The following is a 57,671-nucleotide window of genomic DNA, read 5'->3' on the forward strand; positions in this document are numbered from 1 at the left end:
AACGGTGTAAATATTTTGTCGGGTGTGACGTATGAACTCCCGCGCATTCTGGCAACAAAAGAAGATATTGCGGCGTATATCGAAAAAATGAGTACTCGTTTCGGTACCCCTTACGGAGTTATGCCGGAACGGATTGATCCAGAAAAAGAATGGAAAGTTTTATGGGCATTACCGGATTCCGATGTGACCTTGGAATACACACCGGAAAAAGGCATGCAGCTTGTGATGGTTCCGGTAAGCTGATTACACTATGACTGATGCAGTACAGTGCTCAGTTGCTTTTGCGGCTGGGCACTTTTTTGTTTTTGTGTGAACAAGACAGAACCGATGCATGCCGTAAAAGGAGCTACCAGAACTAATCCGAAGCTGCCTATGAGAGTTTTGACCACTTCAGCTGCAACGTAAATCATATTGAAAATATTGATGACAGGAATGCCCTGTGCCATGAACGCCATGAGGAGTGTCACATATCCACCGGAGTACGCAAGCAACAGGGTCGTTGTCATTGTTCCCACAACAGCGCGGCCAACCCTGAGGCCGGAAAGCAGGGCTTCTTTTCTGCTTATTTCAGGGTGGGTATCCACCACTTCCTGTAAGCTGGCTGCTACGTCCATAGCTAAATCCATGACAGCACCGGAAGCGGCTACAAAGATTGCAGCTACGTAGATTTCAGTAATATTCAGATGAGCATAGCCTGCATAGAGTAAGGTTTCAGCAAAAGGCATTACCGCGCCATGCAGTTTGAAGGCGGATGTCGCCCATACAGCCAGAATGCAGCTGCTGGTAACGCCGAGCATGGCACCTAGAAAGGCTACTGTCCCCATACGGGTGAGTCCCGCCACAAGAAAAATGATTGTTCCGGTGAGAATAGCGACAACCGCCAGTGCGAGCCAGATAGGGGCAATGCCGAGCAACAGCGAAGGGACGAATATCTTCCAGAGTACCAGACCGGTGAAAATAAAACTGAGCAGAGCCTTGGCACCTGTTCTTCCGCCGAAAAGCAAAAGGAGCAGGGCGAAAAGACAGAGCAACGTAACTTCCAGACCAATACGGTAATGGTCTTGAGGAACAACGGAGTCAATACTGCCGTCCGGTTTATGGGTCATAACAAGTAACGCAGTATCGCCTGCTGTGAACGCCTTATCAATATCCAGACGTCCCATCAGCTGGTTGCTGACCGTGAAGGTTTCTCCCTTATGCTTCCCTTCAAGAATTTCCACATCAAGAACCTGTACACCGACAGTGACAAGCGAGTGGTGCTGAAGTTGGCTGTTGTCAACGGACAGAATGCGCCCTTTGGATTGCGTTGCATTCTCATCAATTCTGTCATCAAACGGTGTTGGAATATTCCAGAGCACAACAGAAAGGATGATAAAGAATGCGATAAGGATAGTATCTCGTTTTGCGCTTTGTGTCCGCACAGCATTGCACCTTGTTACCTGTATGAAGAAAAGATGGAATGGCGGCACTGGGAGCTGCCGCCATTCCTGAGGCCATAGACTAATGTTACTTAGAGGCTACGCTTACGGCTGGGGTAATTCCCATGACAGCCATAATTTTTTTGGCAATTTCGGACTGGTGGTAATGGTTTTTGAAGCTTTCTGCTCCAACACCCATAGCGCTGGTCACAACAGGAGTGCCTGTGTGTTTGAATGAGGTCCATGCAAGACCGGCTTTGTTATTGATAATGTGAGTTACAGCTACAACAAGCGGGTCATAGCTTCCGTACAGGATGGCTGCCTGTGGAGAAGTGTTTTTGATGAGATGGCCTGCCATAGATTGCATAAATGCTTCTTTAAGCTTTGCCACTTCAAATGGTTTGAGCACAAGAAGGTTCTGTTTCGGGTCGCCTTCAAATTTAAGGCCGAAGTATTTTGTGATTTCAGGCTTCAGATCTTCAAAGGTGTTTTTGCCGCTTGCGCTTTTTTTGAACGGCTCCATCACTTCCTGAGTGAATTTTTTAAATGAAGCATTCTGTGCAGCAAGAATATCGAAGTGGGTTTCGTACTTGGTGCCTGCAAATCCTAATGTCATACCACCGGTTTCGTGGTCACCGGTAACAACAATCAAGGTGTCATTCGGGTGTTTCTTGTAGAAGGCAACTGCTTCTTTAACAGCGTTGTTGAATGCAATTGTGTCCATCACTGCTGCTTTGGCGTCGTTGGCATGGCATGCCCAGTCAATTTTACCGCCTTCAACCATCATGAAAAAGCCTTCCGGGTTATCCAAAAGGGCAATGCCTTTTGCGGTGAATTCAGCAAGGGAAATATCCTGAGCGCGACGGTCGATTTCGTACGGAGTTGCACCGGAATCCTGCAACCATTCGTTGTAGGTAAGAACTTTACCGCTTTTTTTAGAAAGCTTTTCAAAGTCCTTGCGGTTTGATGCTATTTTGTAGCCTGCTTTTTTGATGGATTTAAAAGCATTGCCGCGAGATTCAATCCCCTTACGGGTGCCTTTAGGATCTTTAAGGCCGCCACCGGCAAAGTAGTCGAACTTGGAAGCTGCAAGCGCGTGGTCAATGTAGTGGTACTGGGAGCGCTTAGGTACATGAGCGTAAAAAGCAGCAGGTGTTGCGTGGTCAATGGATACGCTGGAAACAATACCTACTTTGTGGCCCTTGTCGCGTGCCATTTCAGCAATGGTTTTTACATGTTTTCCATCAGGGGCCATGCCGATCATGCCGATGTTGGTAATCTGACCGGAGCTCATGGCTGTTGCGGCGGCAGCAGAACCTACAATAAAGCGGTTGTTAGCCTGCGTGGTGGTGATGCCCTGTACCGGAAATTCTTCAAAGACAAGTTTTTTACCGGTGATAGCTTCAGTAGACATTTTCTGCGCAATGCCCATACCGTCACCAATGAAGAGAAATACATATTTAGCCGGCTTACCGGAGTAATATTCTCCAGCGTGGGATAGACAGACGGAACCGGCAAGTAACATTACCATACACACAAATACAGAAACTGAACGTAGTCCTGAGAAACGCATCACGTACTCCTTGAGCTTGGTGATCGATAACAGTGCAACAAAGCATGTTATCAGTGGATGCTATGAACGCATGCATCGGGGCATGCTACAGCGCGTGTTAAGCGCAACCTCTTAAAAGTATGGGGATCTTTTTGCAGTGCAGCTGTTACCCCATGATGACGTGGTAAGATCGTTTTTGTGAATAATGTTAAGATACTGTGACGGAAAAGGTAGTAGAAATATAATAAACAGCACGCTGGGTTGCTAACCAAGTTAGATTGGGTTTGCATTGCGCCGTGTTGGAAGGAATAAAAAAGCCAAACTCACGTACAGATGTATCGTTGAGTTTGGCTTTTGCTTTTGGTGTGCTGCGCAGAGTTGATATAATCCGGCAGTAGGGCGAAGTGGGAATTAATGATTAAGAATTTGCTCAAGGAATGCTTTGCAGCGTTCTTCCCGCGGGTTTGTGAAGAATTCTTTTGCCGGTGCATATTCAACAATCTGCCCCTGATCCATAAAGACCATGGTGTCGGCAACTTCACGGGCAAAGCCCATCTCGTGCGTTACACAGATCATGGTCATGCCCTGATCTGCAAGTTCGCGCATTACGTCGAGAACTTCTTTGATCATTTCAGGGTCAAGTGCAGATGTCGGCTCGTCAAAAAGCATAATTTTCGGCTGCATGGCAAGGGCACGGGCAATTGCAACGCGCTGTTGCTGTCCGCCGGAAAGTTGTCCGGGGAATTTGTGTGCCTGCTCGCCAATTCCTACTCGTTCGAGGAATGAATACGCAATTTCTTCTGCCTGCTTGCGCGGCATTTTGCGAACCCAGACTGGCCCGATGGTAACGTTGTCCAAAATAGACAGGTGCGGGAACAGGTTGAATTGCTGGAACACCATGCCTACTTCACGTCGGATGACTTCAATGTTTTTTGTATCGTTTGTAAGGGTGGTGCCATCAACAATAATATTGCCTTCCTGATGCTCCTCAAGCCGGTTCAGGGTTCGGATGAGGGTAGATTTACCTGATCCTGAAGGACCACAGATTACAACCTTTTCCTGCTGGCGAACCTGCAGGTTAATATCTTTTAATACATGGAACTGGTCGTACCATTTGTTTACGCCGTCCATTTCAATGATGACCGGATTATCTGCAAGATGTGTTGCAGTGTGTATTTGACTCATAATTATATCCTCAGCTGTCTACTTGGACGCGTATTTCTTTTCCAGATGCTGGCTGTAACGGGACAGAGAGTAGCATAAAATCCAGTACCAGAGTGCTACAAAAACGTATGCCTCTTCCAGTTTACCGAACCACTTGGGGTTGGATGTCGTTGCAAAAGCAATTTGCAACAGATCAACCAGACCGACAATACCAACAAGTGAGGTATCTTTCAAAATACCGATAAAGTTGTTTACCATAGGTGGAATGACAATCCGCAGAGCCTGCGGCAGAACAATCAATACTGTTTTTTGCCAGTAGCTCATACCTATGGCATCAGCCGCTTCGTATTGTCCTTTGCCAAGTCCTTGCAAGCCCCCACGGATGTTTTCTGCAAGGTATGCGGAGAAGAACATGGTAATCCCAACCATGGCTCGCAGCACTTTATCCAGCTCCATGTCTGTAGGCAGGAAGAGTGGCAGAACAACGGAGGCCATAAATAAAATGGTAATTAACGGCACGCCTCGAACCAGTTCAATGTACGCCACGCAGAAGGATTTTATTATCGGCATGTCAGATGTGCGTCCAAGTGCGAGCAGTACACTGATAGGAAATGCAAAAAGCATAGCTACCGAGGCAAGAATAAGCGTGAGCATCAGTCCACCCCAATAATGGGTGTCCACAACTTCTAATCCGGTAAAGAATCCGCCATGAATAATGAGGAAGACTGCAACAGGAGAGCATCCCCATAAAGCGTAAAGCCATTTCGTGCCACGGAATCTTTCCACCAGCGTCAGCATGACAAGGGCGAGAATAATCAGAAGTGCGACTGCAGGACGCCATCGATATTCTTCAGGATAAATACCGACCATAAATACCGGCCACATGTCACGGACAAATCCCCATGCAGCACCGGAATATTCTTTGGCTACAGCGGGGTCGAGGGTAATGCTAGCATTAATGATTGCCCACTGGATAAACGGCTTTACAGCGGAATAGATAGCCCAGCCTGCAATTACTGTAAGGAGAGCATTGTACCACGGGTACAGCAGATTGGCTCGAACCCAGCCTACAGTTCCGGTTGATGTGACTGGCGGGCGGCGATCTTCAATTTTTTCTGCCATATTACCGCTCCACAAGTTTAATTTTAGCGTTGTACCAGTTCATGCCTAGAGAAATGACAAGGGAAATGGACAGGTACACGCCCATCCAAATACCTACAATTTCAACGGCCTGACCGGACTGGTTGAGGATAGTCCCCCCGACGCTGACAAAATCAGGATACCCGATGGCAACAGCGAGTGAGCTGTTTTTGGCGATGGCAAGGTATTCACTGGTCATTGGCGGAACAATGATGCGCATGGCCTGTGGCAAAATGACAAGACGCATTACGTGGCGTTCTTTAAGAGCAAGCGCACGTGCAGCTTCGCGCTGGCCATTGGAAACAGCCTGAATACCGGAGCGGATGATTTCAGCATTGAATGCGGAAACATACACAGTAAGACCAACCAGTAAGGCAGTAAACTCTGGTGTGAGGTCAATGCCGCCCCGATAGTTGAATCCTTTGAGCACAGGATAGTCCAGTGTGAATGGCGCTCCGGCAACAAGCCATACCAGAGCAGGAAGTCCGATAAGCAGAGCCAGTGATGGAAGCAGGATTTTACCCGGTGTGCCGCATTCATTTAATAAACGGACGGAGCGGCGGAAAATAAAATAAATTCCGATAAATGCTGCTCCGATTGCAAGGCAAAAAGGCCATGCACCGGACTGGGCAACCGGAGCGGGTAAGTATAATCCGCGGTTGTTAAGTATAAACCAGCCACCAATGTCTATAGACTGCCGTACGGAAGGTAACTGCTGCAGTACAATAAAGTACCAGAAGAATAATTGTAGAAGTACCGGAAGGTTGCGGTTGAGTTCTACATACCAGCTGCACAGTTTGCTTATAAGCCAGTTAGGTGAAAGTCGGCCAAGGGCGATAATCAGGCCGAGGATGGTTGAAAAAATACAACCAAGAATCGTCACCTTGATGGTGTTGGCAAAGCCGGTCATCAAGGCAGTTATATAGCTTGATGCTTCTGTGTAGCGTGTAAAGGAAATAGAATCACTGCCAATGTACAGCACAAGCACTGGGATAATACCGACAAGTGCAATAACTGCAAAAACAGTTTTGTCATTTGAAGTGATGGTCTTGTCTTGTTTTTTTAGCCAGACCGCGATTGCACGGGAGGCAAACAGACCGAAAATAAGTGCAACCAGAAACCACAGGAATCCGCCTTGAAGGACAGGAATCGGAGCGGTCTCACCAATATTGAATCCAGCTTCATTCTGCAAAAAGCCAAAGCCGGAACCAATTCCACGTTTTTCCAGATTCGCCAATGTGTTTTGGTACATGGTGAACGCAACCCACAATAAGCCCCCAAGCATGATACATTGATATATCCATGCGCGGATTTGCGGATTTCTCCAGAAAGGAACGCGTGCGTGTTCGTGTGCGTGTTGTGACATAATATTACGTAGATTGTGTGTCGTTAAAAAACTGTATGAGCGAAACAGTTTTTGGGAATCAGGTCAGGTTCGTGAGCCCCTGTGCCGACTCCGCCGTCAAAAGAAAACTGCCGGAGCAGATGCTGGCAACATCTGTCCGGCAGTAACATGCAACTGGTCTAGCGGAAAGGAGGTGCGTAGATCAGACCGCCGTTGTTCCACTGGTTGTTGTAACCACGGTCGAGACGAAGCGGAGTTTTAGGGCCGAGGTTACGGTCGAAAATGTCGCCGTAGTTGCCCACAAGCTTGATGATGCGAACTGGCGCATCTTTATCAAGGCCAAGATCCTGCCAGAGAGTGCCGGTAGCACCAAGCATACGCTGTACCTCAGGGTCTTTGGACTCTTTCGCCATTTTTTCTACGTTTTCTGAAGTAATACCTTTTTCTTCAGCAGCCATGGTAAGCCAGATTGTCCAGCGAACAATGTCGCCCCACTGGTTGTCGCCATGACGCACTACAGGAGCAAGTGGCTCTTTAGAAATAAGTTCTGGAAGAATGATGTGCTCTTCAGGGTTCTTCATAAGAGAGCGCTGTGCAGCAAGGCCGGATACATCTGTGGTGTGCACGTCACAACGGCCGGTATCATATGCTTTACGTACGTCTGGCTGTTTGTCGAAAACAACCGGTTTGAACTTCATGTTGTGCTTACGGAAGTAGTCAGCAACGTTGAGTTCGGTGGTGGAACCGGTCTGAAGGCAGATTGTTGCACCGTCGAGATCGCTTGCTTTAGTAATGCCAAGCTCTTTACGGATCATGAGTCCCTGACCATCGTACAGAGTGACAACTGTGAAATCGAGACCGAGGTTAGTGTCGCGGCTCATTGTCTGTGTTGTTGTACGGGAGAGAAGATCAATTTCACCGGACTGGAGAGCTGGAAGACGCTCTTTGGAGGTAAGCGGGGTGTATTTGACATCAACGTCTGTAGCAGCACCGACAGCACGGCAGAAGTCAACATCAAAACCGATTCGGTTACCGGAGCTGTCCAGAGCAGAGAAACCCGGGTTTTCAATGTGTGTACCGCATTTAAGGTAGCCGCGTTTTGTGACGTCTTCCAAGGTGGAAGCGAACGCGCTTGAAGCCATAAGGGCAAAGGCGATAACGAGAGCAAGAGTGCGCGTGATACGCATGGTAGGAACCTCCCTAAAAATAGAAACAGAGTAGGCCGCAACGAGTGAACAGTGTTTATCTGTGCGGCGTAACCTATACCGTATGTGAACGTCGCAATACAGCGAAGTAGATAGCGACGTTAGCATTATGGGTAATACTTGATGTGGCCGTTATGTAGTACTACCGCCAGTTCCCTGCACAAACGTAAGGAACTGTGGTTTTGTGGCGTGACAGTTCTATACAGCAGTAAAGCAAGCAATTGCTATATTTCCACTGTACTGTATGGCACTCTTTACCTGTATGCGGGAAAGGGTGAAGCAACTAGTGCGGACTGAGACAGTAGGACGGTACAAGAGAACAGCGTGGTATGCAATAACCATTATCGCTGTAACTAGTTACAGTGTTACATAAAAAGAAGCACTATTCCCATTCAGGTTCCGGGTCTTTGAGCGGCGGTTGGCTGTCTGCACCTTCTGAGGTGCTGGTATGTACTTTGTCCAGAACAGGGCCTGTTTGCAGTTCCTGTGTTTTGTCGTCCTTGAGTGCTTGAAGCATTTGCTCCATTCTGTGCAATCTAGCTTCAAGGTTTTCTGTCTGATCTGAAACCAGTTGATCGACGAACACCGCGTTAAGCATAGAGAGTCCCAGAATTCCACCAATGACTACCGTGAAGATAAAGAAGCCGCGAACCAGAAGTATCCAGCCGTATCCATCTGTTTTTTTGATGAGCATATCCGGCACGGCAGGCCAGCCGTCCATGGTGAACACCTGAAAGATAGTATATGCGCTTGTTATGGGGTCGCCGAAATATTCTGGAGAAGCTTCCCCGAACAGGTACGTGGCACCCACTGAGATGATGGCAAGAATGAACATGAGTCCAAGAAATACACCGATTGATGCATTAAGTGCACGGCCGATACCTGTAATCAGCCGTTCCCTGTGAGGGATAAAATAGAGCAGCTTGAATATCCGGATGAGTCTTGCCAGCCGGAGCATGAGAATGACATTGAACCGCCCCATGGGATAGAACGGGGTGAGGAGTACCGGCGTAGAAACAAGCACGATGATGAAGTCGAACTTATTCCAGTTGTTTTCGAAAAACGCTTTCCATGTGAACTTTTTAATCCGTGCGATGATTTCAACAATGAAGAATACCTCGCATGCGATATCAATCCACGTAAGCCATTTGCTGGCAAACATTTCTACACTACTGAACGCACCAAGCGTGATAACAATAGCATTTATTATGATAACTATTGCAACTGGTTTGGATATTTCATGCGCTTCGTCAGCAACAACCGGATTGAGTGAATCTGTATAAAGAGTCACGGTAACCTGCCTCATTGTCAGTGGCTGTTTGTTGAGTCTACCGTCGGTGGCAGAAACAGCTGCGTATCATTTTGAAGTAAGGTGTATTGTATATTCAAGGATTAAGTCTTTTGTTTCTCAAACAGTGTTATTGAATGCACACTGGCATCGGCAAATAATGTTATAGAGCCGGAAGTTGCGTATTGTGAAAGAGAGATATGGAGGCACTCATGATACGTGATATAATGTGGGCACTGGCAACCATCTGTTTTCTTGTAGTAACGTTTTTTGCAGGTTTGGTGGCCTTATGGCTGTTACCGTTTGTACTTATTTTTATGTTGCTGACCCGTCGATATTAAGACGGGTATACAGGCGTTCGAATCGCCCGATGAACGTATTTACCTGATAGTTCAATAAAAAGTCAGATGCAGTGCATCTGACTTTTTGTGTGCTTTATCCGCAAGGTTCGTGCGGCAGGTGATGATACTTTGCTAGGAACAAGGCAGATTATTATTTGGCATTACAACTCGTAATCACTTTGTTGAAGGTAAATTTTGTCTTCTGGGTGTAGGCATGCTCCGGTAGCAAGACGGTGGTCGGGAAATCCGGCCTGTTCGGGGAGTCAGGAAAATGCTGTGCTTCAAACGCAATGGCACCGTGTCTGGGGACAATTATGTCGTCTCGATACGTTGTGACTCCATCGAGACTGTTGCCCGTGTAAATCTGAATACCCGGTTCTGATGTGGCAACAGTAAGGCTACGGCCAGATATCGGATGTGTAAGCATAGCTGCCAGCCGGACGATGTTGTCGTGGTCTTTGGAAAGTACATAGGTGTGGTCAATGCCACCTGCATTCATAATTTGCGGATCGGTTTTAAAGATCTTTTCCCCGATGGCAGTAGGGTAGGTTAAATCCATGATGCTTCCCTGCACCGGTTGCGGGGCATCTTGAGCTGGAATGGCTTCCTCTGTGATTGGCAGATAGTCGTCTGCATGCACAGTGAGTACATGATCGGTAATCTCTGTACCGATTTTTCCTGACAGATTGAAATACGTATGGTTTGTCAGGTTCAGAACAGTTGGCGCATCTGTAAAAGCAGAGTAATCAATAGTGAGCGTATCCATCGTATCCAGTGTGTACGCTACCTGCACAGAAAGTGTGCCGGGAAAGCCCATGTCACCGTCAGGTGATATGTGCTGCATGATGACGGATGCGCTTTCTTCTGACTCTACAACGTGCGCGCTCCATACGTATTTATCGAATCCGCGGGAGCCGCCATGAATATGATTCTCACCATTATTCTTGTCTAAATGGTATGTAATTCCGTTAAGTCTGAATGAAGCATCCTTGATACGGTTAGCGTATCTACCGACAATGGAACCGAAATGATGATTTTTGTGCAGATATCCATCTAACGAATCAAATCCTATGGTTATGTCACCAATGTTACCACCGCAGTCGGGAGTAGCAATTTTTAGTATTGTTGCGCCATAGGTGATAAGATCAACAGTTATTCCGCGTCCATTATCCAGCGTATAACGTTCGACAATCTCTCCTGAAGGGGTAGTTCCAAAAGAGTCGATTGTTACCTTCATACTTCCTCCATAAAAATGATGTCAAAGTATGACTAAGAGCCTAAACAAGGTTTGGTTTCAGCGTAAGGATTTTTCTGACTGAGGTGTGGGTATTACTCTTGAAAGATGCATAAGTACCCTTGTGATATATGGAACTAAGTCTGCAAGTACTTGCTGTGTCAGCGTAATTTTGGAACTAATTTGGTATACAATACGACATGTATAGTTGTGAATAAAAGCACATAGTTAGCGCTTTTTTTGAGGGCTAGGTGATGTGTCGTGTTTCGTATTGTGAGTAAATAAATTTTATTTGTGAGCGACTGCTGCTGTGTGTATTCCTAGCACACTGGCACTAGTTATCTACGAGCGCATCAGGCGATTGTAGTAACTCTTTTTCATACACTGATACTTACTACGGAGATCTTACAATGGCTGTACGTGAAGAAGTGAATGGATTCTATATTCCAAGTGTTACTCTGTTAGGAATTGGAGCTCACAAAGAGATTCCGGCTAAAATTCGTGCTTTAGGCGGCCAAAAGCCTCTCTTGGTTACAGATAAAGGGATTACTGCAATCGGTATGACCAAGCAGATTGTAGACCTGCTTGCTTCTGAAGATATGCAATGTGTTGTGTATGACGAAACTATTCCGAACCCTACTGACATCAACGTGCATGACGGTGTTGATGTTTACCGTAAAGAAGGTTGCGACTCTCTGATTACCCTCGGTGGCGGCAGTGCCCATGATTGTGGCAAAGGTATCGGCCTTGTTATCGCCAACGGCGGCAAAATTCATGACTATGAAGGTGTAGACAAGTCTACCAACCCAATGCCTCCGTACGTAGCTGTTAACACCACTGCCGGTACCGCTTCTGAAATGACTCGCTTCTGTATTATCACAGACACTTCCCGCAAAGTTAAAATGGCTATCGTTGACTGGCGTGTGACCCCGACAATCGCTCTCGATGACCCTATGCTTATGCTGGGAATGCCTCCTTCTCTGACTGCTGCAACTGGTATGGATGCTCTTACTCATGCTGTTGAAGCGTATGTTTCTACTGCCGCCACACCTCTTACTGATGCATGTGCAGAAAAAGCTATCAAGCTTATCGCACAACATCTGCGTGCAGCCGTGGCAAATGGTCAGGACATCGAAGCCCGAGACGGCATGTGTTACGCTCAGTACCTTGCTGGTATGGCATTCAACAACGCAAGTCTCGGCCATGTTCACGCTATGGCTCACCAGCTCGGTGGTTTCTATGATCTGCCGCATGGCGAGTGTAACGCTATTCTCCTGCCGCATGTTGAGAAGTTCAACATGATCGCTAAGATGGATCGTTTTGCAGAAATGGCAGTGTGGATGGGTGAAGACATCAGCGGTTGTAGTAAGCGTGAAGCAGCAGAAAAATGCCTCAAAGCTATCCGCGAACTCTCCAAAGATGTAGGTATCCCTGAAGGCTTGAAGGCTCTTGGCGAACGTTACGGTAAGAAAGTAAGCACTTCCGACATTCCTACCATGACAGCGAATGCACAGAAAGATGCTTGCGGATTCACCAACCCTCGTCGTCCTAGCGATCAGGACGTAATGGAAATTTACGAAGCTGCAATGTAAGCATTTTTAAAATACCATACAAAAGCGGGGGCATAGCCTCCGCTTTTTTTTGTCCAGTACGTTGATTGCCATTGCAAATAATGCGTGGCGGGTGCTTGTGTGTGGTACACTTACATTATATAGTCAACACAACCCTGAAGATATGCATGCTCGTAAGGGAAAGGTTCGCGAGCAGGTCGGAATAAACTAATCCGGAGGCACTATGAAATTAGTAGCTGGAGACGTTATTCAATTGAAATCCGGCGGGCCGGAAATGACAGTTATCGAATTTGATGCTGTAGCCGGACTGGTTAGCTGCAACTGGTTTGTAGGCAGAGAATTAAAAACAGCAACATTTCCTGTCGAAGCCGTCGGTGAATGTAAACTGTTCGTAGAAGGTGCATATTAAAGGAAAAAGCCTTGTCAGACGACAAGGCTTTTCTTGTTACAGATAGATCAATATGCTGACAATAATCGAAAAAATCAGGACGGCAAGCATGATGTAACGTTCCATTGGCTTTTGCTCCTTGTTGAATCGATGTTGTATCTTCTTTGTATCATTTGCTTGTAACAAGGGTATTACTTTTTTGTTGCGAGCTGTTGTGAGGCAAAGGTTCGCAGGCTACTTTAGCGCTGCCAGTTCGAGTCATAAAGAAGTGGCTGCAAGACTTTCGCCTTACAGCCACTTCAACCAGCTTGTGCTTATTAGATAGTATGACCAGTATGGATGGTGCCTGTATTACTCGCCGTAGCTGCTGACGAAAGCCGCAACGCGCTCACGGGATGCGGCAATGCGTTCACGTAGGGAGTTTCGGTAGGCGTCCATGTCAGCTATAGGAGTAGTGGCAACTCCTGTATCCATAGCAGCCTGGGCAACCGCTGGAACCTCCCATTCGAGGATGCGCGGATCAAGCGGTTTCGGGATGACATAGTCAAGCCCGTATTCAAGGCTGTCGACACCGTACATTTCGCAGACTTCTGCAGGAACAGGTTCTTTAGCCAGTGCTGCAAGTGCCTTAGCAGCGGCAATTTTCATGGCTTCGTTAATTTCAGTTGCTCCTACATCAAGGGCACCCCGGAAGATGTACGGAAATCCTGATACGTTGTTAACCTGATTCGGAAAGTCGGAGCGTCCTGTGCCCATGATACAGGTGGGTACAGCTTCTTTGGCATCATCATACGGGATCTCAGGATCGGGATTGGCCATGGCAAAGATGATCGGGTTGGGTGCCATGGAGGCAACCATTTCTTTGCTGAGGAGATTTTTCACAGAAAGACCAAGGAAGCAGTCTGCACCGTCAAGGCACTCTGCAAGGTTTCCATGATCTTTGGCCTGTGCAAATTCCGCTTTGTATTTATTAAGCCCTTCCCGTCCTTGGTGGATGAGACCCCGGGAGTCAAACATAAAGATGTTTTCCCGTTGTACGCCAAGCTCTACGTAGAATTTAGAACAAGCAATGCCCGCTGCTCCAGCTCCCACTACGACAACTTTCAGATCAGCAATGTTGCGTCCTGTAATTTCACAGGCGTTGATAATTCCTGCGCCTGAGATGACAGCTGTGCCGTGCTGGTCATCGTGGAATACAGGGATATCCATTTCTCTTTTCAAAGTTTCTTCAATCATGAAACATTCAGGCGCCTTGATGTCTTCAAGATTGATCCCCCCGAATGTTGGCTCCATGGTTTTGGTCACTTCAATAAGCTGTTCTGCGCTGCTGACAGAAAGGTTGATGTCGAACACGTCAATGTCAGCAAAAGTTTTAAAGAGCACTCCCTTTCCTTCCATGACCGGCTTACCCGCCAGTGGGCCGATATTTCCCAGACCAAGGACTGCTGAGCCGTCAGATATTACGGCCACAAGGTTACTTTTACCTGTGTAGAGGGCGGCTGCGTCGGGATTATCTTTAATTTCGAGACACGCTTCCGCTACGCCGGGCGAGTACGCCATAGAGAGGTCTTTTTGGGAATTACATGGCTTGGTCGGAATAACCTCGGTTTTCCCTCTGCGAGGTCTTTCGTGGTATGCAAGTGCCTCTTCTTTAGTGAATAATGCCATCAATGTTCTCCTTGCAAATTATGGCGTAAGATTCCGGTTTCCGGTAGGGACGGAAACCGGAGTGGAATTGTTACATAAACATCTTCAGCAGTGCAGTTGCGAGAATGAGCATGAATGCACCACCGATTCGGGATGAGATTTGGGCAAATGGCATAAGCTGCATGCGCTTACTTGCAGACAGTACGGCTACGTCACCTGTTCCGCCCATGTTTGCCATACACAAACCACCTGTAATAGCGGCTTCAACAGGGTAGAATCCAAGAATCAAACCCATGAAACCGGAGCCGATGATGGAGCCGATAACGGTCATGGCAACGAGGATGATGTATTGGATGGTCAATGCATCAATAACCTGTTGAAGGTTGGTGTAGGCTACGCCGATACCCATGAGCAGGGCAGGTGTGAGGCTGATCATGACAAAGCGAAACCATTGAAAAGCGCAAAGCTCGTACTTACGTGGAAGAAGGCCAAAGGCTTTCACCGCACCTACGGAAAGGATCATCAGTGCGTAAGAGTGGATAGGGATGTATTTGCCAAGAATTTTGCCCCATACAAAGAAGGTGGTAGCCAGCAGAAGGCCGATACCCATAGCCATGTAGTCGATGGAACCAGCAGTGTCAGCGGTGTCCTCAGCTTCAGCTTCCTGATTTTTTAAGAGCTTACCGTTACCGGAAAGTCCCGGGACAACAGAACCCAAACGATGGAGCAAACCGCCACAGACAATGGCCAGAGCGTTACCGAGTGCGAGGGCTGGAACCATTTTGGAAAGCATGGAGCCTACATCCATATTCAGTGTGGAGCCGAAAATTTGTGATAATGGCACTGCTCCGGCTCCCATGCCACCGCCCATGATTGGAAGCGCGATGTAGAGTACAGCTTCCTCAAAACCGAATCCCATAAGCATACCTGCAACGCCGCAGAGCAGAAGCGCAGTACAGACACCGCCAAGGATAACCGGAAGATAACGAACCGCTGCTTTAATGAGCAGTTTTCTGTCCATGCCAAGGATAGAGCCGCATATAAGCGCCGCAATATAGAAGCTGAGGAAGCCTTCTTTTTTCATGAAGCTGGTAATAATCGCCGCAGATTTTTCGGGAAGGATGCCGTACCCTACGAGGGCTGCGGAGCCGAAAATAATCAGAATAGGGCCGCCGCCGAGGTAATCCTTGAGAATTGGCGTATGATCGCCGATCTCATTCAGGATTGCACCAATAATCATCATAATCGGAAATGCCCCGACCATGCCCCCCGGCAGTGCTCCTAAATATGTTGCACTCATGATAATGACAGTTAAAACAGTAAATAGACCTACAGGAATCCCCATAATTTTATAGTCTAAAAAAGAAGGGGAAGCGGTTTCTTGCAGAGTGGTGGCAGTACTCATTATTCTCTCCTTGAAATAGTGTTGCAGAAAAAAGGGCAGAATGAACAAGCAAGTACGCTGCAGTTGCTATTCTGCCCCTTTTTACTCTTGCTGCACTGTTACATGAGCAGAATACGTGCCACCGTTGTCTTTAGGAGATATTGATTGTAAATCAATAGGTTATGTGATTGTTTGCTCCGTCGTAACTGGAATGGGGTAGGGATGTGTCCTATCGTGCAGGAGGCTGGGGGGAGAAAATGGATGATGAGTGGTTGACCAATCTATTGATATGCATGGCAAAAGGGGGAATACTTCCCTGTTTTTTATGGTCAAAGTGTACATAAGAAAAAAGTGTCCTGAAAAACAGGACACTTTTTTATCTTATAAAATAGATTGTTATGTGTATTGTCTTATTGATCTGGAGGTGTTGTCTTGTTCTGCTGGACACCATGCTCTTTTAAGAGGGCATACAGACGTGAACGGGAAAGGCCGGAGATTGCACAGGCTTCTTTTATGGAGCGGTCCGTAAGAAGCAGCAAGTCACTCAGATATTGTTTTTCCAGTTTGCGGTAGGCTTCGGCACGAAAATCATGCAGTGTTGGCAAATCTTCTTTGCGTTCGGGAAGCGGTGCGATTCGTTCCGGTGATTGGTCAATACGCTGCTTGGCCACAGAAATTCTGATGACCTGCGGAATATGTTGTGAAAAAAGTAGCGGCTCGTGTCGGGCTGCGGACACAGCATGATCAACTGCATGGCGTAGTTCACGTACGTTTCCAGGCCAGTCATATGCTTCCAGAACCTCCAGTAATTCAGGATCAACCTTTTTGGGCGGAATGCTGTATTGGTTGGAGAAGTCGGTAATAAATTTGTCCACAAGCAGTCGAATGTCTTCTTTTCTTTCTGTAAGGGACGGAAGCGAAAGGTGCAGCGCCTTGATGCGGAACAGCAAGTCGCTTCTGAATGTTCCGTTATCTACCATTGCTTCAAGGTTGCAGTTGGTTGCGGCGAGCAGACGAAAGTCACTGTGCTGCTCCTGTGCGCTGCCGATGGGGCGGACTGTATGCTCTTGAAGAATACGTAGAAACTTTTTTTGTACATCCAGCGACAGCTCGCCAATTTCATCCAGAAAAAGTGTGCCCCCGTCCGCCTGCATGATGAGGCCGGTGCTTTCTCGTGAGGCACCAGTGTATGCGCCTTTGGTATAGCCGTATAAAATCCCCTCTGCCAACGAGTCCGGCAGGGCGGCACAGTCCACCACCACAAACGGTTTATCCGAACGTTTGCTGTTTTCATGTATAGCTCGGGCAAACATTTCTTTTCCGACACCTGTTTCACCCGTGATGAGCACATTCACATCGCTTGCAGCATACTGTTCGACCGTGCTGAGCACTTTGCGGATGGCAGGGCTTTCCCCCACAATATTTTCACGCTGCAGCGGCAGTGAGGATGGCTGCGAAGTTGTAAGGCGTTTTTCCCTGTAGCGAATAGCGCGTTCCAGCGTTACCGCGATCTGGTGAATGGAATCACTTTTCTGGATATATTCCCATGCACCGTCAGCAATAGCCTGTGCTGCACCTTCGGGCTCACCGGCACCGGTAATAATGATGACCTCCGGTGAAGGCTCCTGCGCTTTCAGCTGCGGCAGCAGTGTCAGGCCGTCGCCGTCCGGCAGGCAGACATCAAGGAACACTGCCGCGAAGTCTTCTTCAGTTGCGCGCTGTGCGCCTTCTTGAAGAGTTCGGGCAAACGTCACTGTGTGTCCTTGACGCTGTGACGCTCTGGAAAGTGTATAGCTGATTGAAGGATCATCATCGATTATGAGAACTAAAGCCATGCTACGCTATCCTCTTTGCAATCTAATACATTACGGACAATGGTGCCGAGTTCTGCGTTTCTGAACGGCTTTGCAAGAAATGCTGCAATACCGAGTTCCGCAGACTGGCGCATAAATAACTCTGCGTCGCTGCCTTCAAATCCGCTGTAGATGATGACTGGCAGCGCAGGTGCAATGCCGGAAATTGCGTTGGCAAGTTCCAGTCCGGTCAACTCTGGCATGATTTGATCTGCCACGAGCAAGTCGAAAATTTCGGGATTGTCCTGAACATGTTTGAGGGCATCTGCACTGCTTTCCAGAGCGGTGACAGTATACCCTTGCCGCATAAGAAATTTATGCACGGAGTACAGGATTTCTTTGTCATCATCCACAACCAGAATGTGTTCCGTACCCTGAGTGGAGGGGAGTTCAGGCTCTGGATTCCATGCGCAGGAGTTTGTCACGGCTTCTGGCAGATATACGGTAAACGTGGTTCCTTTATTAACCTCACTGTCAACAGTAACTGTGCCGCCGTGTTTTTTACTGATGCTGTGCACAGTGGAAAGTCCAAGGCCGGAGCCGCCCCGCTCTTTTTTTGTGGTGAAAAAAGGATCAAAGATACGAGGAAGCAGGTCAGGAGCGATGCCTGTACCTGTATCGGAAACAGAAAGGCTAAGATACTGCCCGTATGGAAGCTCGTGCGGCAGGTCAAAGGTATCCTGCGTAATTTCTACTTCACTGATGGTAATGGACAGCGTGCCCTGCATGCCGAACATGGCGTGATCTGCGTTGAGGCCTAGGTTCATAATTATCTGATGAAGTTCTCCAGAGTCGCCCATCAGCATGCCGCCGTGTGTCGTCTGTGAGGAAAATTGAATGTCGAGTGTGGTCGGCAACAGTGTTTTAAGAAGTTGCACGCACTCATCTGCAAGGGCGGGCAGGGAAATAAGCTCGGTACCCATTTCTGTACGGTTACTGAACTCTCTAATCTGCCCGATAATTTGTTTGCCGCGGTACGCCGCCTTCAATGCCTGTTTTAAGTCTTCGTGCGCCGGATTAGCCTGTGGAACATCATCCAGTGCCAGTTCGCAGCATGAACTGATGGCACCGAGTATATTGTTAAAGTCGTGGGCAATGCCTCCGGCCACTGTGCCGAGCGATTCCATTTTTTGGGAATGCCGCAACTCTGCGGCAAGCTGGACTGCCCGTTGATGCGCCCGTTGCTTTTGTACGAGGTTGGCAACACCCTGCATCATTAATGTCAGCTGGCGTTCATCTGAATTCGTAAAGCTGACGTCATTATCCCCAAGTACGATTAAGGCTCGTAAACTATCCTGTTCCCATATGGGCAGGGAAATACAGTTTGTAAACGTGTTCATTCCCAGCGGCCATACAATAGGTCGCTTGATGTTGTCTGCCTTTAAGCGTGCGGCCTTTCTTTGCTGGATAAGTTGTTCCCACGGTGACACAAGTTCCCGAATATGTCGGGGCTCCGGCAAGCTGCACCACGAGGTGCTTTGTTCATTACTTATGCAGTAGCGGGTAACTGTCTTGTTGGATGTAATGGGCAGATACACAGCACTGTCGGCGTTCAGCAGGTTGCGGACTTTCTGCACACAGAACTGGATAAGTTCATCTGATGAGCCCTTCTCTTTGTCGTTGAGTTCCAGAAGCGATTCCAGACGTTCTTCTTCACGCTTCAGCTGGCTTGTCGTCTTGTTCTTTTCACGGAGCATATGCAGGAGAACAATAATGGTGATTGCTAGCCAGAAAAAGCAGACAATGGCAAAGAGGATGATGCTTTTATATTTGTAGAAAATGGTCTGTGGTTCAAAGAGCACCAGCGCCTGTGGCGGCAGTGATGAATGGGCAATGGTAAATTTCTTCAGCTGTCTGTAGTCGAAAATGAATTCGTTTTGCGGTGCTGTGATAACTGGAAGTTTTGCAACGGGAACTCCGTTGAGAAGTTGTAAAGCCAGATTTGCAGCATCTTCCCCCTGTTGGACTCCGCTAAGCATTTTACCGCCCAAAACGCCATTTCCTATTGTGTAGCGCCACGGTGAAAATACAGGGAGCCTGCTGGATTCTGCCACTAATGCAGTACTTTCTGAAACGCTGAGAAGGGTGCCGTCGGGTGTTCGATAGTATGAAAGATACAGAATGATGGTGTGCTTCGGAAGAGCTGCCAGCCGTTGCTGAAGCTCCTGCGTAGGGAGTTTGGTCAGCTCGATGAACGAAACCCTGTCAGCAAACAATGATGTAAGTTCTCTGGCCTGTGCAAGGTTGTTTTTGCTTGATGTCGTAACGCCATCGCTTAACAGCACAATGTTTTTTGTACGGGGGAACAGGGTAAGGGCAAGGTCGATTGTTTCTTTGATATCGACTTCCTCCGCAATGCCTGTGAACCCTTTTTTTCCTTGGAGCAGGCTTGGAGAAAAACGGGTAACACCACAAAAGGTTACGGGTGTTCCCGGAAATAAAAGGTCGCGGTAGCGGAGTAAAAATTCAAGCGCGTTGTTGTCCGACGCAATGATGGTATCGAACGATGTATCTGCATATTTGGTGGAATACAGCTTGAAGAGAATAGGAAAAATTGCTTCAGGACTATGTCGCTTGGTATCCATGAATTCATAATGAATTTTTAAGGGCAGGCCGCTTTTTTCAAGCGTGCTGCGGATACCAGTAAGCACAGATTCGCCCCACAGATACCCCATGTGATACGAGTTAAGTACCAGAATATTTGAGGCAGGCTGTTTAACAGCAGCATGAGAAGGTGCAGAAGAGAAGGCTGCAACTATGCAAAGCATTGTCAGCAAAACAACAATTCTCCTCAGTAACATCCCTATCTCTCCTTGGTGTGAAAGCCAGCAGTAATGGCGCTGTCTGAAATGTCCGTTCGTTATTTCGAAACGGTCTTCTTTGTATTTCTAACAGCCGTAGCGCTATTCAAGGGATTATGCAACGGAGGAGAATTTGTGTGGAAAGTTGATGGCTTTGGGAAACGTCATTGTGAGTATGCCCATGAACACAAGAGTGTATACGCTAATTATTGATAGCAGCGGCAGAGTGGATGAGGTTACGCGCTGCTTGCGAGGATCTTCGTGAGCAAAGCGTTGGCGAACGCATTGCTGTTGTTGAGTCGGGAATTTTTTTATGGGCTACAGGCAAAAAAACGAAAATAATTTTGTCTTCTGAGTATCCATTAGTGGTGCAGAGCAAAAATGCTTTCAAGAAATATACTGAGAGCCAACATTTTTTAACTATTAGCAGTTCAGTAACTGAGGGATGATGAAGTGATTGCTGTACGGTGTTCACGGGGCGTAAAGAGTCATGAATAACTCCTGCTCGGTCTCAATAAAAATGATGGTGTCCACTCACAATGAGTGGTGTACCACTGCGACCCGACAATGTGCTCCATAACGAGCATATGTAATACCCCGATTGAGAATGTGTATGAGAAAATTACTAGTTTTTGTTTTGTTGCTTGGCCTTGTGACCGGTTGTGCTGCCCGAAAACCATCCGGTTTTTTAGGAGATAACAGCCAGTACGAGCAGCTTCAGGAAGACCCAGAAGTGAGCAACGCTAAGCTGTGGCGTAAGCCGGGCATGGGTGCCTTGGCAGACAACTATACCGCAGTAATGATTGCGCCGGTGAAACTTTTGATTTCCAAGGAAGTTCAGGAGGATAACGATCTTACTCCTGAAGAGTTGGAAATGCTCAAAACCTTTTTCCACGATGCCTTGGTGAGAGAGTTAGGCAAAGTGGTTACTGTGGTAGATAACGCAGGGCCAGAGGTGCTCACTCTGGAGCTTGCGATTACCAATGTTAAGGAAACACCAAAAGTGATGAACGCCGTAAGCTCTGTCCTGCCTGTGGGTGTAGCAATTACGTTTGTGTCCAAAGCAGTAACAGGTGAACACAGAAATGTGGGCGAAACTGTCATCGAGGCAAAAGCTCGGGATTCAGTAAGCGGGGAAGTGGTTGCCACATTCTCCGAAGTGAACACCGGAAATAAATATTCGCTGTACAACTACGAACGCCTTGGACAAGTAAAAAATGCCATTGATGAATGGGCAGAAAACATGCGTGACAGGCTGGAAAGTAAGCGAAACATTGCAGCAGCAGAATAGATACGCACTATAGCGAGCAATACAACTAAGCTTATGCGTTGCAACCTTATTCGAGAAGCACAAAGCTCTGGTATCGAATGGGGTGGGTAACGTGAAATTTGTTTGTTGGATTATGAACGAAAAAGCCCTCCATTTTGGGAGGGCTTTTTTAGCATGATGTCTGTTTATCAATTTTATCTGCAACCCAAACTTTGATCACCGCCTGACGGGTAACACCAAGCCGAGTCGCTTCTTGGGCGAGCGCATCAACCATCCAGCTTGGGAAATCAACGTTTACGCGCTTTGTCTTTTTGTTGGGACGGCGAGCATTTTTGATATCCAGATGTTTTGTAAGGTCTTTGCCTTTTTCAAATGCTTTATCAAACTCAGAGGCTTTCATAGTAACCTACCTCCTATTCTCTGCTGGTAGATGTTATGATCATTTTCTTTTCAAAATATTTCTAAGCTCTTCGACCGTGTACCCGCTTTTGTGAATGACTCTATGGCAGTTTGCGCAGACAGGAATTAAATCCTTTTTGGGGTTAACTGGCTGTGGGATTCGAGACTCATGGAGCGGCGTTACGTGATGTACTTCAATAAAGCCTTTGCCTGCTTCGCCGTAAACATTTTCAAAGTTAAATCCACAAACCTTACAAGTAAGTCCGTGGTGTTTGATTGCGGCTTTTCTGTTAGCCTGACTACGCTTGCTTGCAGTGGAAAGGTGGATGAAAGTTTCGCCTTCAAATCGAATGATTGATTCTTCTGGGAAGTCGTCTTGAATACTTTCAGTCGCGTTGGCAACAGGTTCGGATGAAGAGAAAGCAACAGTGTATACATCAAGCTCTTCGGTTTGAGTGAAGTGTAGCAACGGCTTGTGTTCAGGTGCCCGACCGGTTTCATAAAGTTCAGCAATGAGAGGAAACGTATTGCTTATAAGTTGTGAGAAGTCGGCAAACCACAGTAAGCGTACACGATCTTCTCTGACGTCTGGCTGGAGAACTGCTTTATATACATCATCGTTGTGTCGTAGGGTTATTTCACGTTTCGGTGTGGTAGCATTTGTTCCAAAGAAAAAAGTTAGTTGCTTAGGAATTCCTGTTCCATTGTGAACAAAGCTTGATTTGTCCATCTGTTTGAAACAGGTTTGATGCGAAGATATTTTCCAAGAGTCTTGGCTAAATGGAAAGCCATTTGTGAGTTTGGGTAAGTTGTGTTTGTGAGCTTTAGTTACCACAATTTCTCGAAGTAATTTTTGGTAATTAAATAGGGGCTTGTATCCCGCAATATGTGGATAGTCATGACTGGTAAGTATGGCGCTAATGTTTTGATGTTTAAACTCAATTGAGCCTTTATTTCGGTTGTTGAGTTTTGGAGAAAGTGCTGTGCGAAATTCAGTTTTATTGTAGGTGACGCCATTAAGCTCATTTCGCAGCATAGCTATGTAGGATTCTACAGCTTCTTCAATTTCTAATTTGTCCCAATCTCTTGCCATAACTTGCTATCCTCCTGAAACTGCAAGGAAGATAGATTTCTACGTTGAATTGTTTTTCATTGCAATGTTGCTCAGTTTACCAATCTTGACCCAACTCCCAAAAAAGACTAATTTTTCCTTAGGTGCTCACAACACCTTTAGTACTCAGCGGCCATTCCGCTCCCGTAAGAAGTGGGTTTTTTGCGTCCTATGACCAAGATGCACTGTCCTTAGGATTAGTGCATCTTGCGACAGGAAGTTACTTGACTTACATATGCCAATCTTTTGGTCGGGAGTACGGAGGCGATACAATACCCGCAAGGGGAAAACCTTCTGCCGTTCTGAGTACGGTTGTGAGCTCCCGACCTTTTTATTTAGAAAAAAGGTCAACTTCACAAAATAACTCAGGAGTTGCCTCATGGCACAATCAATTCACATTCCTACCGGAATCTCTCCAAGTATGGACGAGCTACACGGCGTAGCTGTATCGCTCTATCAAATCCGTAAAGGTATTTCACTACTTCAAGACAGTATTGCTCTGGATGACATTGCAAGCCAACCCATTCTGCCCACTACTTACGTAGATAGCAGGGACAGCAGAAGGGGCGCAGCATGAACCAGCCAGTAGAGCAGATTGAACCAACAGATTACGTAATGAATCTGTACGAGATCGCACGATCTCTCAGGTACTTGCACGAAGATTGTAGCGAAAGATACCCAGAACTTATTTTCATTTTAAAAAGTATGGAAAAGTTCGTAGGTGCTGCCGCCGCACACTTTGATGGAATGGAAGAACGGATGAAGGAATAGCATTCAATTAAATGGAAAGATGAAGCCCCCTACGTTGGTAGGGGGCTTTTTGAATAATCAAGCGTGCTCTGCTTTGTATTGATCCCAAGCAGTTGAGAGTGCATTCAGGGCACCGTTACAAGCATTACATCTGGTTAAATGCTTATATAAACGGGGATAGCCGGAATTTTTGTTTGGTAGATTAGTGTCTTTGGCCATATCTCGTGCAAGATCGCCGACAGCTGAGTTTTCATTTGTTCTGGTTAAGAGCCAGTCTATAAAGTTTGGTTTCATTCCGTACAACTCCTTAATTGCTTTGTTTCTTTTAACATACTACAATGTTATGTTTTTCCAAGATTTTTTTTAGAATTAAGGAGTAAAAAAATATAACTAGTTATAAGAAGTTTCGATAGTCAGTGTTAAGCGCTTCAGCTAGACGATGCGCCATATTTTTTCCAATAGAGCGTTTGTTGTTCTCCATTTCAGAAATATGGTGCTTTTTGCAACCCACAGCGTTCGCAAGCTGTTCTTGTGTCATTCCTTCCCGAGTTCGTGCGCCACGTAATAAACGTGCAGGAGTGGGTGCTCCTAGTACTTCTTCAGCAGAGTACGTTGGCTCTTCCCGTGTCGTAACGTCGTAGCCTTCAGTCTGTAGCGAAGTCAGAATCTTTTGTATGATGGCATCAGAATTGTCCTCAGATACTCGGATGCAGATTTCTGTCATGCCGCTAGTATGGGGCTTTTTCGTGAGTTCCAACATATCGTACCTCTATTAATTGTATTGTCCCTTTAATTTCTTTCCAGACAGCAACATAGCGGGGCTTGCCCTTGTTCAAATGGCAATGATGTTCCCCAGCACGTCCTTTAAGTTTCCCATAATGTGGCCAACTATGGCAGGCCGCACCGTCACGCCGGATGTCGTTTACTAACAGGAGTAGAGCGTCTTGCATGTCAGGTGGTAACTTTGTGGCTTGCTTTCGTGCTTTCGATGTAAATTCTACTGTCCAGCTCATGAGATGAGGTTACCATTTTTAGGTATCTAGTCAAGTGAGCAGCAGGCTGGGGAAGAGCTTTTTGTAGTTGTAATGCCTTATTTCGTATCCCCCGTATTCGACAGGATAAAATAATTCCACACCTACTACTTGTTGTTCTGCTGTACCATACGTGCTAGGTGGTTCAGCGGTATGACAAAGCAGATTTAAAACGAATTTTAAAGGATGAAATAATGTACGATTATGCTCCTGCGTATGGGGTGTGGGTCGAAAGAATAGATGGTTTTATGCAGGCTGGAAAAGCATTTGAAGGAACAGTTGAGGAGCATCAGCTTTCTATTGTTCCAGATACGAATGCAGCCGTATATAACGTGAAAGTAGACGGATGGCTTGTTGGCACCAGCAGTGAGCCGGAGGCTATTTTATCTTGTATAATCCAAGCATATGAAGAAACGATTATTGAAGAAGAAGTAGAAGTAGAAAAAGAAGACGCAGTAGAAATCGCCAAAGCTGTTGCAAAAGAAAAGGCTGTTGACGCTGGCAAAGACCCGAAGAAGGTTGGCGAAGCCATTTTAAAAGCAGCTATGGAAGCAGAAAGTGCAGACTACGAAGTCGATCCGGATGATATTGCTGCCGTAGTTGCAGAGCGTATAGAAGAATTTCTTTCTGCCTGCGAAGCTGTCTAGTTACGAACTGTCTTCTCATATTTTAGGCTGAGCAAAAGCCGCTATGCATAGCAATGCATGGCGGCTTTTTCTTTGTGATGAATATGAAGCGTGCGGGGGCTGTGCTGATAACTAACTCTTCACTCGCAGGAAGGGACGAGGTGCCAGCTCGATTGTGTGATTCGAACCATGTTTGAACTGTCGCAAAACAGACTACAAAAAGTCATGCTAAAAAAAACGCCCTGACTCTTCGAAAGAATCAGGGCGTGAAATGCATGGTGAAGGCTTAACGCCTTCCATTCTTATTGCAGCTTGGAGCACGGAATCCATGAGAAACCGGCATTGGATACGAGGTCGTCCAATGTGGGCAGAGCTTTTTGTGCTTTGGGGTGGATGTCATGAAAAAGGATAATGCCTTTGCGCCACAGCAGCATGAGTGTTGTCACTCTATCTGTTACTTCTTGAGCGCTGAGCTTTCTGTTCCAGTCCTGACTGTCGATATTCCAGAGTAGTATTGAAAAGTCATTTTTCTGCGCCCACTCCGCCATTTCTTTTGTTCTCATTCCATACGGCGGGCGGAACTGTATTCGTTTATCTGTGTAGTTTGCTAATACGTTTGCAGTCTTTTTATAGGAATCGATAAAGTATGGAAGCTTTTTGTGCGGGGAATGCTCCCACCCGTGAGCGGCAAGGCATTGGTTTGCATACAATCCAGCATCTGGTGTCTGTTTTTGCATTTTTTTTCCTAAAATAAAGAAAAAAGCAGAGACATCCATCTTGTTTAACTGCGCAATGGTGGACTTTGTATATGCCTTGCTGGGGCCATCATCAAAGGTCAGGAGAAATTCGCCGTCTTTAAAGGAAAATCCGGTTGTTTCATTCTGACCATGTGTGGCGATTTCGCTTGGTATTCTTGGAAACAGAGAAGCAAGGCGTACTTGTTCATACAGGTACCGTGTGTAAAAGTTGCCGCTGGCTGCATACCAGTCCTTATATTTGCGCCAAGGTGAAGATTTGGCGGCGATGACGAGTTGTTTCCAGGTAGGAAGAACGTTGCTGCTGGATGCGTTTTTATAGTTGTGGCGTAGAATAGTTTTGGTTTTCTTCAGCCAGTTCTGTACAGACGCATCATTGCTTTTCTTAATTTTGGTCAGACTGATAATATCAGCTTTGGTCGCAAGGGGCGTGTTTGCAATAACTTCTACAAAACGCAGAATTTCTGCTTCTGATGCCTCATTGAATGTTTTTGTATCGACGATTGCTACCGGCCATGTTGTTCTGTCAATAAACGCAACTTTGGTAGAGCCGGCTGCAAAGCACGTAGAGCTTATGGTGCAAAAAATCACCATGAGAATAAGTTTTTTCAGCATAGAATACCTGTTAAAAAAGCACGCTGCGCAGAGTAACCAGTGCAGCGTGCTTTCATAGCTTATTGGTTAAGTTTGTTTTCCATGCGGCGTATGCCTTTATGGTATGCGTTATGCTCTCTGTTTTCTAAAGCATAGCGGTAGTTTGTCAGTGCAGCATTCCATTCGCCTTTTTTCTCATAGATACGGGCAATGTTGTAGTATGAGCTGGCGCGGATGATATTGGCGCGAGAGCCGGAAGCAAGATCAATGGCTTTTCTGTTTGCCCACAATGCTTCAGCGTATAAGTTCAGTTTCGGGAACGTGACACCAAGGTTGCTGTATGCCTGACTTAATTCCGGATCAAGGTTGATAGCGCTGGCAAACAGACGAGCTGCGTTTTCATAGTCTTTCGCCTGATACGCAGCCTCACCTTTTTTGTTGAGCTGCTGTGCTCTCACCGTAGCGGTGTTTGTACGCTGAATATTGCTTTCAAAAGATTCCGCATCGATGATCTGGTTCAAATAAGATGTTAATGTATCTGTTCCGGAGCAGGTGGTGTACTTGTTGATATCGTGGAATGCGCCGCGCTCGTCTATACCAAATACAACCCAGTCTGTACCTTTGGTGGTAGGGTCAACTTCAAATGTACGCAGGAGAGATTTACCTACGTATACATCAACGCGTGCATGGCTGCGTGCCAGTTTTGTAGAGGAGCTTCGCCCACCGTTAGAGTAGTCGCGCACAGCGTACACATATTTTTTTCCGCGTTGCTGCTTGGTAATGGTGATGGTTTCCGGCCCATAGCTGGTGGTGTCATCCACATCCAGATTAGAGCCAGTTCCACGTTTCTTTTTGAAATAAACATGGTTGTTTTCATACACTAAGTGGGAATCCAAGTCTGACGGCTTGTAACCCCATGTAAGAACAACACGCAGGCCGTCCAGATTCTTCATTTCAGGAGACAGCGCGTAGGTGTATCCGTCACATGGACATGTGGCGATGAGAGTAGAGTACCCGTCTTTTTCAATGAGCATCATAGTGTCATTGTCATCAGGTAGCCCCTTACTGGTGGCGTCACCATTTGCATTTGTCATGGCATGTACAGATTTTTGGCCAGAACGCTGCCACGTAACTTTTGCGCCTTTAATAGTCTTATCTTTTACAACAGCACTAAGAACATGAACCTTACCCGCATGAGCTGTAGTATTCCCCAACAGGAGCAGTGCACAAGCGAATGTGAAAACGAATTTTTTTACCATGAAGAACTCGCTGGTTAATTTGTTGGTATGTATACACGTACAGAGTACGATAACTTAAAACATGAGCAGCCAGTTGAATTGGTATTCATGGCTGTATAGCAGTATGTGCTTATCGGCATGTAAAATGTTTATTAGACTGATGCAGAAAGAATAAACACCGTTAAGCAGTAAGGTCATTGAATTATTTTTTATGCGAAGTCAATGCAGGTGTATGTAACACTCTCCATCTTGTCAGTGATATTAACTGTTGCATCAGAAAAAGCATAAGTCATTTCTATATATCGGCTGTGTTTGATGTAATAAAAATTTTTCTTTTATGAGTAAAATGAGCACTGCTGTGTTTGTAGTGTGGTGATGCTGTTATTATGTGCTATGGTTGCATCAGTGCTTGGTTAGTTTGTGATGTAGCAGGGGAGAAGTGGGAAGCGAATGAAAATATTTTGGCACAAAAAAAGCTCTAATCCCTTTCAGGATTAGAGCTTTAAAACCTCATGGTGGAGGCGGCGAGAGTATGTAAGCCGCTTCCGAATGCTCATGACTCCAAGCTTTCTCGGAATCAGGTTCAATTACGGTGTGCAGGTTTATGTTGCCCGAAAGTGTGTAGGTTTTTAAGGGGGAAAATTTGCTTGTTGTTTTGATGTTTAACGTAGTGATGTTGCGATAGAAATGCTCTTATGCTAGCCCTTATCCTCTGTTGGCTCTGGCGAGCTGTTGTTGAGTTATAAGTTAGACTTTTTCCTTGGAGGAATAGTGTCAGAATATGCACCTTTTGAATCTTATGCTGTTAATTGTTTACGTTCGTTAATGAGATTGAGGGAAGTAGCGGACGTGGATATTGATGGAGTTACTTTAAGCTTGGAGCTAGTTCCTCAGAGGTCATATAAAGCATATATAAATGGTTGTTCTATCGGTGAGTTCGGTAGTCCCCAGCATGGATTTAATCTTATGACTGATGCTCTGGAGGGAGTCGTGGTAGCTGATTCACCTGAAGAAGTACCTGCTGTGGTTGGGAATATAATCGATAAGCTGCTGCATAGATATGAACCTGAAGATGGGGAGTGATGAGCCTCGTGTAAAAGCGTGGTTGCTGATAATATAAACAGATACCAGCAGCCACGAGTTCGATTCTCAAACCGGATATCGAATTGACTACCTCCCATCTTTCTTTACCCTCTGCACGGTCTTGGTAGAGCTTCCAAGCTCCTTGGCGATAGTTGAATGGCTGATGCCCTCAGTAAGCATCTCTTTGATTTTATCTTTATAGTCATCTGAAAGGATTCGTTATGGTTTGTAACATTAAGCAGGTAACAAAGAATAAGAAGCAATACTTAAGCTTATTGCTACTTGGAGATGAGCAGGAGTCCATGATTGAGAAATATCTTAAATCCGGACAACTGTTTGTGCTCGAAGACAATGGTGTGAAAGCCGTCTGTGTGGTTACGGATGAAGGTAACGGGATTTGCGAACTGAAAAATATCGCTGTAGAACCAAATGCTCAACGACGAGGGTATGGTAAGAGGCTGATAAATTTTCTGATTGCTCATTATTCAGGAAGATTTCAGCTAATGCTAGTAGGGACAGGAGATGTTCCAAGCGCAATCAAGTTCTATAAAAGTTGTGGGTTTGAATGTTCTCATCGTCTTGAAAACTTTTTTACCGATAATTATGACCATCCTATTGTTGATAGCGGTGTATTGTTGAAAGATATGATTTACCTGAAGCAAAAAATACCAAATACCGCAGCGTAATTCTCTAGTGCCGAAGGCAGGACGTAGGCTGAGTGGATTAGTTCTTCTGAAGTAGTGTGCAGAGGCTGTTTGAAAGAGGTAATTAGCCCTTGATGTGCTCCCAAAATGTACTAGAAATGTACTAAAAACACATTTTGGGGTTACCTATAGATACGCAAAAAGCTCTAATCCCTTTCAGGATTAGAGCCTTACAATCTGTATTTTTCAGATGACGCTTGGATGTATCTCAAATGCGAATCAAAGCCTAGACGTCCTCACACGCGTCAATAATATTCTGATTACTTTTGCCTATCAACTGGGATGACGTAAGGAAAAGACTCAGTGTAATGTTTTGGGTTTGGAATACCGTCTGACATTGGAATTCCAAGATACGTGGAAAAAACGACATCAGATGGATCATCATCAAGAGGGCGTCCGCCACTGCTGCCGATGCCGTATTTGGCTTTAGTACCGATCTTATACATAAGTACATCCGGAGTTAATTGCTCCGCTACGGTATTTGCATATTCGGTAACATTTTTTTGCCCGCCTGAAACACTAGCTGCCCGATAGACGTTATTTGATATCGTATTCTTATGTCGATCATCCCCATCTGGTCTGTGTTGGTCGTGCTCCAGCCTTGTCGCAGGGGAGTCCCAGAGGAAAATGTACGGCATTAAAACATTACCCATGCGATTGACCTGAACCCATTCATTACCATGATGGTGATCCATAACTGCTGTTGTGCCGTAATAGTATACTTCGGGGCTCAGCATTGTATTTGGAATCTCCATCACAATCGCACTGATCCTTGCGTTGGTGAATATGTCCTTGGCAGTTTTTTTGAAAGCGTTTTTGTCTAGTGTTCCCATTGTGATACTGTTCTGGAGAACGCCAAAGTCAAACGCATCAACAAAGTACGGCTCTAAGATTCTTCCTGTCCAAACTTTTATCTCACCGTTCAGTTCAAACTTTTGCCCAACCTGAGCATCTGCAAGCGTTTTGCCTTTATCACCAATTTTCGCATTAGGGTTATCGATTTTTCCAACCCGTATTTTATCGCCATCAAATATGAAGGTGTAGGTAACACCTGTTTTAATGTCCTTGTCACTAGCTATATGAATATTGTAGAGCCCGCCTGAACCAAAATCTGTTTTTGCGGTCAGGTTAGCAGATGGCCCGCCCTTGCCCGGTTTTGATGGGTTGGCGGTTAGAATGAATACCGTCGATTTCATATCCGGCGTATTAAAAACAAAAACATCACCAATATTATATTCAGGATAGTGAGATACTAAATCAGTTTGAAAATGATGCGCAGAATGGGCAGGAAAACTCATGAGCAAAAATATAATGGTTAGAATTGGAATTTTGTATTTCATCATGGTTCCTCGATGATTTAAAAAAAAATGAGAAAATTCGGTGCTTATTCCAGTATGCTTCATTTTCTCAGCAACTTTTTTTTATAAAAGTATAAGTTTGAAAACGACTACCAGTGTATGTTTGAACTGCCCGTTTGAGTTTCACTAGTGATGTTTGTGAGCGTGTTCGATTCTATCAAACAGAAGTTGCGATGCGATGGCAGTGTTTTTAATAATAAGTTGGGAGAGGGGCGCGTTTTGAGGTTGCTAGAAACGTAGCTAAGTTGTTCGTATGTCGAATAGTGTGCCGTTTGGTGAGGGCAGCTTGAAGAAAAATGTCTGTAAGTATAGGTTGTTGCGAATTAATAGTGTTTACACGGTCTGCAGAAGATTGCATCTAACTAATTTTAGAAACAAAAAAAGCTCTACTCCCTTTCAGGATTAGAGCTTTAAAATCTCATGGTGGAGCTGACTTCTTATGCACATCACTCTATGACGGCTTGGAACCTAAAATCAGTGCGGTGTGTAGAAAAGTGAAGTCGGAAAGTGAATAGTTTTACGTTGTCGTTATAATCCATAGTCTCCTTTTACTAAAACTATAGATATTCGTTTTGCAGGCCAGCTTTTTTCTGTAATAGTCCAAGTGTTACAGATGCGCTCTGGACTTTTACAGTTCATGCATTTTCCTGTCTTAGTACATGGTGTTTTAGAACCATGACGCTTTGCATTAAGTGGAGCTGCAACTTCGCGTAAGCGAGTCATTGCATCTTCTAGCGTGTCTACAATCTTGTTTGTGCCTATGGTAAGAACAACTTTATTTGGGCCCCATACAATGCCACCAACCCTGTTGCCAACCATGTCTAAATTCACGATCTGTCCGCCTGATGTTAGGGCATTGCTGCCTGTGAAAAAAACTTCAGACAGAAGAGCTTCTCGGCGACGTTCTAAAATTTCTTTTCGTTCTACTCCTGACTCAAACGTGTCTAGAAAACGCCAGCCATCTCGCTGCGGTAACGATTTGAGGTCGTCCAGTACACCTGTTTCGATAAAGGTTACGGAGTCTCCGTATGAAACGAGCCCAGGGGTAATGCATGGCAAAATATCATCTGTAATAATTTTTCGTGCATGTTCAAGGTCTTCAGCAACAAAGACTTCAAAATTATTTGTAGTTAATGCGCCGATTGTTTTTTCAAAAAGCTGAGGATTCATGAACTCTCCAGTTTAAATGACAGTTGTCTATAGAATAGTTGCGGCGGGTGGCCATTTATTGCTGTTAAGAAATTGTTATCAGCGGCAACTGAGAACATGATTTCACGTTTATCTATTGTAGAACTCAGGTCAACCAGAACATTAAGCTCCATAGCTGAGGGCGGTATTGATGAAAATGGTGCAGGGTATATCGCTGAAGATACTGTGGGTTATTGGGAAATGGCAAAAGCCGTGGGCTTAACATTGCTTCCGTTTAAGAGGTCGTTACAATAAAAAAAGCTCTAATCCCTTTCAGGATTAGAGCTTTAAAACCTCATGGTGGAGGCGGCGAGAATCGAACTCGCGTCCGAGAATGGTCCACTCGAAGCTTCTACAGGTTTAGTTCTGGATTAATTTTTCTTACTGTACGCTTTGCCCCAGAACAGGCGACGTAAAGCCAGTTCGCTGTATAAGTTTCGCTCCAGCTGCAGCAAACGCCTACTGAAACTAGTCGGATAAGTGTTTTGTCATTCTCTAAGCCTATCTGACGTCAACAAAGAGAACGTGGCGGTCAATTAAGCTGCCATTGCGTATTCGTAATCGTTTGCAATTACTTTAATGCCGCTTTTTACGAGGCCAGCGGCGCCTCGACCTGCAACTCCGGCTTCTTCTATCCCCGTCGAAACCAGTGCGCCCCCATAAATTTGGGAGTATCTGTTGTCAGCATAAACGGGACTGACAGCAGATAGTTTAGTGTGCGTGGTAATGGCATATTCTGCAAGCAGAATCCATCAACGCAGGCGAAAGTTACTACGCCTTTTTAGTTGCCCCTGCAAGCATAAAATGCAGTATTCAGGGACGGTACAGCCTTGTTTCAGGCGCACAGAAAATATAATGCGTATTTCCTGCTTGTCCAGAACAGGGCTGAAATTATTTTGATAAATCGTCAATAATCAGCTGTGCCGCACGGTTAGCAGCACCGGGGTCACCCACTTTGGAGCGCAGTGTTGCTAAATCGTTACGGATAGCTTCAAGTTTACCCGGTGTGTTGAGCCATGCAAGGGCACGCTGGGCAACCACATCGCCGTTGGCGTCTTCCTGCAAAAGTTCCGGAAAGACCTCGCGGCCCATGATGAGGTTAGGAAGCCCGATGTATGGAACCTCAATAAACTTGGTTGCCAGATAAAACGTTAACTTTGAAAGCTGGTATGTGATGAGGGTTGGTGTTCCCACAAGGGCAGATTCCAGTGTTACGGTACCGGATGCAGCAATAAGCATGTTGCAGCTGCGCATGAATGCGTAGCGGTCTTCAGGGGAGTGAATGGTGAGCGGAACTGATGATGTCCACAGCTCCTGCAAACGCTCGCGGGAAATCCCCGGTGCCTGAATGCAGTGGAATTCCAGCTCTGGTCTAGCCTGCGCCATAATGGTTGCCGCACGGGAAAATTGAGGCATGAGCGCTTCAATTTCTTTTTTACGGCTGCCGGGAAGGATGCCGATGCGGTTTCGTTCTGGGCGAATGTGATCAAGAGAATCCCAGTCGATAACATCAACAAGCGGGTTGCCGATGTAGTCGATCTCCATGTTGAACTGTTTGTAGAATTCAACTTCAAACGGGAGAATGGAAAAGAGTCGGGTTACATGCTTGGCAATAAATTTGGCTCTGCCTGTTCGCCACGCCCACAGTTTCGGGGAAATGTAGTAGTAGACAGGAATGCCCAGCTTGGAGGCATACTTGGCAACGCGGAAGTTGAACTCCGGCGCGTCAATCAGGATGACGGCGTCGGGTCTGCGTTCTGCCAGTTCGCGCTTGATTTGGTTCAGCATCTTGATGATGTCGAAAATCTTGGCGAAAACTTCCGTAAATCCCATCACAGAAAGGTCTTCAACACGTAGAACTGCTTCCAGTCCTCTGGAACGCATTTCCGGCCCGCCCATGCCGCAGAATTCAGTCTCCGGTGCAATTGCTGAAATGGCCTCTATGAGCTTTCCGCCATGCAGATCGCCGGAAGTTTCTCCGGCATTGATCCATATTTTTTTACCCATCAAAAATCCCTTGTTAGTCCGCTTTGGTGACAGCAGTCGCTGGTTCGTTAGAGTAAAAACGCATCATAATTCCTACAAACAGGAGAGCAAACACAAGTCGTCCCCAGAATGTCCCGCTTGTATGTGCGCCGAGAAGCATCATCAGCAGCGTGTCTTCGATAAGTGCGTGAGCCAGTCCCATAAGGGTGAGTGATGCAAACACATCACGTTTGGACAACGCACCGGATTTAACCTCATGGATAATAAGGCCGCCGCCGTAGGTAATTCCCAGTGAAAGCCCCAGTACTGTAATAGTGGCAGCGTCTTTGCCAATACCGATTGCCTGCAGAACCGGTTTGAGTATGGTGTTGAGCTTTTCTGTTATGCCATAATATGTGAGCAAGCGCATTATGGTAAACAGGGCAAGAATAATGAAGAACAGATACAATAGATTACCTGCTTCATTAAGCGCCCACGGGAGTATTCCTGCTTCCGGCATTTGCGGTTCCCACAGGATTTTACTCGGGCCGGAAAGCAAACCTGTTTTGGCAAAAATAAGATGCATTATGAAGCCCAGAAGAAACGCAGAAAGCATGCGGACTGCAATTTGTCCTATCATGGATACACCACATTTTTGGGCAACCTTACATTCAACCGGAAGCGAATGCGCAATGAGCATCATGGTGGCGAGTGTTGTAATTTGTGCAACACTCAGTGGCTCCATTGTAGGCACCATGGAGATATACACAATCAGGCCGCTGTACAGGTTCACTATGATTGATGTGGCCCATACAAGCCCCATCTCTGCGGGAAGACCGGCAAGGTTCATAACCGGTTTAAGAGGTACTGCTAGGTATTGTACGAGTTCGAACTCTTGAAGGATTTTAACAATGATGATGACAGGGATCATAACCTTATAGAGATCAAGACTGGCTGAAATAGCATCTTTCACCAGACTCTTGCATGCATTAACGAGGTTCACAGCAGTATCCTTTCAACTGTTCAAATAGGCAGGTGGTTACAAAGGTTCATGTCCAAGCAGGACAGAGCAGGCTCAACACGATTATTGCCGGAGAGAAATGAAGGTGGTGAGCAGGTCGTATGAAAGATTTTTCTCACAACTAAGAGTAAGTATCTCAGTTGTTATGAGCGCATTTGCTCCGACAATGAGTAAATACTCGCGTTGTGCTGCGTCAAGCAAGAATCACACAAAATGTATCTGCTTACTAAGCAGACAGGTTCTGCAATGCACTTGGACGCTGTAACAAATACGCCACTGGAATGAAATCCAGTGGCGTTAGAAATTGTATGAATACAAAGGCGGTTACTTGTCGCCGTACCATTTTTTTATGAAGTCAAGGTACGCACCGGACTGAACATTCTGCAACCACTCGGTGTTGTCTCTGTACCAGTCGAGAGTTTCCTGTATGCCGCGTTCAAAAGAGTATTCAGGTTCGTACCCGAGTTCTTTTTGCGCAAGGGAGTAGTTCATGGCGTATCGGCGGTCATGCCCCGGACGGTCTTTAACAAAGGTGATCAGGTCTTCGGATTTACCGAGATCTGCCAGAATGGTGCGGATAACGTCAAGGTTGGTGCGTTCAGCATTGCCCCCGAAGTTATATGCCTTGCCTGCTTTACCCTTCATAAGGGTAAGATGCACGCCTTTGCAGTGATCGGAAACGTGAATCCAGTCACGGATGTTCATTCCGGTTCCGTAAACAGGCAGGGGCTTGTCTTCGGATGCAAGGGTGAACATCAGCGGGATAAGCTTTTCAGGGAACTGGTACGGGCCGTAGTTGTTGGAACAACGGGTAATGGACACGTTGTATCCGTACGTACGGTAAAACGCATAGGCAAGCATGTCCGCAGATGCTTTCGAGGCAGAGTACGGGCTGCTTGGATGAAGCGGTGTTTCTTCGGTAAATGCAGGGTCATCAAGGGAGAGGTCTCCGTATACTTCGTCCGTGGAAACATGAACAAAGCGCTCGATGTTCGCATTACGCGCAGCCGTCAACAGAACCTGTGTGCCCATGACATTGGTTGTGATGAACGGAGACGGATCATTAATAGATCTGTCCACATGGGATTCAGCTGCAAAGTTGACAACAGCGTCGATGTCATACTTTTCAAAAATTGTGGCAACTGCATCGGCGTTTGCAATATCTGCATGTTCAAAGAAGTAGCGGCTGCCGCCGTATTCTTTTTCTATAGACTGTAAGTTTAACAGGTTACCCGCGTAGGTGAGCTTATCAATGTTGATGACGGTGATGTCATTAAATGTATTGAAGATATAGTGAATGTAGTTGGAACCGATAAAGCCGCAACCGCCCGTAACGAGTAAGTTCATATAAAGACCTCTTAAAGAGTGATAAAATTTGTGCTGTTGTAACGACAGATACAGTCAAGGTCAAACCGGAAGATTCTCAAGTAAAAATATAACTTTTTTGGATAGATATGTGGTATTGTTTGCGCGTGTATAGCAGGTAGGCACGATAGAGGTGGCTTGTCTACGCAGGTTGCTTCAACGCAGTGGTAAACGCGAAATTGCAGTCATGGGAAATTTGGAAAGAATGCTTGTTCAGGCTTTTCTATATACTATCAGGTGGATAGAAGAATGTCGTTTCATCAACTGATACTATTGCGTAGCTGCAGTTGTGTTAACAACAATTACCAGTGTTGAACCTGACAAGAGACGGACAACCTTGCTAATTATGCGTAGATTAGATATTTTATTTTGTTCAAATTTGCTGGGTTGCTTTTGATCAGCCAGCTTCTGGCAACGTCTTTCGGCTTTCGTGCTTCCATTCACCACCAGACTTATTCCAGCGTGTGTATATGAAGAAAGGTATTCTACTTGTGGCTTTTGGCGCTAATAATTTGCAGGCGCATCAGACTCTCAGACTTCTGGATGAACGGGTTCGAGCCCGTTTTGCAGGAGTAAATGTCCGGCTTGCGTTCACCTCTGAACTTATTCGCGACCGTCTTGCTGCTCAGCGTGTAAAACGGGATTCCGTTGTAAAGGCGCTGGAAAAAATGGCCTTTGAAAACTACACACACATTGCAGTTCAGTCGCTGCATATTATTCCCGGTGTGGAATACGAAGATCTCTGTACGCACGCCCACACTTTGGTTACCTCTGGTCGGTTGCAGAGTGTACAGGTGGGGGCGCCGTTACTGAATTCACAGGAAGACATTGCACAGGTTGTCACTGCGATTATGCAGCACTTGCCTCCGGCCAGAAAGGCAGAGGAAGGAGTTGTCTTTATGGGGCACGGGTCATCCCATGAAGGGGACAGCTGTTACGATGCTGTGTATCAGCAATTGCAGAAAATTGATCAGAATATTTTTCTCGGAACAATGGACGGTAATCATACTCTGGAGCACATTTTACCGGAGTTGAAGCGCAAGGAGATATCCCGCGTGTGGTTGATGCCGTTTTTGTCCGTAGTGGGACGCCATGCCCGAAATGACATGGCCGGCAGCGATGCTGATTCCTGGAAATCTCAGCTGGAGGCCGCAGGTATCCGTTGTACGCCTATGGTACTTGGGCTTGCTGAGTATTCTGGATTTGTTGATATTTGGTTGAATCATTTGGAAAGAACATTGAAGCTGTTGTAATGCGGTAGGAATTGAGAGGGTGACATGGTGAGTAAAAAAGTACTGGCTAGCGTCTGTTTAGCGACGTTGCTGGTGGGAACTCAGGCTGCGGCAGAGAATACGGGGGTAGAATCTGTTGCAGGTAACGCTTCTGACGCCACGGCAGTATCAGCTGCCGGAGAAGCAGGTTCCGAACTGTCCCAGATTCAACTATTAGAACAGGCTATTCGCGAGGTGGAGGCACAGGTAGCTCGCGAAGGCCAAAGTGAAACAATGCCGAGCGAAGCTGCTCCGCAAAGCACAACACAACAAATTTCTCCACAGTCTGCTCCAGTATTGAGCAAGGTAACTCCGGTCATGAAGTATCAGGGTCAGCAGCCTGTGCAGCATGCACAAGGAAGCACATCTCCTGCTCAAGCTCCTCGTACCGTATATCGCGGGGGGACTGGATTGAGTGCGGAAACGCCGTCTGCACCGCTGGTCAATGACGAAGGGTTCAAAATGGATGCGGCTGATGCATATGAGCCTGGGTTTATTCAGGAGTTTGATAATGGTGCCATCAACTGGCTGACAGGCGTTGTGACAGCTACAGGTGAAAGCTATGCCTCTGGCCTTGAGGTAAGCAGCCGTCAAGCGCGCTTGAGAACAGTTCGTGCGGCTACTATTGAGGCACGTAAAAATTTGTTCAAAATTCTGGGTAAAATCCCTGTGACAGAAAGGTTGCATGTCCGCAATATTCTTCATTCTGATGAAGATGTTATGCAGTATGTCCGGGGTGATATGCAAAATTCACGAATCATGTCTACCGCCTTTAATGAGGATGGCGTGGCTACGGTAACGGTCAGCGTAACGCTTCGGGGAGTGTTTCTTGAAAAGTTGATCGGTAAACGTGTCAGCTTCCATCGACTGAATAAGAATCCGTATTCTGGTAGCACGAACAATGCTGCTGGTGCACAAAATTCTTTGCCGATAACCTACACAGGGTTGCTTGTGGACGCTCGCGATGTGGGCGTTAATCCGGCAATCACCATGAACATTGTGGATGAAGCAGGGCAGGTATTGTACAGCCCGCGGATTGTAACCCGCAACGTGGCGTTGAAGAAAGGAATGGTTGAATACGCAGGCTCTTGGGAAGAAGGCGTTGCTTCAGAACGTAGTGCAAGTAACCCGCTCATTCTGAAGGCTGTGACTGTTCAAGGAAAGGCTCGAAACAACATTGTTATTTCAGATGAGCAGGCTCAGTTGCTGAAGCAGATTAATAATGCAAACAAGTTCCTTGAAGAAGGGCGCGTTGTAGTTGTCTGTAGATAGGGTTTCCCATTGATTCAGACGGTGATTAAGCACATGAGCCGTAGTAGGTAATAAAGAAAAAAGGGATGTCTCACCATGAGGCATCCCTTTATGTTTTATAAGAAAAATCTATGCTGCTTCAAACACCCTTTGATGAGCCGAAGCTGAGAGTAAAAAACTTTTTTTTTCGTCTGACAGGGGGTGCAGGGAGAATTATTCCCCCTGCCCGTCGGAGACAAAAAGAAAATGACGTTGTCAGCAAATAAAAAGGGATGCCTCAATATGAGGCATCCCTTTTGGTGTATGTATCGTCACGCTCAATTACGGTGCTACACGAAGAATGTAAGCGTTGTCCGGATTGAGGTATTTCTTTGCGATATCCTGAATGTCTTGCGGAGTAAGCTTCTGCGCTTGTTCTACAATATCTTTGTTGTAGGTCAATGGCAGTTGTGCAGTCGCCAGTCCGGCTGCTTCTGCACTGCGGCTTCCAAGGCTCTGGTGGCCTCGGTAGTACTGTCCGCGCATCAGGTTCTGGCCGCGTTTAATCTGCTCTTGGGAAAGAGGTTTTGTTTGAATCTCTTTAATGATTCTGCGGAAACCATCCATAGCAGCCTTTTCTTTTTCCGGTTCAGTACCGATGTAGAAGTAGGTGAAGCCGGTGATGGTGGACTGCCAGCTGGACGCGGTAACTGTGTACCCGAGTCCATGTTTGTCGCGCAGGTCGTTAAAGATAAGTCCGCTCTGACCGGCAAGGATGGTCTGCATCAGCTCAAGCCCTGCTGTGTCTTTATTGGTAAGCGGTACAGTTTCAAAGATCATGAACAGGTGTGCCTGATTACGGTCTTTGAGCGCAATGTCCTTAGTGTGTTCAGTATTCCATTCTGGAACAAACTTTTCAGGACGTTTTTCAGTTGGTGTCGGTAATTGCTTAGCAAATTCAATGATCGCATCGCGGTCAAATTCACCAGCAACAGCCATTACCCACGGCATTGCTTTTTGCTTTTTCCAGAATCCGTTTACGTCTTTTTGTGTAAATGCTTCTACCTGTGCAGGGATACCCGCATGGTAGTAACTGTAAATGGAGTCAGTAAACAGGAACGGGAAGAGGTTACGTGTTGCAAGACCCAGAGGCTGGTCTTCACGTAATTTAATTCCGGCAATCTGGTCGGTTTTCTCACGGTCAACTTCTTCTGCAGCCATGGTTGGATTTTGAACCATCTGCGAGAAGAGTTTCAGAATATCATCGGAGAAACGGGCCGGATAACGTGCGCTGACGGAGAATGTTCGTCTGCTTGCTGAAGCGGCAATGGAAGAAGCACGGTCAGCAAGGAACTCTTCAACTGCTGGTGCATCCAGAGAGCCTGTGCCTTTTGTAAGTACTCGCGCTGCGAGGACAGACAGACCGGACTGTTTTTTAGTGATGAGGGTGTCACCACCCATAAAGTCCATGTCGATTGCAACATACGGCAGGGTGTTGTCTGGAATCAGAATAAGCTGACGGCCGTTACCGAGATCGATAACCTCTTTTTCACCGGCAAGATCTTTTTCGACGATGGCTTTGTCAGCAGTCTGCTTTGGCTCCCAGTTTTTTACAACCTGTGCAGTCAGTGCCGTTTCGCTGATAGTGCTTTCCTGTGGTGCCAGAACAGTCGCCTGAAGGCGTTCTGGTTTGAGGTAGGTGTCTATCAGCATTTGCAGCTGTTCACGGTTTACGTTCTGGATTTCTTCAAGGTAATTTTGCTCACCTTGTTCGCCGTCGAAGAAGAATTCGAACATGCCTATTTTAGAAGTAAGACCGGAGAGGGTCTCTTTTGCGCGGAAAAGAGAATCTTCCAGATTCAGACGCACACGGGCGATGTCTTCGTCTTTGAACTCAGATGCTTTGAGGTTTTGTAAATCTTTCATGAGTTCAGGCCAGAATTCATCAAGTTTATCTGCATCCAGAACCGCTGTGATGTAGATAAGACCTGCACGCTCAAAAGAATATGCAGAAGCGGAAATGGAATCTACCAACTGTTTCTCATACTGGTACTTACGGTAGAAAGGCGAAGTTTTATCGCCGCCCATAAGCTGCGCCAGCATATCAATACCAGTGGTATTTACGTCTTCAAAGCCGGGGATAGGGAATGAAATACCAAGATATACTTTGTTCCATTTGCCCTCAACGATTTGAACGTTAGGGCCTTTAATGTCCAGCTTGTTAATATCAACAACGGATGGAGGCGTTACGTTGGCAGTATTTTCAAAGTTACCGTAAAGATTTTCAGCTTCGGCAAGCACTGCTTTGGAATCAATATCACCACACACAACCAGCAGCATCTGCTGTGGCTGGTAATGCTTTTTAATATAGTTGGTAATATCTTCACGGGTGAAGGAGTTGATGGTCTCGCGGTAGCCGATGATAGGCCATGCGTAGGTTGTTCCTTTCATAGTCTGCTGTTGCAGCTTCTTGAAGAGCAGGCCGAAAGGACTGTCCTCACCACGTTCCAGCTCGGAAATAATAACTTTTTTTTCAGACTCAAGTTCTTCAGCGTCAATAGTGGCAAAGAATGCCTGATCACGTAAGACCTTGAGTCCAGTTTTCCATGCATCAGCAGGCAAGTCAGCAATGTATACAGTGTAGTCAAAACTGGTGGCTGCGTTGAGGTAGCCCCCGAGTTCTTCAATGCTTGCTGCTATCTCGCCTTTTGCATAGTTCTTTGTGCCTTTAAAAACCATATGTTCAAGCACATGGCTGATGCCGGCTTCACGTGGTTCTTCGTAGCCGGAACCTGCATGCACATATAGTCGGGTTGAGACAAGCGGGAAGCGTTTGTCTTCTTGAATTAAAACGGTAAGGCCGTTTTTAAGTTTAGTCACCGTTGCCGCAGACGCTGCGGTTGCAGTGCACGTCATAAGTACTCCACAAATAAGAATAATAAGTCGTTTGAACATTCAATGCCTCCTGTTGCCTAAGCAAAAAACATGTTCATGGGATAGTGTACGCAAAGCTTGCAATTTGGCAAGGAGAACCATCGGTTGTGACATACAGGTTATAGGGGGGCTGTGCAAGTTATGTGTACATTGAGTCCGTATCAGGGTATAGTGCCGTGGCGTATTGCATGCCAAGGGAATTTTCCCATACGGGAGTGATGGTTGAATGCTGGATTCGCTTGTTGGAACAATTCTGACAGACGCACGAACTGTTCTGGAAGATTTGGATCCGTTTCTTCTGGAATTGGAAGTGTCTGCCGAGCGGGCAGACGCCTCGTTACTGTCTACAATATATAATACAACACCAATACTTTCTAACTGTTTTAGCTTGCCCGGACTGGCAGATGCTGCTGTTCTGGTTGATTTGTTGCAACTTGTGACCGGGGCGTTCCGTAAGAAACAGTTAGCCCTTTCTTCTATACATATACGAGAAGTTATCAGAGCGTTTAGTGCCTTGGTGGCTTTTTTGGATGATGCAGATACAGAAAAAATTTCCAATGCCATAGATGCGTTGCGGTCGCTGGTGCAAAGAGCATGGCCTGACGATGCGAAAAGTTTGCTTGCTCAAAACACGTTACGCAGTCCGGATAATGATATCGCGTTTTCTGTTACAGGGTATGCTCTGCAAGATGACTTTATGCAGGAGAGCATGTGTTATGTGCTCGAACTGGATGACACAGGCATGCTGGCAGGAACGCAATTTACTCCGTTTTCTTTACTGCAATTTCTTTACAAAAGCGGGCAGATACTGGGCGTACGTTTTGCTCCGCCGGAGTCTGGCACATATTTAGAAATTTTGTTTGCAACGGTGCTTACTGAGGAACAGTTGCAGATGGTGCTGGATATTCCTGCTCAAGCTATTCATCAGGTTGGTATGGAGTCGTTTAACTCCCCAAAGCCTGCGTGGACAGCACGGTATGGTTATGCAAGTGAGGCACAAAACAGCGAAGAGACAGCTTCAGAAGCGGGTGATGTTCCTTCAGTACAACGACAAGTACGGGGGACAGAAGAGCAATTTCTGGGTAAAGAAAATTCCGGCTCGCAGTCTGTTACTGCAGTTCCTGATCCTGCTTTGATTCCAACAGAGAGCAGCGCTTCTCAATTGAATGTACAGAGAGTAGCAACTCAGGAGCCAGCAAGTAGTGATGCTTTTGCTTTGCTTGAGGCAGAGCTGGAAGGAGAGCTTTTCGAAGAAGCGCTTTCTGCAGGCATTACTGCACATTCTCTGAATAAAGCTCAGCAGGAATTACCTGAACAGATTACGTCAAGTCCTTCAGCGGCAGATGTGAGTAGTGCGCCTGCTGAAAAAATGTATGGATTTGATGTTTCAAGGGATGGTAATTTTGTAACGCTGGAAGTTGCAGGAATTCAAAACTCAATTGAAGCAGAAGAACTGCGCGCAGCATTGCTTGAATTACTTTCATCGCATGCTGATATCGAGCTGGTGTTGCAGAAGCCTGTTGGTGGGAATCTTGAATTATTGCAGTTGCTACTTTCAGCTGCCATGACTGCCGGTTTGCGTCGTCAGCAATTTAGCGTGACGGGAGTCGGGAAAAAAAGTGTCGGAACGCTGTTGGCAGGTTGCGGTATTACAACAGATATTTTGAAAGCACAGGGCATTGCTGATTTTCTGGGATAGGTTAGGCACAAAAAAGGACTGCCTGTATACGACTGCGTCCCCCGCCGAGTACGTAAATGGCAGCCCTCAGGAGTGGTGTAATTTATTAGGTTTTACACTCAGTTCCTTCGCTACAATAATTAAAAATAAACTGTCCAATCTGCGTTCCTAGATGAACACATTCTATGTCATCCAGACATTCCATAGCATCTTGTGGATCAATATACGTAATGAGCTCATGCTGGTGTTTAGCAAGCTGAGCCACCCACGCACCTTTATCCTGATCAAAATGAACGGTTAAGTCGATTCCGAGCTTAGTTATCTCAGGATAAAATGTTAATATTTTAGATCGTAATGTATCTGGCGTAATCGTCATGTGTCAGCTCCTTTGCTTATCCTTAAGCATAGAGGACAGGGCGGTACTGCACAATATTATGGTCGTAGAATATCAAGTCTTGCGGGGTGTTTCTGTAGGGTATAGCCCCGAATTGTATGTATATTTGATGTGACGGGAGTTGGAGAAAATAACGGAAAAAAGCCGTGACCTGATGGTCACGGCTTTTTCTGTTAACAGAAAGGGATGTTCTACTTGGTAGTAGATACGAATTCGTTTCGTAAAGAATCAATAAGCTTCTTCACAGGAACAATTTCTTTAATACGGTGAACGTTGGTGCCGGAGAATGCAAATCCTCGAGACAAGTTACCTTTTTTAGCATTAAGCAGTGCTGCAGCAATGCAGTACGGGCTTTGTTCATGTGCGCAGTTATGAATGCATTCAAATGGGCACTTGAACGGCTTTTTAAGGCCTTTTCTAGAGTCTTCAACAAACTTGTTTTTGAGAGCGCGACCCGGGAGTCCCACAGGGCTCTTGATAACGGTTACGTCCTCTTTTTTTGCATCAACGTACGCTTGTTTAAAACGGTCGTCAGCGTCACACTCGTCTGTTGCAACAAATCTGGTTCCCATCTGTACGCCTGCAGCACCCATGTCGATGAATTTTTTAATATCTTCACCGGAGTAGATGCCCCCCGCAGCGATAACAGGAATGGATTTTCCTGATTTAGCTTCAAACTCTTTAACAGTATCGATTACTTCACTTACAACTTTTTCAAGTGCAAAGTCAGGATCTTCTAACTGGTCAGCTTTAAAACCAAGGTGTCCACCGGCTTTGGGTCCCTCAACCACAAAGGCGTCCGGCAGGTAATCATACTTGGCAGCCCATTTTTTACAAAGAATCTTAGCAGCGCGAGCTGATGAGACGATAGGCACAAGCTTAGTGTGAGCCTTTTCCTTGTGTTCTTCATAGTACTCTTTCAAGTATGCAGGTAAATCCATAGGAAGCCCTGCACCTGAGAAGATTACGTCGATCTTTTCATCAAGAGAGGTTTTTACGAGGTCGGCAAAGTTTGTCAGAGCAACCATAATGTTTACTCCGAGTACCCCTTTGGTCATCTCTTTTGCTTTACGAATTTCTTTACGCATAGCACGGATGTTTGCTTCCATAGGGTTTTTGCCTACGTCAGGCTCTGCCATTCCGATCATCGCGCCAGCAATAACTCCGATGCCTCCCTCATTGGCAACGGCACTAGCAAGATTGGAAAGAGAAATCCCAACGCCCATACCTCCCTGAATAATAGGAGTATTGGCAACAACGTCGCCAATCTTCAAGGTAGGAAATGACATGATTCAGTCCTCCAAATGCGGCGCTTCAATTCCGCATTGTGATTATATGTACTGCGCGGTGTCTCGCAGTCAGAGTGTTGTAGTTAGATTGACATACAGCACCCAATTATTTGCTTCGAGCTATTCTTTACACAGAACAGCCCGCAGTGCAAGTGCACCATTGGCAGTGTCGACCTTTTCTTGGTCTAACCACCGGTGATTTTTCGATGTGTCGCAACATGAACTGCAGAATGAGCGGGATTTGTTCCTTGATAATATTATCATGCAGCTCTTCCTCAATTTTTTCGAAGAAAAGATGCTCCTTACCGTCTTTTTTCAGTTCAACCCATCCTGCGTCGCAAGTAGATGTCAGTCTCGGATCATGCATCATGTATAGATAGGACGGCAATTGCAGGTTGACAATTTTGTCTGCAAGCTGCTCCAGCGGGTCTTCAATCCCGCCATTCCATGTGCGAATCTGCGCCATCAGGAATTCATCTTGCCACAGCCCTGTGTCAGGTTTGTGAATACTGCCTGTTTTGTAGTCAAGAATCACTCGTGTGTTTTCTCGGATGTCGATGCGGTCCGCAATTCCGGCAATGGAGCGCTCTTTGTTGTCGACACCAATAGTTTGGATAAGTCTTTTTTCCAGAGAGTCAATTTTGGCTATAGGCTGATTTTTCAGGAAGCGTTTAAGTCGCTCCTTACCCGCAGTTTCAAGCATGATGAAGGAGTCGTATGGAACTTCTTCCTTTAAGCTGGAATCATGAAGCATTTGCACAAAAAGCAGTTGCAGCGGTTCCGGATCAAGCTTGCTGAAGTCGGTTTCTTTATGCAGATAGCCTGTAAAAAATTTTTCTAATACTTTGTGGAAAAGGTCACCAATGGCTGCAAAATCTTCTGCTTCGTTTACTTCATCTACAGGACGCAGGTTTCCGATGCGTTCCAGATAAAACTGCATTGGGCAGTGAAGGTACGTATTAAGTGCGGAAGGGGAGACCGGCTTTGCCAGAAATTCTTCAATCCTGTCGTGAATGGCAGGGGTGCGCTCAATGCAATGGTCATCTTTCTTAATGGTAGTGACAGGATAGCTTATGCCATGTAGCGGAGCATTTCCTGCTTTAAGCAGCTTGCCTTGTTTGCATTCCTCTTTCCACAACAGCTCTTCTACAAAGCGGGAACGTATGTGTTTTTCTTCAAAAATTCCGCTTCGTTCTGAACCTGTCTGATACAAGACGTGTACATTCTCCGCACCATGAATCAGGCGGTAGAAGTTGTATGCAGCAACACTTTCGCGGTGGCGTGCGTCCGGCAATCCGACCATGGAGCGAAGAGTATCTGGTAGCAGCGGGTCATTACCGGGCAGACCGGGGAGTTTGTTCTCTGTTGCATCAAGTACATACACATTTTTAAAATGCAGCAGGCGTGATTCCAGCATGCCGAGAACTTGCAATCCCGTAAGTGGGTCTGCTTCGAATGGAACGCGCTCTCCACGGATAATTTCTCGCAGAATGGTAAACAAAACTCCCTGTGAAAATTCTTCATGAGCAAGGGTACATTCGCGCAAGGAAGGAATAACTTTGCGCATAATGCGGTACATGGATTCCGCATCAATCGGGAATCGTTCCCATAGATTGCCGCCGTGCTCCAGTAAAACCGTACATAAGTCTGCTAGGGTATCTGCTAATTGAGCAGGAGTTGAAATTTCTTCCCATGCGGTTATGGAGCAGGAAAGCACTCTGTGCAGCAACTCCTGCATTTCTTCTTCAGAAGCAGCCGCGTTTTCATCCCGTGTGAAAGGAATGGTGAACGGGGTAGTGTAGCTTTTCCCTCTTCGTAGCTCTTTTTCCATGTTGTGCAGTGTGACGCCGAAAGGGCGTTCCTCACCGATGGAGAGCATTTTAATATACGGGTGACGGATAAGGGCAATAATGTCTTTCCAATAGTACCCGTCTGCGCGTTTTTTTTCCTGAAGGTGCAGCACAACTTCCAGCAGCTGGAACAGGTTTGAGCGCCAGAGCGGATAGCCCATGGAGATGTTCACATCCTTGCGTGGCAAGTGGTGCAGTACCGGCATCATCAGCCCTGTGTCAGGCAGAACAACAGCAGTATCCCCTATGGTGTCCTGCTGCAGTAGCTTTTGCTCCATGGCATCAAGCTGGGAGTGCAGGTCGAACCCTTCATAGAGTTGCAGATCCTGTTCTCGAAGCTGTGGTTCTTCGCTTAATTCCGTGTTTACAGACCATTCAGTAATCCACTTTTTGTGTTCACGGCATGCCCAGTGAGTATTGCCCCCCGTAGTGAGTGCTGCGTCCGAGTGGAGCACGATGGTTGCACCGTATTCGGTACGCAGAATACGGAACAGTTCTTTTTCTACCCCTGTAAGACCATAGAAGCCCGCTACATATATTTTTTTATGCATGAGGCTCATGACGGGATTGCTGCTTTCTTTCAGCAATTGCAGTACGCGAAAAGCGTCATACCCGGGTGTTGTCCAGCCTCGCGTTTCCAGTTTTTCAGTGTACGCATCATGTATGCGTCCCAGCTGTCCAAGCAAAATCGCAGCAAACGGAACAACCTGTCCTTCCATGTGGTAGTAGTCTTCAGGTGTTTTGTTCTGGTTGAAAAAATCTTCCAAAAGCGAGTTGAGGCGCATTCCCCACGGAAAAAATCGTTGTGGGTCATTAAGTGGTAATGACTGCAATGGGCCTGATGTGAACGTATCTTTTTTGTTAATACCCTGAATACACTCCATCAACAGTGCAATCCGGTCGAGAACCTCGATAACGTGCGGAGGGGTTGCTTCCAGTTCGCTGCGTAGCATCTGGAAAACGTCACTGACCTGAAATATCTGCGGCATAAGAAACGGCTTTGGCAGTGCTTCATTAAATCGCAGGCTGTCGGATAAATATTTACGCGGACGTGAATGCGGGAAGATGATGAGTGCATCACCCGGATTATTGTCTGTGTCAGCCAGTACCCGTTCCATGAGGCCGGAGATAAAGTCGTTCTGCCAAGGGATAATGACAAATGGTTCAGCATGCATGGTTAGGCTCCGGTGGAAAGGGTAACGTCAACAGTTTCGCGTGAATCAAGGTAGATAATAGTGCCTGTCAGAGCGCAGTTGTCATAGGCAGGCATGGCATTAAGCAAGTTGAGGTAACGGCGTACCTGCTGTTTATGTGCAGGGTCGTGACCGCCGGTTTTATACTCAACAATGGTTATGGCGTCCGGCTCGCGTACTAGCAGGTCGGCTCTATGCTGGTTGCCGTGTTCGTCCATAATGCCTTGCTCCGGTCTGCCATAGTGCTGCCATGTTGTGAATTGCGGCAGTGATGTCAGCCACAGCAGCATGTCTGCCAGCTCTTCTTCCACTTCAACTCTGTTCTCCATTGGCAGAGGGTATTCACGCATACCATGCTGGATGGCACGATGCACATCTTCACGCGGATTATCCAGCACACGCAGATGCTCAAGGCACGTATGTACAAGAATGCCGCGCCTGCGTTCATCGTAAATGATCTCTTCCAGCGGGTTACGGAAAATCTTCAAGCGTGGAAGCCAGTGCATAGGTTTCCATGCGAGTACTTCTTCATGTTCAGGAAGAAGCTTTTCAGTCTGGTCGTCTTCGGTTTGCTCTTCTGCCCGCGTGTTTTCAGGAACTTCACCAAGGGTGATGCACCCTTTTTCATCCATTTTATCCTGAAGGTCTGCCAACAGAACCCGCAAGCTTTTGAGCAGGGGAGACGTGCGTTCGTGTGTTGGTGTGGCGCTGATAACGGCGTGGAGTTCCTCAACAGGACGAGTCCATGCAACATAGAGAAGGTGTAGTTGTTCACGGGCATCTTTACCAACAGCACGGTAGTAGTCGTCCCCAAGTTCTTTGCATTGCGGTACAAGAATGTCCTGCCCGTTAAAGGTAAAAGCCTCCTGTCCTGAGGGGCGTTGCTGCATTTGATGATGGAACGGGATAATTACCACAGGAAATTCCAGTCCTTTGGATTTGTGCATGGTGATGATGCGGATAGCATCCAGATTTTCCGGCATAGGCACTTTTTCTTCTACGCCGCCTTCCTGCCAGAATGTGAGAAATGCGGAAAGAGAGCGCAAACCATTGGTTTCTGCGCTGTGTACAATCTCAAGGAAGCGTCGAAGGAAAATTTCATCCTGCGGGAATCGCCTGAAGACGTCAAAGTGTTCAAAGGCTTCGCGTACCGTGTCATAGGCACTCATTAACCCTGCCTGAGAATAGAATGGTGCAATCCACTGTTCCCATACCTGCGGGTAATCTGCCTTGAATGCGTTAAACAATGTGCCGGTACGTGGTGTTGCCAGCCAGTCATCCAAGGCTGTTCTATCAAGTCCGGCAATATCACCCACAAGCTCTGTGCCGCTGATAACAGACCAGAACGCTACATCATTCAGCGGGTAATCAAGGAATGTGAGAAGGTTGACGATTTGTTGAATAACTGGATGGTCGGCAATGCACAGGCTGTTTTCAGTAATAATAGGGAAGCCCCATTCCACAAGCCAGTTGGCAAGCATGTTTGCTTCACCATTGGTGCGTACAAGCACAGCAATGTCGCGTAGTTTACGGCGGTGCTGTAAGTCGTCCACAAACAGTTTTTTCAACTCGCCATGTACGGACTCAAAAAGAGCTTCAGTGTTTTCGGCTTCAATATCGTACAGCTTTACAAGGCCGCCGCTTCCTTCCTTATGTGGCGGGACTTTTTGCGCAGCGCCGGAAAAACCAGCCACAATTTCAGCAGCAAGTTCATCAACAACCTCTGGGGAGGCTTTTCCTACAAGATCATTGGCGATACGCTTGGCAGTATCTTCATCTTCGAGGCGTGAGAAAATTTCGTTGTTGAACAGCACCACGTTTTCGCTGCTGCGCCAGTTGTTATCAAGGGTGGTGCGTTCAGGATCGTGGGCGACAGCCTGAATGGCATCTTCGTTCAGGATTCCGTCAAATAAGTCAGAGTCACCGCCACGCCAGCCGTAGATCGCCTGTTTTACATCGCCCACATAGACAACCGAGCCGTCTTTTGCCAGACACTCCACAGCTAATGGCTCAATCGCTTTCCACTGTGTTTTGGATGTGTCCTGAAATTCATCAATGAGCAGGTGCGTGAGGCGGGTGCCCATGCGGCAGAACGCTTCTGAGGCAGCATGCTCGCCGCTGAGCACCTTCTGAGCATAGATTGGCCACTGTGATGCAGGAATAATCCCTTTTTCCCGCTGCAGTGTTTCGACTTCCGCAGCAAGCGGTTCGGCAATATTGATGAAAGGAACCAGTTCCAATGCTTTGCGCAGAATTGCTCCTTGGACTTCCAGCATAGCAAATGCATTGCACATGTCCGCATAGGCCTTATGCAACTCTGAGGATGCTTTCCCCTTGGAAGCTTTCAGGACGCAGTCGTCAATGGACGGTTTTTTCGCATAGGTTGCTGATGGAAGCTTTGAGGAGAAAATTGAGAGCGCAAGGCATTTATCCAAAAACTTGGTAAAGTTTGCAGCTGGTTTGATTCCCTCTTCCGCAATGAATTTCTGTATAGAAGTAGCGCAGTGATTCAGTTCTTCATGGAGCATGCCCAGCCATCCGCGCAGGGCATCACCGTCAACATCCGGCAGTGCTCCATGCTCCAGACGGTACTGCATTAAGGTATGAACTTTTTCACGCAGTCTGTCTCCCGGTACAAAGCCGTTCATATCTGTATGGAACAGGAGTGACTTACATGCTTCTTTGACCAGAGCACGCTCGTTGCCGCCTTGTGACGCGCGGGTAAGCATCTGGTCATACAGCGGGTCAAACAGTACGGCATCATCAAAAATCGGTTCGAAATCTGGCGGCAAAGAAAGATCAAGTGCTCCAAGACGCACAAGCATGTTCAGCAGACTGTCGATAGTGCGGATATTCAGAGAGGAGTAACGTTGCAAAAGTCTGTTGACCCAGCGGTGCGCGTCTTTTGGGTTCCATCCCTGCGCAGGGTTTGTCGGGTCAGTCTGCAACGCACATTCTTTTAATGAATGAATGACACGTTCGCGCATTTCTGTTGCCGCTTTGTTGGTGAACGTAACTGCAAGGATTTCATACCAGTTAAATGAACCATCCGGATTGGCAATGGCGCATGCTGTGTTTTTTTCTTGGGCTTCATCCTGTGCTGCACTGGCAAGAAGTTCAAGAAACTGGCGTGTGAGAGTGTATGTTTTGCCGGAACCGGCAGCGGCTTTAATCTGTTGAAGCATGTGGAACGTCCGGATTGGTTGTGGTGCAGAAGTCTGTATACACGGGAGGGAACCCGATCAGGCTGATATGTGTTGTGCGCAGTATATCGTTGATTTCCACAGTGCGCACTGATTTCGTGCACACGTCGCTGGCAAGAGGATTTGTCCTTATGTAAGGAGGGGGCACCCTCCTTACATAAGGTGATACATCGATAGTTGTCTAAACTGGAACAACAGACAAGACGCACTATACGTCTTCAAAGTCCTCGGATTCGGTGCGAGGCTTGTCTCTGTAGTCGACTAGAGTAGATTGTCCTGTGGATTCCATAACCGCGCGCCAGTAGTCGGACTGAGTGTTCAGCCTGCGGCGTTTGCGGGTTACGAGACGTAATGGAAGATGTACGAATCTGTCCATAAGTTTTGATACAACCATCGCAGTTTTTCCTGCCATGGCTGCATGGACAGCGTTTTGTCCCAAGAAGCCGCAGTATACCCGATCATTCGCATTGGCCGGAACTGAACGGATAATATAGCTCGGATCAATAAGCTTGATTGTATACGGGATGTCGCGTTCAGTCATGTAGCTATGAATTTCCTTTTTCAGGAAACTCATAATGTCACCAAGAACCTTGTTACCGGATGCGTCTTTTAAGTTTGTGTCAGAAACAAGGTGCTGTCCTGCGCCTTCAGCCACAACAATAACTGCATGACGACGGGTCAGCAGACGTTCCTCAAGATTTTCAAGCAGTCCACCTTCGCCGTACAGGGCAAATTCCTTTTCAGGAATGAGCACAAAATTGACTTCTTTCAGGGAAAGCGAAGCGTGTGCGGCAATGAAGCCGGATTCACGTCCCATCAGTTTGACCAAGCCGATTCCGTTCATGGAACCTTGTGCTTCTGTGTGAGCACATTGAATTGCTTCTGTGGCTTTATCTACAGCCGTTTCAAAGCCGAATGTCTGCGGAATAAAATCAATGTCGTTATCAATGGTTTTCGGGACACCGATAACGGAAATTTTCAGATTACGTTTTGTTACCTCGTCCACAATTGCGTTGGCAGCTTTCATGGTGCCGTCACCGCCGATCATGAATAAACAGCTGACATTCAGGCGTTCGAGCGCATCAACGATTTGCTCTGTGGACTGCGGACCTCGGGATGAACCAAGAATAGTACCGCCGAGCAGGTGGATGTTGGAAACCATCTGCGGGGTAAGTTCAACCACTTCATGCCCGTATTCAGGAATAAAGCCTTCAAGACCATATTTGATGCCGAGCACACTGCTGACGTGGTAGTTGTGGAATGCTGCCATGACAATGGAGCGGATAACCTCGTTGATTCCCGGGCAAAGGCCGCCGCAGGTAACAATGGCACATTTGGTCTTGGGGGTATCAAAAAAGACGTGCTCGCGAGGACCGGCTTTTTCAAAGCAGAGCGGGATCGGTTCGTCGGTGATTTCTTCGTGAAGTTCGTTGTCCAGATAGAAATCAACACCGCGGTCGTCTGTTTCAAATCGGCAAGCAGCGAGTGGAGAAGGGATTTTAGGGCTTCCCAGAGTCGGAATCTCAGTAGAAATATGTAAATCTTTATAACGTGCGCGCTTTTCGGGCATGTGGATGCTCCTTGCATAAATGGCGGATTGGTCTTGAACAGTATGTCTTATTGAAGACCATAATGTACAGTGTGTTTTTTGTTAGGGCAAATTCCAAAGGGGAACATATTGGTGACAAACCTGTGTATTGGTGCATCATGGTTATACACATAGGTAGGCATTAGCGGAGTAGCTTTGGGTATCCTGTTGTGATTTGAGTGTGTTGAATGAGTTGTAGGCTGAACTTACTGAATAATTTATAAAAACAGGATGGTTCTGGACAGCCGGAAGGAAAGCGCCTAATTTTATCCCGCATTTCAGAATGTGGCCGTTATGTACTGCCCTGTTCTGACTTGGTAAGACATTGTCATATAATGACTACATACGTAATTCGAGTTTGTTATGCCAAAGAAAACGCTTCTCATTACACTTGGTGATGCAAATGGACTGGGGCCGGAACTGGCCTGCCGTCTGTTTGGTGAAGATATCTTCATTGCCGCGAAGCGCCCGATTATTATGATTGGTTCAGCTGCTTCGTTACTGGCACATACCGAGCGACTTAATATGGACCCGTTCTGGGAGACTATTGAGTCTCCGCGCGACATTAAGACAAAGGCATACGGTGTGTACTTGTATGAACCCGCGTCTATTCGCGATACTCCTGTTACTGTTGGTAAAGTTACAAAAGAAGGCGGTTTTATAGCGGGCGAATCACTCAAAGCTGCGTGTCAGTGCATTACCGACGGTATTGCCACAGGCATGGTAACATTGCCGTTGCACAAGGCAATGTTGCAGGAAGCTGGTTTTGATTTTCCTGGACATACTGAATTTTTAGCCCGTTATGCTGGGTTGAAATCTGATGAAGTCTGCATGCATTTGTGCGGTGAAATACTCCGTGTAAGTCTGGTGACGACGCACCCTCCGCTTCGTGATGTGGCAGATATGATTACAGAGGAACGTCTGCTGCGTACTTTCAGGCTTACAGATGAATTTATGAAGCAGATAGGGCACGGGGAGAGACCTGTTGCAGTGTGTGGATTGAATCCTCACGCCGGAGAGTCCGGTAAAATCGGAACTGAAGATAGAGATATTATCGCTCCCGCAGTGCTCAAGGCACAGGAAGCGGGCATGAATATAGAAGGGCCGTTCCCTGCTGACACGTTGTTTCACAAAGCTGCGCGTGGAGTATATTCCTCTGTTGTAGCTATGTACCATGATCAGGGGCTTGCTCCGCTTAAGTTGCTTCACTTTTCAGAAGCGGTTAACGTAACGCTCGGGTTGCCGTTCGTGCGTACTTCCGTAGACCACGGAACCGGATTTGATATTGTGGGTAAGGATATTGCTCACACAAACAGCTTCAGAGAAGCTATCCGGCTTGCCATTTTGATGCTGGAAGGCGACGAGCTTTAATATTTGTTTTTATCAACAAGTATAACAGGGCAGACAATGACAGTTTACTTGGCATTGTCTGCCTTTTTTGCATACACTGAACACTGTATAAAACATAACAGGAGGAAACCATGCTTATTGGTATTGATGTCGGTGGTACGCACACCGACGCAGTGGCCGTTGAGAGTGGGAATGTGGTTGCCTCCGGAAAAGTGCCTACAGTGCATGATGATCTGTTATCGTCGGTACTGGGCGCACTGGAGATAGTACTTGAGGCTGTTTCACCCGAAGATGTGACTCGCCTTAATCTGTCCACGACTCTTTCTACCAATGCCATTGTTGAAGGACGCACTGATGAAGTCGGTGTGATTGTTTCCTCAGGGCCGGGCATTGATCCATATAATTTTCAAACCGGTAAATTTTATTTTCCTGTATCCGGTTCAATTGACCACAGGGGGGAAGAAGTCGCTCCTGTTTCAGATGCTGAAGTTTCAGATGCTGTTGATACTTGCGTTGCGGCGGGTGTTACTGCGTATGCGGCAGTGAGCAAATTTTCTACACGTAACCCTGCACATGAAGAGCGTATTGCAGACGCACTTGCAGGAAAAAGTGACGTAATTTCTCTTGGGCATCGTTTTTCCGGTCAGCTGGATTTTCCCCGCCGTATTGCAACGGCGTATTATAACTCGGCTGTATGGCGCCTCTATAATACTTTTGCCGATGCGGTAGAGGCTGGAGTTCGTGCAAAAGGCATTGCTGCCCCTGTTTCTATTTTAAAAGCAGATGGTGGCACCATGCCGTTGGAGCGCTCCCGTGAATTGCCTGTTGAGTCCATTTTATCTGGCCCTGCGGCAAGCGTTATGGGGGTACTTGCCCAGCGGGAAGCTGCGGCTCTTGAAGAAGACAAGGAAGGCGATACGCTTATTCTGGATATCGGCGGTACTACAACAGATATCGCGTTGCTGGTTGCCGGTACTCCGCTTGTGGAAAAGGATGGCATTGCCGTCGGGAGCTTCCCAACTCTTGTGCGGGCACTGAAAACCCGCTCCATTGGTGTTGGTGGAGATTCTGCCCTGCAGTATTCAGCAGGAGCAGTGCGTGTCGGGCCGGAGCGAAAGGGCGTGTGTATGGCTGAAGGTGGAAGTTCTCCAGCACTTATGGACGCGCTTATTTACTGTGGTCATGCCTCGTTCGGTAATGTGGAAGCAAGCAGGCAGGGGATTGAAGCTCTTGCTGCAGAGTGTGGTCAGGAACCGCATGCATTTGCTTCGGCTGCCATTAACCTTGCTGTGACAACAATATCACAAGCTGTGCACGATTTTATCGCAGAAGTGAACAGTACTCCCGTGTATACTATTCGGGAAATGTTGCATGGAAACGATGTGTTACCGGATCAGGTGAGCATTATGGGCGGGCCTGCTGAAGCGTTCAGAACGTTACTGGCAGATGCGCTGGAAATGTCTGTACAGACAGTGCCGCAATTTGCCGTAGCAAATGCTATTGGTGCGGCAGTAACCAGACCCACATTTGAGCTGGAGCTTTTTGCAGATACAGAAGCACAGATTCTTTTTATCCCTGTCATGGGTGAACGGCGCAGCGTTCCTTCAAGTTATTCATTACTTGATGCCGTATTGGACGCAAAAGAAGCGTTGGTTACCTATTTTGCTCGACGAGACATTGTTGTTGAGGTTGACGACATACAAGTTACTGAGAAGCAATCATTCAATATGGTCGGGGATTATGGAACTGTGGGCAAAAATATTCGTGTGAAATGTCAGATAACACCAGGAGTTGAAATAGAAGTATGCGAAAAATTCTAGCGTACTGTGTCTTGTTTCTGATGATTGCAACGCACTGCGTTGCTGAAGATACAGCTCAGGAAGTTTCCCTGAAAACAATGGTCGGCCAGATGGTTATGGTCGGATTCAGAGGAGAAGGGGCAACAACTGCGCAAGCTGTGCTGCGTGATATTAAACAGCACGGAATTGGTGGTGTTATTTTATTTGAGAAAGATTACCTGCGCCCGCAGGCCGTCCGTAATATTTTAAGCAAGGAACAGGTTCGCGAACTTGTTGCTGCGTTACAGGAGCATTCAGAAATTCCTCTGTTTGTTGCTGTTGATCAGGAAGGCGGGTATGTGGCTCGCTTTAAGCCTGCCCACGGGTTTAACGGAACTCCCTCGGCTCAGCTTCTGGGGAAAAAGCCTGTGAACGAAACGTTTGCAGCAGGGGAAAAGACCGGATCATACTTGAAGGACGTCGGGGTAAATATGAATTTTGCTCCGGTGCTGGATGTAAATGTGAATCCAGAGTGTCCTGTAATCGGTGCCATAGAGCGCAGTTTTAGTGATGACCCTTCCAAGGTGGCAACCTACGCACACGCCTTTGCCCAAGGAATGGGGCGGTATGGCGTGATTGCCGGATATAAGCATTTTCCCGGACACGGCAGTTCCTTGGAAGATTCTCATAACGGACTGCCTGACATCTCGCAGACATGGTCCAGTTCAGAGCTCCTCCCATATTCAGAGTTGATTGGCACCGAGCCTGCGCATGTTGTTATGGTAGGGCATTTGTATAATAAAAAAATTGACGAGAATTGCCCCGCTTCACTGTCCTATGCAGTTGTTACAGATATTCTTCGTAAGCAGCTCAAGTTTTCTGGAGTTGTGGTGACTGATGATTTGCAGATGGAAGCCATTACTAATGAATATTCTATTGAAGATGCTGCGATAAAAGCTGTAAAGGCAGGAAGCGATATTGTGCTTGTGGGCAATAATATTGAGTATGACCCTGACGTGGTATGCAAGATTGTGACGGCGCTGACGTGGGCTGTACACAATGGTGAGATCTCACTGGAGCGCGTTCAGGAGTCATACAACCGTATTATCCGGCTCAAACGTAAT

At 46.6% G+C, this 57,671-nt stretch carries 46 protein-coding genes and 1 other RNA gene (2 of these 47 running past the window's edge); 16 read left to right on the top strand and 31 right to left on the bottom strand.

From position 1 onward, the window contains the following. Positions 1-243, top strand: partial view of a tetratricopeptide repeat protein gene (locus SP90_RS00845; protein WP_066851596.1) — the 3' portion only. It extends 1,140 nt beyond the left edge of the window; the window shows 243 of its 1,383 coding nt (coding positions 1,141-1,383); the start codon falls outside the window, past its left edge; it ends in the stop codon at positions 241-243. 5 nt (positions 244-248) lie between these two features. Here SP90_RS00845 and SP90_RS00850 read toward each other — a convergent pair whose 3' ends face one another. From SP90_RS00850 to SP90_RS00880, 7 genes are all read right to left on the bottom strand, one after another. Continuing rightward, positions 249-1,421, bottom strand: coding sequence for a YibE/F family protein (locus SP90_RS00850; protein ID WP_066851598.1), 1,173 nt, complete (start codon positions 1,419-1,421; stop codon positions 249-251). Between the two features lie 85 nt (positions 1,422-1,506). Beyond that, positions 1,507-2,991 carry an alkaline phosphatase gene (locus SP90_RS00855; protein ID WP_066851600.1) on the bottom strand — a complete coding sequence of 495 codons (1,485 nt, stop codon included), beginning with the start codon at positions 2,989-2,991 and terminating at the stop codon, positions 1,507-1,509. Positions 2,992-3,381: 390 nt separating this feature from the next. Further along, positions 3,382-4,155 (bottom strand): amino acid ABC transporter ATP-binding protein, encoded by a 774-nt coding sequence (locus SP90_RS00860; RefSeq protein WP_066851602.1) that lies wholly within the window; start codon positions 4,153-4,155, stop codon positions 3,382-3,384. Positions 4,156-4,173: 18 nt separating this feature from the next. Further along, the gene (locus tag SP90_RS00865; protein WP_066851604.1) at positions 4,174-5,256 is read right to left on the bottom strand and encodes an amino acid ABC transporter permease; all 1,083 of its coding nucleotides are present in this window, start codon (positions 5,254-5,256) and stop codon (positions 4,174-4,176) included. A gap of 1 nt (position 5,257) precedes the next feature. Beyond that, entirely contained in the window at positions 5,258-6,640 is a 1,383-nt protein-coding gene (locus tag SP90_RS00870) for an amino acid ABC transporter permease (protein WP_157471149.1), read from the bottom strand. Positions 6,641-6,798: 158 nt separating this feature from the next. Then, the gene (locus tag SP90_RS00875) at positions 6,799-7,806 is read right to left on the bottom strand and encodes an amino acid ABC transporter substrate-binding protein (RefSeq protein ID WP_066851608.1); all 1,008 of its coding nucleotides are present in this window, start codon (positions 7,804-7,806) and stop codon (positions 6,799-6,801) included. Between the two features lie 400 nt (positions 7,807-8,206). Further along, positions 8,207-9,115, bottom strand: a complete 909-nt coding sequence (locus tag SP90_RS00880) for an ion transporter (RefSeq protein ID WP_066851609.1) — start codon at positions 9,113-9,115, stop codon at positions 8,207-8,209. A 209-nt stretch (positions 9,116-9,324) separates the two neighbouring features. On the opposite strand from SP90_RS00880, the gene SP90_RS16860 reads away from it, so the two are divergent. Further along, on the top strand, positions 9,325-9,453 hold the full coding sequence (locus tag SP90_RS16860; RefSeq protein ID WP_269449344.1) for a hypothetical protein: 129 nt from the start codon (positions 9,325-9,327) through the stop codon (positions 9,451-9,453). 151 nt (positions 9,454-9,604) lie between these two features. Here the strand turns inward: SP90_RS16860 and SP90_RS00885 are convergent, their stop codons facing one another. Next, positions 9,605-10,690, bottom strand: coding sequence for an aldose epimerase family protein (locus SP90_RS00885; protein ID WP_066851612.1), 1,086 nt, complete (start codon positions 10,688-10,690; stop codon positions 9,605-9,607). A gap of 407 nt (positions 10,691-11,097) precedes the next feature. Between SP90_RS00885 and SP90_RS00890 the strand changes: the two genes are divergently transcribed. Both SP90_RS00890 and SP90_RS00895 read left to right on the top strand, forming a co-directional pair. Further along, positions 11,098-12,279 (top strand): iron-containing alcohol dehydrogenase, encoded by a 1,182-nt coding sequence (locus SP90_RS00890; RefSeq protein ID WP_066851614.1) that lies wholly within the window; start codon positions 11,098-11,100, stop codon positions 12,277-12,279. A 202-nt stretch (positions 12,280-12,481) separates the two neighbouring features. Continuing rightward, a complete protein-coding gene (locus tag SP90_RS00895) occupies positions 12,482-12,667 on the top strand; it encodes a YodC family protein (protein ID WP_066851616.1) in 186 nt (61 codons plus the stop codon). Positions 12,668-12,997: 330 nt separating this feature from the next. Here the strand turns inward: SP90_RS00895 and SP90_RS00900 are convergent, their stop codons facing one another. The 4 genes from SP90_RS00900 to SP90_RS00915 all read right to left on the bottom strand — a co-directional run bounded on the left by SP90_RS00900 (position 12,998) and on the right by SP90_RS00915 (position 20,331). After that, entirely contained in the window at positions 12,998-14,314 is a 1,317-nt protein-coding gene (locus SP90_RS00900) for a malic enzyme-like NAD(P)-binding protein (RefSeq protein ID WP_066851618.1), read from the bottom strand. Positions 14,315-14,384: 70 nt separating this feature from the next. Then, positions 14,385-15,698, bottom strand: coding sequence for a 2-hydroxycarboxylate transporter family protein (locus tag SP90_RS00905; RefSeq protein WP_066851620.1), 1,314 nt, complete (start codon positions 15,696-15,698; stop codon positions 14,385-14,387). Positions 15,699-16,087: 389 nt separating this feature from the next. Further along, complete coding sequence (locus SP90_RS00910) at positions 16,088-17,512, bottom strand: sigma-54-dependent transcriptional regulator (RefSeq protein ID WP_066851622.1); 1,425 nt, start codon at positions 17,510-17,512, stop codon at positions 16,088-16,090. Beyond that, a complete protein-coding gene (locus SP90_RS00915) occupies positions 17,503-20,331 on the bottom strand; it encodes an ABC transporter substrate binding protein (RefSeq protein ID WP_066851624.1) in 2,829 nt (942 codons plus the stop codon). The genes SP90_RS00910 and SP90_RS00915 overlap by 10 nt, the downstream gene beginning before the upstream one ends. Before the next feature lie 613 nt (positions 20,332-20,944). On the opposite strand from SP90_RS00915, the gene SP90_RS00925 reads away from it, so the two are divergent. Continuing rightward, a complete protein-coding gene (locus tag SP90_RS00925) occupies positions 20,945-21,622 on the top strand; it encodes a DUF3313 domain-containing protein (protein ID WP_066851627.1) in 678 nt (225 codons plus the stop codon). Between the two features lie 148 nt (positions 21,623-21,770). On the opposite strand, the gene brnA is transcribed toward SP90_RS00925, so the two are convergent. Together brnA and SP90_RS16420 are read right to left on the bottom strand one after the other, a co-directional pair. Then, positions 21,771-22,001 carry a type II toxin-antitoxin system BrnA family antitoxin gene (gene brnA / locus SP90_RS00930; protein WP_066851629.1) on the bottom strand — a complete coding sequence of 77 codons (231 nt, stop codon included), beginning with the start codon at positions 21,999-22,001 and terminating at the stop codon, positions 21,771-21,773. 39 nt (positions 22,002-22,040) lie between these two features. Then, on the bottom strand, positions 22,041-23,093 hold the full coding sequence (locus SP90_RS16420; protein ID WP_082936227.1) for an HNH endonuclease: 1,053 nt from the start codon (positions 23,091-23,093) through the stop codon (positions 22,041-22,043). 397 nt (positions 23,094-23,490) lie between these two features. Here SP90_RS16420 and SP90_RS00945 point away from each other — a divergent pair, with 397 nt between their 5' ends. Together SP90_RS00945 and SP90_RS00950 are read left to right on the top strand one after the other, a co-directional pair. Further along, on the top strand, positions 23,491-23,688 hold the full coding sequence (locus tag SP90_RS00945) for a hypothetical protein (protein ID WP_066851644.1): 198 nt from the start codon (positions 23,491-23,493) through the stop codon (positions 23,686-23,688). After that, on the top strand, positions 23,685-23,882 hold the full coding sequence (locus tag SP90_RS00950; RefSeq protein ID WP_066851646.1) for a hypothetical protein: 198 nt from the start codon (positions 23,685-23,687) through the stop codon (positions 23,880-23,882). Before SP90_RS00945 ends, SP90_RS00950 begins: the two co-directional genes overlap by 4 nt. Positions 23,883-23,939: 57 nt before the next feature. On the opposite strand, the gene SP90_RS16915 is transcribed toward SP90_RS00950, so the two are convergent. Together SP90_RS16915 and SP90_RS00960 are read right to left on the bottom strand one after the other, a co-directional pair. After that, positions 23,940-24,155 (bottom strand): YozE family protein, encoded by a 216-nt coding sequence (locus tag SP90_RS16915; protein ID WP_066851647.1) that lies wholly within the window; start codon positions 24,153-24,155, stop codon positions 23,940-23,942. Positions 24,156-24,255: 100 nt separating this feature from the next. Then, entirely contained in the window at positions 24,256-24,621 is a 366-nt protein-coding gene (locus SP90_RS00960; RefSeq protein WP_066851648.1) for a helix-turn-helix domain-containing protein, read from the bottom strand. Positions 24,622-25,086: 465 nt separating this feature from the next. Between SP90_RS00960 and SP90_RS00965 the strand changes: the two genes are divergently transcribed. Beyond that, a complete protein-coding gene (locus SP90_RS00965) occupies positions 25,087-25,539 on the top strand; it encodes a hypothetical protein (RefSeq protein WP_066851649.1) in 453 nt (150 codons plus the stop codon). A 281-nt stretch (positions 25,540-25,820) separates the two neighbouring features. On the opposite strand, the gene SP90_RS00970 is transcribed toward SP90_RS00965, so the two are convergent. From SP90_RS00970 to SP90_RS16920, 3 genes are all read right to left on the bottom strand, one after another. Continuing rightward, entirely contained in the window at positions 25,821-26,888 is a 1,068-nt protein-coding gene (locus tag SP90_RS00970; protein ID WP_066851650.1) for a polysaccharide deacetylase family protein, read from the bottom strand. Positions 26,889-26,947: 59 nt separating this feature from the next. Beyond that, complete coding sequence (locus SP90_RS00975; protein ID WP_066851651.1) at positions 26,948-28,126, bottom strand: tetratricopeptide repeat protein; 1,179 nt, start codon at positions 28,124-28,126, stop codon at positions 26,948-26,950. Positions 28,127-29,275: 1,149 nt separating this feature from the next. Beyond that, complete coding sequence (locus tag SP90_RS16920) at positions 29,276-29,404, bottom strand: hypothetical protein (protein WP_407920024.1); 129 nt, start codon at positions 29,402-29,404, stop codon at positions 29,276-29,278. Between the two features lie 5 nt (positions 29,405-29,409). On the opposite strand from SP90_RS16920, the gene SP90_RS00985 reads away from it, so the two are divergent. Continuing rightward, positions 29,410-29,874, top strand: coding sequence for a GNAT family N-acetyltransferase (locus SP90_RS00985; protein ID WP_066851653.1), 465 nt, complete (start codon positions 29,410-29,412; stop codon positions 29,872-29,874). Between the two features lie 278 nt (positions 29,875-30,152). Here SP90_RS00985 and SP90_RS00990 read toward each other — a convergent pair whose 3' ends face one another. Beyond that, entirely contained in the window at positions 30,153-31,235 is a 1,083-nt protein-coding gene (locus tag SP90_RS00990) for a DUF4331 family protein (RefSeq protein ID WP_197498734.1), read from the bottom strand. A 543-nt stretch (positions 31,236-31,778) separates the two neighbouring features. Next, on the bottom strand, positions 31,779-32,420 hold the full coding sequence (locus SP90_RS00995) for a lactate utilization protein (protein ID WP_066851657.1): 642 nt from the start codon (positions 32,418-32,420) through the stop codon (positions 31,779-31,781). A 96-nt stretch (positions 32,421-32,516) separates the two neighbouring features. Here SP90_RS00995 and SP90_RS16570 point away from each other — a divergent pair, with 96 nt between their 5' ends. Beyond that, positions 32,517-32,693 carry a hypothetical protein gene (locus tag SP90_RS16570; protein ID WP_157471151.1) on the top strand — a complete coding sequence of 59 codons (177 nt, stop codon included), beginning with the start codon at positions 32,517-32,519 and terminating at the stop codon, positions 32,691-32,693. 43 nt (positions 32,694-32,736) lie between these two features. Here SP90_RS16570 and ssrA read toward each other — a convergent pair. The 4 genes from ssrA to rfbB all read right to left on the bottom strand — a co-directional run bounded on the left by ssrA (position 32,737) and on the right by rfbB (position 36,771). Next, positions 32,737-33,097: a transfer-messenger RNA gene (ssrA, locus tag SP90_RS01000) on the bottom strand. 232 nt (positions 33,098-33,329) lie between these two features. Continuing rightward, complete coding sequence (lpxB, locus tag SP90_RS01005) at positions 33,330-34,445, bottom strand: lipid-A-disaccharide synthase (RefSeq protein WP_066851659.1); 1,116 nt, start codon at positions 34,443-34,445, stop codon at positions 33,330-33,332. A gap of 13 nt (positions 34,446-34,458) precedes the next feature. Beyond that, a complete protein-coding gene (locus SP90_RS01010; RefSeq protein ID WP_066851661.1) occupies positions 34,459-35,406 on the bottom strand; it encodes a hypothetical protein in 948 nt (315 codons plus the stop codon). A gap of 342 nt (positions 35,407-35,748) precedes the next feature. Continuing rightward, entirely contained in the window at positions 35,749-36,771 is a 1,023-nt protein-coding gene (gene rfbB / locus SP90_RS01015) for a dTDP-glucose 4,6-dehydratase (protein WP_066851663.1), read from the bottom strand. 488 nt (positions 36,772-37,259) lie between these two features. Between rfbB and SP90_RS01020 the strand changes: the two genes are divergently transcribed. Further along, positions 37,260-38,042 carry a sirohydrochlorin cobaltochelatase gene (locus SP90_RS01020; RefSeq protein WP_066851665.1) on the top strand — a complete coding sequence of 261 codons (783 nt, stop codon included), beginning with the start codon at positions 37,260-37,262 and terminating at the stop codon, positions 38,040-38,042. A gap of 24 nt (positions 38,043-38,066) precedes the next feature. Further along, a complete protein-coding gene (locus SP90_RS01025) occupies positions 38,067-39,332 on the top strand; it encodes a hypothetical protein (RefSeq protein WP_066851667.1) in 1,266 nt (421 codons plus the stop codon). A gap of 300 nt (positions 39,333-39,632) precedes the next feature. Here the strand turns inward: SP90_RS01025 and SP90_RS01030 are convergent, their stop codons facing one another. Beyond that, positions 39,633-42,245 (bottom strand): M16 family metallopeptidase, encoded by a 2,613-nt coding sequence (locus tag SP90_RS01030; RefSeq protein WP_066851669.1) that lies wholly within the window; start codon positions 42,243-42,245, stop codon positions 39,633-39,635. Between the two features lie 205 nt (positions 42,246-42,450). Here SP90_RS01030 and SP90_RS01035 point away from each other — a divergent pair, with 205 nt between their 5' ends. After that, positions 42,451-43,923 (top strand): hypothetical protein, encoded by a 1,473-nt coding sequence (locus SP90_RS01035; protein WP_066851671.1) that lies wholly within the window; start codon positions 42,451-42,453, stop codon positions 43,921-43,923. 85 nt (positions 43,924-44,008) lie between these two features. On the opposite strand, the gene SP90_RS01040 is transcribed toward SP90_RS01035, so the two are convergent. The 5 genes from SP90_RS01040 to SP90_RS01060 all read right to left on the bottom strand — a co-directional run bounded on the left by SP90_RS01040 (position 44,009) and on the right by SP90_RS01060 (position 53,401). Further along, positions 44,009-44,278: a hypothetical protein gene (locus tag SP90_RS01040; RefSeq protein ID WP_066851673.1), complete on the bottom strand. Its 270-nt coding sequence runs from the start codon at positions 44,276-44,278 to the stop codon at positions 44,009-44,011. Between the two features lie 209 nt (positions 44,279-44,487). Further along, a complete protein-coding gene (locus SP90_RS01045; RefSeq protein WP_066851675.1) occupies positions 44,488-45,585 on the bottom strand; it encodes an NAD(P)H-dependent flavin oxidoreductase in 1,098 nt (365 codons plus the stop codon). Positions 45,586-45,712: 127 nt separating this feature from the next. After that, positions 45,713-48,610, bottom strand: a complete 2,898-nt coding sequence (locus SP90_RS01050) for a PD-(D/E)XK nuclease family protein (RefSeq protein ID WP_066851677.1) — start codon at positions 48,608-48,610, stop codon at positions 45,713-45,715. A gap of 2 nt (positions 48,611-48,612) precedes the next feature. Next, on the bottom strand, positions 48,613-51,852 hold the full coding sequence (locus SP90_RS01055) for a UvrD-helicase domain-containing protein (protein WP_331710480.1): 3,240 nt from the start codon (positions 51,850-51,852) through the stop codon (positions 48,613-48,615). Between the two features lie 187 nt (positions 51,853-52,039). Next, positions 52,040-53,401: an ATP-dependent 6-phosphofructokinase gene (locus tag SP90_RS01060; protein ID WP_066851680.1), complete on the bottom strand. Its 1,362-nt coding sequence runs from the start codon at positions 53,399-53,401 to the stop codon at positions 52,040-52,042. Between the two features lie 381 nt (positions 53,402-53,782). On the opposite strand from SP90_RS01060, the gene pdxA reads away from it, so the two are divergent. From pdxA to SP90_RS01075, 3 genes are all read left to right on the top strand, one after another. Continuing rightward, positions 53,783-54,790 carry a 4-hydroxythreonine-4-phosphate dehydrogenase PdxA gene (pdxA, locus tag SP90_RS01065; RefSeq protein WP_066851685.1) on the top strand — a complete coding sequence of 336 codons (1,008 nt, stop codon included), beginning with the start codon at positions 53,783-53,785 and terminating at the stop codon, positions 54,788-54,790. Between the two features lie 110 nt (positions 54,791-54,900). Further along, a complete protein-coding gene (locus tag SP90_RS01070; protein WP_066851687.1) occupies positions 54,901-56,589 on the top strand; it encodes a hydantoinase/oxoprolinase family protein in 1,689 nt (562 codons plus the stop codon). Beyond that, on the top strand, positions 56,574-57,671 hold the 5' portion of the coding sequence (locus tag SP90_RS01075; protein ID WP_066851688.1) for a glycoside hydrolase family 3 protein. The gene runs 33 nt beyond the window's last position; 1,098 of the gene's 1,131 nt are visible here — the first part of the coding sequence; its start codon is at positions 56,574-56,576; the stop codon falls past the right edge of the window. The genes SP90_RS01070 and SP90_RS01075 overlap by 16 nt, the downstream gene beginning before the upstream one ends.

This window comes from Halodesulfovibrio spirochaetisodalis (genome assembly GCF_001672295.1).
GTDB lineage: Bacteria > Desulfobacterota > Desulfovibrionia > Desulfovibrionales > Desulfovibrionaceae > Halodesulfovibrio > Halodesulfovibrio spirochaetisodalis.

Excerpts from the sequence above, each read along its gene's own strand:
- SP90_RS00945 (WP_066851644.1), top strand. The coding sequence starts at position 23,491 with ATGGCACAATCAATTCACATTCCTACCGGAATCTCTCCAAGTATGGAC.
- SP90_RS00905 (WP_066851620.1), bottom strand. The coding sequence starts at position 15,698 with ATGAGTACTGCCACCACTCTGCAAGAAACCGCTTCCCCTTCTTTTTTA.
- SP90_RS00910 (WP_066851622.1), bottom strand. The coding sequence starts at position 17,512 with ATGGCTTTAGTTCTCATAATCGATGATGATCCTTCAATCAGCTATACA.
- brnA (WP_066851629.1), bottom strand. The coding sequence starts at position 22,001 with ATGAAAGCCTCTGAGTTTGATAAAGCATTTGAAAAAGGCAAAGACCTT.
- SP90_RS00875 (WP_066851608.1), bottom strand. The coding sequence starts at position 7,806 with ATGCGTATCACGCGCACTCTTGCTCTCGTTATCGCCTTTGCCCTTATG.
- SP90_RS00890 (WP_066851614.1), top strand. The coding sequence starts at position 11,098 with ATGGCTGTACGTGAAGAAGTGAATGGATTCTATATTCCAAGTGTTACT.
- rfbB (WP_066851663.1), bottom strand. The coding sequence starts at position 36,771 with ATGAACTTACTCGTTACGGGCGGTTGCGGCTTTATCGGTTCCAACTAC.
- SP90_RS00865 (WP_066851604.1), bottom strand. The coding sequence starts at position 5,256 with ATGGCAGAAAAAATTGAAGATCGCCGCCCGCCAGTCACATCAACCGGA.
- SP90_RS01025 (WP_066851667.1), top strand. The coding sequence starts at position 38,067 with ATGGTGAGTAAAAAAGTACTGGCTAGCGTCTGTTTAGCGACGTTGCTG.
- SP90_RS16570 (WP_157471151.1), top strand. The coding sequence starts at position 32,517 with ATGATTTCACGTTTATCTATTGTAGAACTCAGGTCAACCAGAACATTA.
- SP90_RS00950 (WP_066851646.1), top strand. The coding sequence starts at position 23,685 with ATGAACCAGCCAGTAGAGCAGATTGAACCAACAGATTACGTAATGAAT.
- SP90_RS01040 (WP_066851673.1), bottom strand. The coding sequence starts at position 44,278 with ATGACGATTACGCCAGATACATTACGATCTAAAATATTAACATTTTAT.
- SP90_RS00960 (WP_066851648.1), bottom strand. The coding sequence starts at position 24,621 with ATGTTGGAACTCACGAAAAAGCCCCATACTAGCGGCATGACAGAAATC.
- SP90_RS00855 (WP_066851600.1), bottom strand. The coding sequence starts at position 2,991 with ATGCGTTTCTCAGGACTACGTTCAGTTTCTGTATTTGTGTGTATGGTA.
- SP90_RS01030 (WP_066851669.1), bottom strand. The coding sequence starts at position 42,245 with ATGTTCAAACGACTTATTATTCTTATTTGTGGAGTACTTATGACGTGC.
- SP90_RS00985 (WP_066851653.1), top strand. The coding sequence starts at position 29,410 with ATGGTTTGTAACATTAAGCAGGTAACAAAGAATAAGAAGCAATACTTA.
- SP90_RS00915 (WP_066851624.1), bottom strand. The coding sequence starts at position 20,331 with ATGTTACTGAGGAGAATTGTTGTTTTGCTGACAATGCTTTGCATAGTT.
- SP90_RS00965 (WP_066851649.1), top strand. The coding sequence starts at position 25,087 with ATGTACGATTATGCTCCTGCGTATGGGGTGTGGGTCGAAAGAATAGAT.
- SP90_RS00990 (WP_197498734.1), bottom strand. The coding sequence starts at position 31,235 with ATGATGAAATACAAAATTCCAATTCTAACCATTATATTTTTGCTCATG.
- SP90_RS16860 (WP_269449344.1), top strand. The coding sequence starts at position 9,325 with ATGATACGTGATATAATGTGGGCACTGGCAACCATCTGTTTTCTTGTA.
- SP90_RS01045 (WP_066851675.1), bottom strand. The coding sequence starts at position 45,585 with ATGTCATTTCCTACCTTGAAGATTGGCGACGTTGTTGCCAATACTCCT.
- SP90_RS00870 (WP_157471149.1), bottom strand. The coding sequence starts at position 6,640 with ATGTCACAACACGCACACGAACACGCACGCGTTCCTTTCTGGAGAAAT.
- SP90_RS00970 (WP_066851650.1), bottom strand. The coding sequence starts at position 26,888 with ATGCTGAAAAAACTTATTCTCATGGTGATTTTTTGCACCATAAGCTCT.
- SP90_RS16915 (WP_066851647.1), bottom strand. The coding sequence starts at position 24,155 with ATGAAACCAAACTTTATAGACTGGCTCTTAACCAGAACAAATGAAAAC.
- lpxB (WP_066851659.1), bottom strand. The coding sequence starts at position 34,445 with ATGGGTAAAAAAATATGGATCAATGCCGGAGAAACTTCCGGCGATCTG.
- SP90_RS00925 (WP_066851627.1), top strand. The coding sequence starts at position 20,945 with ATGAGAAAATTACTAGTTTTTGTTTTGTTGCTTGGCCTTGTGACCGGT.
- SP90_RS16420 (WP_082936227.1), bottom strand. The coding sequence starts at position 23,093 with ATGGCAAGAGATTGGGACAAATTAGAAATTGAAGAAGCTGTAGAATCC.
- SP90_RS01050 (WP_066851677.1), bottom strand. The coding sequence starts at position 48,610 with ATGCATGCTGAACCATTTGTCATTATCCCTTGGCAGAACGACTTTATC.
- SP90_RS01020 (WP_066851665.1), top strand. The coding sequence starts at position 37,260 with ATGAAGAAAGGTATTCTACTTGTGGCTTTTGGCGCTAATAATTTGCAG.
- SP90_RS01070 (WP_066851687.1), top strand. The coding sequence starts at position 54,901 with ATGCTTATTGGTATTGATGTCGGTGGTACGCACACCGACGCAGTGGCC.
- SP90_RS00995 (WP_066851657.1), bottom strand. The coding sequence starts at position 32,420 with ATGAATCCTCAGCTTTTTGAAAAAACAATCGGCGCATTAACTACAAAT.
- SP90_RS00895 (WP_066851616.1), top strand. The coding sequence starts at position 12,482 with ATGAAATTAGTAGCTGGAGACGTTATTCAATTGAAATCCGGCGGGCCG.
- pdxA (WP_066851685.1), top strand. The coding sequence starts at position 53,783 with ATGCCAAAGAAAACGCTTCTCATTACACTTGGTGATGCAAATGGACTG.
- SP90_RS00975 (WP_066851651.1), bottom strand. The coding sequence starts at position 28,126 with ATGGTAAAAAAATTCGTTTTCACATTCGCTTGTGCACTGCTCCTGTTG.
- SP90_RS00860 (WP_066851602.1), bottom strand. The coding sequence starts at position 4,155 with ATGAGTCAAATACACACTGCAACACATCTTGCAGATAATCCGGTCATC.
- SP90_RS01060 (WP_066851680.1), bottom strand. The coding sequence starts at position 53,401 with ATGCCCGAAAAGCGCGCACGTTATAAAGATTTACATATTTCTACTGAG.
- SP90_RS00885 (WP_066851612.1), bottom strand. The coding sequence starts at position 10,690 with ATGAAGGTAACAATCGACTCTTTTGGAACTACCCCTTCAGGAGAGATT.
- SP90_RS01035 (WP_066851671.1), top strand. The coding sequence starts at position 42,451 with ATGCTGGATTCGCTTGTTGGAACAATTCTGACAGACGCACGAACTGTT.
- SP90_RS00900 (WP_066851618.1), bottom strand. The coding sequence starts at position 14,314 with ATGGCATTATTCACTAAAGAAGAGGCACTTGCATACCACGAAAGACCT.